This is a genomic window from Candidatus Zymogenus saltonus, assembly GCA_016929395.1.
Taxonomy (GTDB): Bacteria; Desulfobacterota; Zymogenia; order Zymogenales; family Zymogenaceae; genus Zymogenus; species Zymogenus saltonus.
Genome location: JAFGIX010000070.1, coordinates 1 through 57,671 on the forward strand (window position 1 = coordinate 1; position 57,671 = coordinate 57,671).

Genomic DNA, 57,671 nt, shown 5'->3' on the forward strand with positions numbered 1-57,671 from the left:
AAAATAATAAAAAGGAAACATATTCAGATTACGAGAGGCCTGTTCGAGTCTTATATTTCGAGGATAACGAAGCCCTGGCTTATCTGATTCAAAAGAAGCTCGCCGTCAAGGGCCTTATTGTCGATATTGCCCGGGACGGAAAGGGGGGTCTCGTTATGTATAGAAAAGGCTCATACGATGTTATCGTTGTAGATTACCAGATGCCGATCCATAACGGCCTGGAAGTTGTCAACATCCTCTTGTCAGAGGGAGAGCTCCCTCCGACGATAATGGTTACGGGGGAGGGAAACGAGAAACTGGCGGTAGAGGCGATGAAATCCGGCGTCGGCGATTACATCGTAAAGGATTTGGAGGGGCGATACATCGCGCTCTTGCCCTCCGTGATCGATCGGGTCTTGAGACAGCGGCAGCTCATAGACGAGAAGAGGAGAATCGAGGAGGAAAAGGAGAAACTCATCGAAGAGCTCAAGGAGGCCTTGGAAAAGGTCAAAACGTTAAAGGGGCTGCTCCCTATCTGTTCCCACTGCAAAAAGATCAGGGACGATAAGGGATATTGGGAAAAGATAGAGGTCTATATAAAAAATCACACGGAAGTGGATTTTACTCACGGCATCTGTCCGGAATGTATGGAGAAAAAATTTCCGCAATATTTGAATAATTCAAAGAACGACAAAGATGGCAAATAGACTTGAAATCCGTTCAATGAGATTTCGGATATGGGGAGAGTAATATGTCGGAAGATAAGCTGATCAAAGTCCTTTATATGGAAGATGATACAGGCCTTGCGAATCTCATCAGGGGAAGGCTCAAGAGAAGCGGGTACGAGGTCGATATCGCGGGGGATGGAGATGTGGGACTGGCCATGTTTGAGGAGAACCCCTACGATCTTGTGCTTATAGATCAAAATATGCCGGGGAAAAACGGCCTGGAGGTAATTCGCATTTTGAGCTCAAAAAACGAGATCATCCCGATGATCATGATAACCGGTGAGGGCGATGAAAATGTGGCCGTAAAGGCGATGAAGCTGGGCGTAAACGACTACATAGTCAAGGATATTCAGGGTCACTATATCGAGCTTCTGTCCGTGGTTATCGAAAACGTCCTTGACAGGTACCGGCTTATTGCCGGCAAGACAAATGCCGAAGACAACGTAAAGCGATTGGAGAAGGAGAAGGAGGCGATTTTAAACAGCATTTTGGAGCAGGTTATTTATTTGGATACGGATTTCAAGGTTATCTGGGCAAACAGGGCCGCGGGGGAGTTGACGGGGATGTCTACAAAGGATTTTGTCGGGAACAAATGCCACGACATTTTGAATTTGAGCAAGAAAACTTGTGAAAATTGCCCGGTATCCGAAATACTGAATTTCAAGAAGGGCAAAAAGGTGGAGATCATCTCCTCCGACGGCAGGATATGGTCGGTCAACTGCAGCCCGGTTCTTGATGACGAGGAGGAAGTGGAGGGAATAGTCGAGGTAAGGCACGATATAACCGCAGAGAAGATCGCCGAAAAGTCGCTGTTGGATTCCAAGGAGATGTTCAGGATGCTGGCCGAGAACACCAAGGACTTCATATATCGTTATCAGCTCTCCCCCATAAAGGGATTCGAGTATGTAAGTCCCTCGGTCGTCGATGTTACTGGTTACAATCAGGATGAATTCTATTCCGACTCGGAAATGCTCATCAAGATTGTCGATCCGGGTGAGAGGGATCTAATGGAGAGAAATATCAAAAAGCCCGACCAGTACAACAAGCTCTTTACAATTCACTGGGTGAAAAAAGACGGGGAAAGGATACTGATTGAACAGCGCATCGCGCCCATCTTCAATGAAGAGGGAAATATGATGGCAATCGTGGGAATAGCCAGAGATATCTCCGACAGGGATAATGGTAACGGTTTGACCGCTAAAAAGAAGTAGGAGAGTTAAAAGACAGTTTGTTTGGAGTCTTTTCGGCGCTGCTTTCTATTTCAGTTTTGGTTTTCCCGCCGCCGCCCTTTTCGATGATACTGTGGGCCGGCACCCTTTGGTAATTGAGAAAATTTACAGGTGCTGCCGGCCTGTCGAAAAGGTGTGTTCCGGCGGCTTTTTCGGGCCGCCGGGCCGATGTGGGGGTATAGGAGAAAACGGTTTCCCCATTTTTAAGTTGCGTCATCGACTCGGAGTTTATTAAATAGGAATATTCCCCGCTTAATAGAAAGTATTTTGTATCTATAAATACTATTTTATAATATTTTGTAATATTTTGTAATATTTTATCATTTTTTTCTTTACATACTGTTGGAAAAAATGTATTATATAGACAATCCAGGAAACTGGAGGTGGAAGGTTTTTTCCTTCGCGGCCCTAACGGGCCGTTTTTTATGGTAGCCATTTTCTACCCCACCCCTCTATCTGATTATTTGGACTTCTGTCGTATTTCTTGCGCTCAAGTATTTCCGCTATCTTCCCTCCAAAATTATCCGGCAAATCCTGACCGTTGTGTCTCGCAATTGAAGCTCTAAGGCTTGGATGAGCAATTATGTCTGCAAGTTGGAGACCGGCAATATTGTTAGATTTAGACTTTACCTTCAATTGTTTACTGGTTAATGTTTCTTTAAAAACAACCGGATCTATATAATCAGTTCCTTTATTATAAATGTACTCAAATGCGCTTTTAAGTCTTCGATCTTCTCTGCCTCCCCTCGATTCTGCAAGTACATCCCCTGAAGAATTATTTCTTTTCAGCCATAAAACAAATCTTTCCATGAGGATGGTTAAACAGTAGTGATATGGATCATGGCGCCATATTTCATATCGAGTTTTGAATTCTAATTTGTCAATTGTTACGGTAATTACAACGTAATCTAATTCACTCAATAGAGACAATAAATCTTCATTGAACTTTTTTTCTATTTCTGAATCTCTAAGTGCCTGAAAGTGATGCCTTCTATTTACTAATTCTTTTCTATGGAGAATAATCGGATTGTCAGGATGTGATTCAAAGAATTCCTTCTTAATCGCTTCCAGCCGTGGGAAAACGGTGGTGGATACATAATCCAACGACATTATCAATCCCGTTAAACTTAAAAATCGATGGTTGGGGTCCTTTGAAGCCCCCAAATCTGAATTGCCTACTTCATCAATGTACAATCGGTATTTCATTTCTGTAGTGTTTACATCATAAAAATATGTCTATAAATAATAGGTAACTATATAAGCATATTAAATAGATTAAAAGTTATTCCCCCAATAATCGTATTACATTTTAAACTTACAAAAACAGGGGGTCTCTGACTTTATAAATAAGATCTACCTCTCTATTATGAGGAGAGGAACAAACGGGAAAAAACCACAACAAGCCCCCCAACCCCCCGTCAATAGGCGTACATATTTCCGTAGGGCCTCAGCGATTTCGGGAAGTATTTCTTGAAAGGCTTTGACATTATCTCCTTGTGATCCAAATTGAAGTCGCCGGCGAAGTCTTTAAGATAATAGTGGAGCTCATCCCGCTCCTGGTCCGTGGGGTCGGAGACGCCCAGCTCCTTTCCAAGACGGTGCTCTTCCACCTCGCCCCGGACGAAGATCGTCCCCCCGTGCATCCCGGTCCCTATGAATAGCCCCGCTATGGGGCGCTCCGGGTGTTTTGAAAACATGCCCAGGAGGATCAACCTCCCCCCGGCCATGTATTCACCGAAGAAGTCCCCGGCCTTTCCGCCGACGATGATGACGGGGATCTCGTCCAGGTATTCCTTCATGTGGATGCCGACACGGTAGCCGCAGTCCTCCTTGATGTGGATCTTCCCCCCCCTCATGCCGTATCCGCAGACGTCCCCTACCATGCCGTTGATGGCTATCTTGCCGCCGCTCATGGTGTTTCCCACCCCGTCCTGGGCGTTGTTGTGTACCTTTATGATTGGGCCGTTCATGAAGGCCCCCAGGTCTTGGCCGGGGGTTCCGTGAATATCTATCTTGGCCTCCGCAATCACGCCGTCGGCCAGGTAACGCTGGCCGTTGATGTTTGTAAGCTCGAATAGGGCGCTCCCCCCCTTTATCTCTTCCCTGATCAGCTTGTTGAGGTCCTTGTAATAGATTCCCTTGGAATCTATACTGACAAGGCCGTTTTTCCTCTCTATCCTTGAAGAAATCTCGTTCATAAAACAAAGGCTCCTATGGGGGAAAATGATTTAATGCTCCCTAATTTATCCGGGCAGCGTCCCTTTCGATATCGTTTTTTGCTATATTCTTCTTTTCCCTCGCTTTGTCCAGGAGGGCGATGACCGGCTCCCCCGCGATGGGCGCCCAAACCCGGTCGGGATCGGGGCATATCTCCCGAATTGCGCTCTCTTCGGACGCCATGTAGGTAAAGTCCCCCTTTTCCGCCGCCACGAGGGGGCGAAGCTTTACTCGGTCATTTAGACCCACCAGGCCCTCGTTGTTTGCGAAGAGGATGGCGAATGGGCCGTTCAGGAGGGCGGGGCCGTAGATCATTCTTATGGCCCTCAACGCCTCCGCCTCGCCTTCATCGATGAGCTCCAGCTCCTGCCAGAAGGGGGAGGCGAGGGCGAGGCACGCCACCTCATAGGAGAGCCCGTGCTTCCTTATAAGGAGGTCCAGGAGATAGGCTACCACTTCGGTGTCTGTTAAGAGGGTGCACTTGTAGCCGAACATCTCCAGGTATCTCTTGTTTATGCCGTAGGAAGAAATCTCGCCGTTGTGGACGATCGACCAGTCGAGTATCGTAAAGGGATGGGCGCCCCCCCACCAGCCGGGGGTGTTCGTGGGGAAGCGGTTGTGGGCGGTCCAGATGTGCCCCTTGTAGTCCTCCAGCATGAAAAACTCGCTTATGTCCTCCGGGAAGCCGACCCCCTTGAACGCCCCCATGTTCTTGCCGCTGGAGAAGACGAAGGCCCCTTCGATGGTGTCGTTGATGTGCATGACCCTCTTTACCATGAGGTCGTCCTCGGTTACGCTCCCTGAATCGATATCGCCCTTCTCCTCGTCCGTGACGTTAGGAAGGGTGAAGTATCTCATCAAGATCGGAGGGGATTGTATCTTCTCGGTTATCCGGGTCCGAATCTCCTCCCGATGGGAGACGACCAGACTCTCTTTTAGGAAATTTTCCGCCTCGGCCTTCGACCTCTTGTGATCGTACATGATGTGGAGGGCGTATAGCTCCTTGTATTCGGGGTAGATACCGTAGGCGGCAAATCCCCCTCCGAGGCCGTTTCCCCTGTCGTGCTGGTTGGCGATCGACCTGGTGACCACTGAGCCGGAGATTCTCTCCCCCTTCCGGTTGATAATCCCCGACAACCCGCAGCCGGAAATATCTTTTATATAGTTGTGATTTCTGTTCAGATTCATCTATCTCCTCTCAAGCCTTTTCACCCTCAAATCCCTGTCCATGTGGACGTGGCCGAACTCTCCGGAGAGCATCGTCTCCTCCAGCCCCGCGATGCTGACGCCGTCCCTGATTAAACTCGCGAATATCCCCGCCCGCTCGACCTCTCCCACGAGGACGGCGCCGAAGAGCCTCCCCTCCTTCGTGACCAGCTTTCGGTAGATATTATTCTCTTTGTCGAGGCGAACGAGGACGTCGTATCCTCCATTCTCCGGCGGGTCGACAAGGCCTATGCTGATCGTGTCGAGGCCGTAAAAGCCGATGGCGTTCATGGAAAGCCCCCCCTCGTAGGGTTCGTCGGTTCCGGCCATGTTTCTGCCCGCCTGCTTCCCCTGACCGTAGGCGTTGGGGAGGATCGGGGTGACGCGCCTCTCCCGATAAATTATGTCGTAAGCCTCGGAGGCGTCCCCGGCGGCGTAGATGTCCTTGATGTTGGTCATCAGCCTTTCATCGACGAGGATCCCTCTCCCCACATCGATTCCGGCTCCCCCGGCAAGCTCGACCCTCGGCCTTACGCCGATGGCGAGGATCAGGGCGTCCGCCTCGACCGACTTTCCCGACCTCAGGACGATCTCCATTATCTTCCCGCCGTCGGAAACGACCTTTTGGGCAGTGTCTTCCGTGATTATCTCTATTCCGGCCTCCACCAGGCCCTTTGCGACGAGGTCTCCCGCCGTCTTGTCGAAGGCGAGGGAGAGGATTCTGTCCATGAGCTCCAGGACGGTGACCTTGACCCCGATGTTGTTCAGGGCCTCGGCCGCCTTGAGGCCGATGAGGCCCCCGCCCACGACGACCGCCCTTTTGATCTTATCCCTCTTCTTGCCGATCTCCCTCGCGTCCTTATACGTGGTGAAGGAAAATACCATGTCGAGACCCTCCGCCCCGTCGATGGGGGGGAGTATGGGCGAGCCGCCCGTGGCGATCAGGAGGCGGTCGAATGGGATGTCCTTACCGCCCTTTGTCTTTATCGTCCCGGCCTTGGTATCTATCGAGGTCGCCTCGCAGTCGGTCATAAGCGTAACGCCGAGGTTGCTGTAGAAGGAGTCGTCCCTCAAGGGCATGGTGGTATCGTCAAGCTTTCCGTAGAGCCAGTAGCTGATCCCCGGCCTGGAGTAGGGGGGGTAGGCCTCCATAGTTACGAGAGTTATCTCCCCCTCCTTATCGACCTCTCGGATGCCCTCTATCGCGCCCAGGCCGGCCACGCCGCCGCCGATGATTACGTATTTTGTTTCTTTGCTCATCCCACCTCCTCCTCCACAACGATAAGGGCCCTGTTAGGGCAGGCCTCCACGCAGGCCGGTATCTCCCTGTCGCCGCAGAGGTCGCACTTGACCGATTTCCTGTCCTCTTTGTCCATCCCCACCGACCCGTAGGGGCAGGCCATGACGCACGACCAGCAGCCGACGCACTTCTCGATATCGACCGTCACCCTTCCGTCCTCCCCCTTTCTCATGGCGCCTGTTATGCAGGCGGCGACGCACCTGGGGTCGTCGCAGTGCCGGCAGGTGATGGAGAGGGAGACAGGCCCCACCTCCTCGACGTGGGAGCGGGGAAGCTCCCTCTTCTCCTCGAACTTGTACGCCTTTACGATGTCCTTGGTCTTGGAGTGCTCCACCACGCAGGCTATCTCGCAGAGCCTGCACCCTATGCAGACGTCTTCGTTTGCCACCACATATCTTATCTTCAAAATGGTGTACCTCTACCCTTGATTTCAGTGTTGGGGGCTCCCTCGTTCGGGTGTCCCTCTATCGATTTATTGATATATATATTTAATGCATTTAATAACGGTGCCGAAAGGTTGGGTAGAGATTGTTGTCTCCCCTGAAAAACCTATGCCCTTCGGCATAACGTAAAAACTATCTTGACTTAATATTTTAGCCCCAGCCACCTTGCCCTGACTCGATTTTGGGCAATGGAAAAACTCCTTTCAATTTGAGGAAGAAGAAAAATCGCCTTGCTTACCGCAGATGCTTTTAAGATTTATTGCCTCCTCTTTTTACTGTCCACTTCAATATCATTCCCATCGAAATAAGGAGGTAACTGACAATCGTCTAAGTTCCGGCGTGTTTTATGCCGAGGATGTCGAGCTCGATCTGGGACAGCCCCACGCCCCTCAGCCTTTCGCGGTTTCCCCTGAGGCTCTCGATGGCGTTGATTCCCATCCCCCCCAGCATCTCCTGGATCTCGTGGCCCCATGCCCTGACGAGGTTCGTAAGCCTCTCGGCCGCTATCTCCGGGTTCAGCCTTTTTGCGAGATAGGGGTCGTTTGTGGTGATTCCCCAGGGGCACTTTCCTGTGTAGCACCGCTGGCACATGCCGCAACCCATGGCGATCAGGGCCGCCGTCCCGATGTATACGGCGTCGGCCCCAAGGGCTATCGCCTTTACGACGTCGGCGCTGCACCTGATGCCTCCGGCGGCGAGGATCGACGCCTGGTTTCTTATTCCCTCCTCCCTCAGCCTCGTATCGACGGCGGCAAGTGCCAGCTCCATCGGTATCCCCACGTTGTCCCTTATCATGGTGGGGGCGGCGCCCGTTCCGCCTCGAAGGCCGTCAATGGCAACGATGTCGGCGCCCGCCCTTACCATCCCGGAGGCTATGGCGGCCGAGTTGTGGACAGCGGCGATCTTTACCGAGACCGGTTTCGTGTAGTCGGAGGCCTCCTTGAGGGCGTATATCAATTGCCTCAGGTCTTCGATCGAATATATGTCGTGGTGGGGGGCCGGAGAGAGGGCGTCGGTGCCGGTCGGTATCATTCTGGTCAGGCTTATCTGCTCCCCGACCTTTTCGCCGGGGAGGTGCCCCCCGATGCCCGGCTTTGCCCCCTGGCCTATCTTTATCTCGATTCCGGAGCCGGCGTTCAGGTACTCCGCATGGACTCCGAAGCGTCCGGAGGCCACCTGGACGATGGTCCACGGGCCGTACTCGTAGAGGTTTCTGTGGAGGCCCCCCTCTCCGGTGTTGTAGATGATGCCGGTCTCCTTTGCCGCCATTGCCATCGCCAGATGGGCGTTGTAGTTCAGGGCGCCGTAGCTCATGGCGGAAAAGACTATCGGGTACTCGATCTTTATCTGGGGCTCTAATTTGTCCAGAAGGCGGAGCTTCCCCCCCTCTTTTACGACGTTTAGACTGTCCGGCTTTCTCCCAAGATAGGTGGTGAGCTCCATCGGCTCCCTGAGGGGATCGATGGAGGGATTGGTCACCTGGCTTGCATCGAGGAGGATTTTGTCCCAGTAGATCGGGTAGGGCTTGTCGTTTCCCATGCCGGTAAGGAGGACGCCGCCGGTGGACGCCTGCTTATAGACGTTCTTTATGTAATAGGGCGTCCAGCTGGCGTTCGTCTTGAAGTCCCCCGGATTCTCCTTTATGGTAATGGCGCCGGTGGGGCAAAGCGCCTCGCACCTGTGGCACGCCACGCATAAGGAATTGTCCTCGGTCATCTTGTCGGTCTCGGGGTCGTAGATGTGCGCCCCGTAGGAGCACTGTCTCTCGCAGACTCTGCAGGAGATGCACTTATCCTCGTCCCTCTCAATTATAAATTCGGTGAAAGTGTCATATGGGGCTTTGTACAGCAAGCTCTTCCTCCGAAACGGTTGATTTCACAATAAAGGCTCGGAGCCGTTCTCTCTAACCTTTCATATTATATCTGTCACCCTCCATTTTAACGGAGCTGGACAATATCTAATTCCCTAATCTCCGGCACTCCAACGCCGGTCGACCAACGCCAGGTGTATCCCTGACTCCGAACAGCGATCCTCAAACAGACGCCCGTTCCGATTCTTAAAACCTATCAATGACCCTGCTAAAGGATGGGCAGGTAGTTATCGATTTCGTACCTGCTTACGTGAGTTCTGTACCTGTCCCACTCGATCTTCTTGTTTTCGATAAACTTGTTGAAGATGTGATCGCCGAGGGCCTCTTTTACCAGCTCGCTGTTCTCCAGCTCGCCTATCGCCTCGAAGAGGTTCCCCGGGAGCTCCGTTATGTTCTTCTCGCGCCTCATTTCGGGGCTGAATTCGTAGACATCCTCTTCGATGGGCGCGGGAAGATCGTATCCCTCCTGAATCCCCTTCAGCCCAGCCGTCAGCATAACCGTAAAGGCTAGATAGGGATTGCAGGCGGGATCGGGGGACCTGAACTCCATTCTGGTCGCCTTCTCCTTGCCCGGTTTGTACATGGGCACCCTTATCATGGTGGACCTGTTTCTTCTGGCCCAGCTGACGTAGACCGGGGCCTCGTAGCCCGGAACCAGTCTCTTGTAGGAGTTGACCCATTGGTTGCACACGGCGGTCATCTCTCTTGCGTGTCTCAATATTCCGGCGATGTATCCCTTGGCCTCCTTTGAGAGGCTAAGCGCGTCGTTTGGATCGTAAAAGGCGTTCCTGTCTCCCTTGAAGAGGGACTGGTGGGTGTGCATTCCACTCCCGTTTATTCCGTATATGGGCTTGGGCATGAAGGTTGCGTAAATACCGTTCTTTCTCGCAATCTCCTTTACCGTTACCCTCAAGGTCATAAATTTATCCGCCATTTTTAAGCCCTCGTCGAACCTGAGGTCAATCTCGTGCTGGCTGTGGGCGACTTCGTGGTGGCTGTATTCAACATCTATGCCGATATCCTGCAGGGCGAAGATCGTCTCCCTCCTGAAGGGGCCTGCCAGATCGAGGGGAGTGGCGTCGAAGTATCCACCCTCGTCCAGTACCTTGGCTTCCTTGTTGTTTGCGAAATAGAAGTATTCGGGCTCGGGACCGACGTAATAAGTGTAGCCAAGATCCTTGGCCTTCTGTAAAACCTTTTTCAGGGCATATCTCGGATCACCCGCGTAGTTTGAGCCGTCCGGCTCCAGTATATCGCAGAACATCCTGGCTACCGGTTTCTCCTTGTCTCGCCAGGGGAGGAACTGAAAGGTCGTGGGATCTGGCTTGGCGATCATGTCGCTCTCCTCGATCCTGGCAAATCCCTCGATGGAGGAGCCGTCAAATCCCATCCCCTCAGACAGCGCCTCATCCAGCTCCCCGGGCGTTATCGCGAAGCTCTTCAATATCCCGAGAATATCCGTGAACCAGAACTGGATAAAGCTTACGTTTCGCTCCTTGACAATCTTTAATACATCCCCTTTTGTCTTACAAATCATTGAAAACTCCTTTTTAGAATTTCTTTGTCAAATTACAGGCACACATTTCAGTATACACCTATTTCTAATACTTTTCATCAACAAAAACTTCCCGTCAGAGATGGAATTTATCTTGAATTTTTAAATACGGCAGTAGTGCGTTAAATCCGTGGTGGTCATAAAATGTTTATAGTATAAATATAGTCATTTATAGGGTGTTTTCAGGCCTAAGAAACAGGCTGGAGAGCGTGGATTATAAGAAAAATTTCTCTTTACATCCCGTTAAGATTGATGTAAATTCTCAACCATAAGGGGATTGGGGTTAAATTCTCGGTTAATATGCTGTGCCGGCATTACCGAAGGCTCCACTCTCCTTTTTTTAATCAAAACCGACTGTTATTTTTTACCACCTGTCAAATCAACAATAACGTTAAGCTCCAACAAAGTCTCAGCGGACGATTCACCGATCAAATTCGGTACAGACGCCTCTGCCTTGACTATTTGCCGTCGATGATCTTGAGGGCCTCGTCCCTGTAGGCGTCCATCAAATAGGGAATGCCGGTGACCTTTGCGCATTCAGGTGTCAGCGACATGAGGTTATCCTTGCTGATAAGGTTGAGCTTCCATTTTCTGGCCCCTGCCATCAGCTGCTGTAGGCCTATCCGTATCTTTTCCGATACGCTGTAAATGCCGATTGCTCCCAGCGGCATCTTGTCCACTTCTTTGCCGTATTTATCCTTGACCTCTTCGTAGCAGACGAAGATCTCCTCCTTGGTCGAGCCGTACCTTGCGACGTTCTTTGGAATAGGCATGTCATCGGTCTTATGATTCTGCAGCCAGATCTCGGTGTTCTTCCCCACTATCCCGGGGATCATCAGCGCCCGGCCCATGCAGACGGCCTTGACGTAGGGGGCTCCCAAGGCGATGCACTTGAATACGTGATCTTCGGTGGAAAGTCCGCCGGCGAAGGCGAGGTCGGGAACCGAGCCGCCGTTTTTGGAGAGCCTGTCGGAGAGCTCGACCGCCATCGAGTGGAGGTAGATTGATGGGACACCCCACTCGTTCATCATCCCCCAGGGGCTCATGCCGGTTCCTCCCGGGGCCCCGTCGATGGTCAAGAGGTCTATCTTTGCGTCCGAAGACCACTTGATGGCCATTGCAAGCTCTCTCATCGGGTAGGCGCCGGTCTTTAGCGTGACGCGCTTCGCTCCCAAGCCTCTCAGCCTCTCCACCTCCTTCATGAAGGCATCCTGGTCGATAAATCCGAGACGGGAATGACGCTCAAACTGCTTTATAGCGCCGTCTTTGAATCCGGCCGCTATCGCCGGGTCTTCCGGATCGGGGGTTATGATGTACCCTCTCTTCTTAAGCTCGGTTGCCCTCTCGATGGAGTCGACCTTGATCTCGCCTCCGATGCACTTGGCCCCCTGTCCCCACTTCAGCTCGATAGTCTCGACGCCCAGCTTCTCGATGACGTACTCGGCAACGCCGAACTTGGTGTCCTCAACGTTCATCTGCACCAGAATGTCGCCGTAACCACTATGGTAGCGCCTGTACTGCTCCACACGCTCGCGCATGTTGGGCGCGTCTGCGACCTTGCCGTTTTTGTCGAGTTTCAACTCCGGATCAATTCCGCAGACGTTCTCGCCGCACACAAGGGTGATTCCGCTGATCGCTGCCCCTACCGCGAAGTGTTCCCAGTACCTCCTGGCGATGTCCGTGCTTCCCAGGGCTCCCGTGAATATGGGGACCTTCATCTTTACCTTGTTTGCGGTCCCGAATTCCGTTTCCGTGTCGACCGCCGGGAATATGGCGTGTTCGGGATCTCCCTGGACTCCCTCGGCTCCGAAGGCGTATCCCATGATGTTAAGGTGGGAGTAATCGATCGGGTAATCCTTGTCCGCACCGGCCGTTACGCTCCCGAACGGGCCGGGATAAAGAAGCTCACGGCCGCGGAAGGTCGCGTTGAAAAGGTCGCAATTTCCCACGCAGTTGTCAACGCACCTGCTGCAGATTCCGGATTGGGGCGACACGTCCCTGGATCGGTTTGCCGTTTGCAATGCGTCATTCGCATTAGGCCGTTTTAGATTCATATAATAAACCTCCTTTCATTTTCGGCAAAACATTGCCACTTTTTACAATAAAGAAATCATCCAAAGAAAAAACATTTCTTAAACATTAATTTTTAATCGCCGACAGCCTTGTTTTGATTAGATCCGAAAAACAGCATTGTGAGGCAAACTTTTGCCAATATATTCTTTGAAGCCTCATTTTGTCAAGAAAAAAGTTGGATTTCACGCAAATTCCCAACTTTTTTAGGGAGATTTGGAGGGGACTGACGAAATGGACGGCAAATATAGAAAAAATGCTTTCTTAATTGTGATTTCATAAAGGGTTTTTCGCAGACCGGGCCAAAAGAATCTATTGGTGGTAGATATTTTTTTGACTGGAGAGTCTAGACAAAGATGGCGATAAAAGGAGAATAAATCGGCAATATTGCCGATTATTTCCTTGACATGTATAGAAGAGGAGGATATATTGGCCGTCATGAGTGAAAAGGCGGAAAAAAAGAGGCTGTCGATCCTAAAAATACTTCACGAATCGGAAAACCCGATGAGCAGCCCCAGAATAACCCGGGAGCTCAACGCCCGGGGATTTGACGTGAGCGAGCGGACCGTGAGGCTATACCTCCTTGAGATGGATTCTGCGGGACTGACGGAGAGCTTCGGTAAAAGAGGGAGGCGGATAACCGAAAAGGGATTGACGGAGCTTTCGCAGGCCCGGGTTTTCGAAAAGATAGGCTTTCTGGCGGCCAAGATCGACCGAATGACGTATAAGATGGACTTCAAGCTTTCCAGGCGGACGGGGACCGTCGTGATGAACACGAGCCTCATAGAAAGGGATCAGATCGAAAGGGCCGTTCCGTTGATAAAAAGCGTGTTTGCATCCGGACTCGGCATGGGAGAGCTAGTGACCGTCTTCGAGCCGGGGCAAAAGATGGGCGAGCTGGAGATCAAGGAGGATTATGTTGGAATAGGGACGGTGTGTTCGGTGACCCTGAACGGCGTTTTGCTCGATTTTGGGATTCCAACCAATTCGAGATTCGGCGGGCTCTTGGAATTGGAGGAGGGGGAGCCTATAAGGTTTGTCGAGCTGATAAATTACGACGGGACCACCCTCGATCCCCTGGAGGTTTTCATAAAGAGCGGCATGGCGGATCTTAAGGGGGCCGCGGAGTCCGGGAGCGGGAGGATAGGAGCAAGCTTCAGGGAGGTGCCCGCAGAGAGCCGAAACAGGGTCCTGGAAATCTCGGAAGAGCTGAAAGGTGTGGGGCTCAATGGATTCTTAAAAGTTGGATGGCCCGGGCAGGCGCTCCTCGAAATCCCCGTGAGCGACGGCCGGTGCGGCGTAATCATAATAGGCGGTCTCAATCCGGTGGCCATCCTCGAGGAACACGGGGTCGAGGTAAAACACGCCGGCGCCCTGTCGGGACTGTGTGATTACCGAGATTTTTTCCACTATAGTGAGTTGGACGAACGTATTGGGAGGCTTTGCTGAATCCTTGTTGAGACGGCAATAAAACTCTGATTCGATAGCACATGTTTTAAAGACCTCTCTAAAGGGTGACGGTTTTTTGATAAAGCCAAGACTTATGGCAGCAGCGGATGTTTTGAATTCGATATATAAATCTTTGAGTGGCATTAAAACATAAAAAAAGGGGGCACCGAAAAAAGGTGCCCCAATGAAAAAGTGAAAGGTAGGCAATTTGGGAAGGAAGAACAGTAAATCAAATTCCTATTTTTTTTCCAACACAAAAAAACAGGAGTCATGCCCCATGGCCTTGCACCTCTTCTCTCTAACATTGTAGACGTTTTCGCCGTAGGCCCAGTTAGCCAGGTACTGAATCACCCCCTCGTAGGAGGAGCAGATGGGCCGATCGAGCCTGTACCCTTCGCAGATAACACATTCCGGGACGTCAAAGGCCGGCCTTCCGTTTTCATCCATAGCGGGCCCACCTTTTCCCGTACCTTCCCTGTATATCTCCATTCCCTTTATAAACTTCATGTCTGGGGATAGGCCATTATTGGAAATGGGATCGAGCACCCGGGCGATTTCGACGGTGTTTTTGAATCCAAGATAGCCGATCCTTCTCCAGATTCCGAGTGCGCCGGTTAGACCTAAAACGTTGGTAACCTCGGTGAACATCCTTGCCTGGTCTTTTACTGTAATACAGGGCTCCCAGTCGTTATTTGGGGGAGCATTAAAGAGATGGTCTACTCCCGCCTTCTTTAGAATCACCCTTGCGCCGTTTCCGCCCAATATATCATTTAGGCTTTCTATTATTGCCCTAATCGACATATTTGTGGCCATCTTTTCTTGATCCGACATAAGATCAACCTCCTTTTCTTTCTATTTTTCGTTTCGGCTCTATGTTTGCCGCCGTAAGACAGAACGCTCTTTTTTTGAAGAAACCGAGTCTATTGAAAGATCGCACGTTATTGTATATGTAAAATGATTATTCTGTAAAAAGTGTGTAATTTTATGACTTTTTATTCAATAAGGCCTTAGGGCCGTTTTAGCCTGTTTGGTTTTCGGCATCGGGGTGGAATACTGTAAAGGTATGTGAGGCCGGGGCCGGGCGCCTGCGTCATGGCTCAAAATATGGGCTTTGTTGGAAAATTGCGCTCACGCTCAAGATATTGACATATTGGTTGATATGCGTGGAGTTTAAGGCCGGGCTTAAAATTCCCCTTCAGCGGTCTTGATCGGCGGAGGTTTGTAACTTCCTTTTGCCGGAAGGGGAGCCGTTTAGTGGGCGGCTTGAATTACGCAAAGCCATAAAATAACGGGTGCAATCACAACGGGGCACCGGGACAGGGAAAGATGATGTGACTTTTATGGTATGTGATTTTTTAATAAAGTGATGCTGTCAAGACCTCGAGGCGTGGGCTTCAAAGCTGTTCAAGGAAAGGGGGCCACTGTTTTGACCGATCTTTTCTAAACTTTTTTAGCGTCTTTTGACCGTTACGTATATCGGCTTGCTTTTTTTAAGCTAATCCAGAACCTCCCTTATTTCCCTCAGGAGCTTATTGGCCATGAAGGGCTTTTTCACAAGGCCGGCCGCCCCAAGGTTGATAACGTCCCGGTACTGATTTACCTCGGAGTATCCGCTGGACAGGATAACCTTGATATCGGGATCGATTTCAAGCAGTTTTTTCAATACCTCTTCACCCCCAATGTCGGGCATAATGAAGTCGAGGATGACGAGATCTGTCGGTTTCTCTTTCTCCCTGAAGGCCTTGAGTCCCGCTTCACCCGAATCGTAGGCATACACCGTATAGCCCGCCTCGGTTAGGATATTCTTTAAGATCAGGAGAACCGCTTCCTCGCTTTCGATTATCATGATTGACTCCGTGCCACCCATGGCCTTTATATCAATCTTTTCTGTATCTTCCTTCTTTTCCGATTCAGCGGGGAAGTATAAAGTAATCTCCGTCCCTCTGTCCGTTTCGCTGTCAATGTTTATATAGCCTCCATGGTTTTTGACTATGCCGTAAACCACGGAGAGTCCGAGACCGATTCGCGACTTTTCGTCCTTGGTCGTAAAGTAGGGATCGAATACCCTGTTTAGGGTATCTCTATTCATTCCGATGCCGGTATCCTTCATCTTCAAACATACATATTCCCCGGTCTTGATACTATAGAGCCCCATTTCGATTTCCTTTTCAACCTCTATAAGATATGTCTGAATTGTGAGTGTTCCCCCGTCGGTCATTGCTTCCAAGGCGTTCATCGAAAGGTTCATAACCACCTGGGTCAGTTGTGAGATATCGCCCTCGATGTTCTTTAAATCACTCTCGATCTCCAGATTGATTGATATGGACTTTTCAAGTGCCTCAGAAGTGATTATATTGTATACACTGTCTACCACTTTATTTATATTTACGGGAACAACCTCGAATTTCCCCTCTCTGGATCTGGAGTACGTAAGCAGTTGTGCCGTAAGCTCCGATGCCCTGATGGCGGATTTTTGGATTGCCAAAAGCCCCTCGTAAACCGGGCCCATGTCGATGAACTTGTTCTTCAAAAACGAGGCATACCCCAAAATTGTGGCCGTGATGTTGTTGAAATCGTGGGCTACGCCGGCCGCCAGGGCGCCCACCGCCTTCATCTTCTGGCCCTCTATAAGATGCTCCTCCATCCTTTTTTGCTCGGTGATATCCTGCAGAATACCTATCATTCGGATCAATTTACCCGAGCCGTCGTAATGGGATTCCGCCTTGAAGTGGACAAACTTCAAAATACCCTCTCTCGTGATAATTCTGCATTCTATATATTCCGGCCTGTTTCCATTAATGACCGTCTTCATCAGGTTTTCGCATATCTTCTTGTCGTCAGGATGAACCAATTCCCTCATTTTCTCTATTGACGGAGGTTCGCTGATGTCCACTCCCAGAATTTTGTACATCTCGAAGGACCATACGGTATTGTCGTTCACGATATCCCATTCCCAGCTCCCCAATTTTGCGACTTCCTGCGCCTCTGACAGCAATTTTGAAATCCTCAACAGCTCTTCCTCGGCCCGCTTCTTCTCAATTGCGAGTCTGTGGCTTTCTAAAATCCGCTCTACTTTTATTGGAATCAGATCAATGTAACTGCCCTCGATATCCTTGACCAAGTAATCCCCCGCTCCCAGCTTCATGGCCTCCACAGCGAGGTTCTCGTCGCCCGCCCCCGTTATCATCATTGTCGGAGGCATATCGCCTTCGGATGACAGTTTCTTCATCACCTCGAGACCGTTGAAAATCGGCATTTCGTAATCGAGGGCGATCAGGTCATAAGAGCCGGCCTCATACATGGCCAGCCCCTCTTCGCCGTTTAGGGCGATGTCCACTTCGTAGCCTTCTCTTTTGAGGCTGTCTTTAACGAGGTGCGCGAGGCCGTTATCATCTTCAACGTATAGGATCTTGATTGGTTCTGACCGTAACATGACAATTCCCTCTTGGTATTGCGCCTTAAGCGGATATGGCATGAACTCGCATTTTTAGGATAACACACTTAGGCCTTTTTAACAAGATTGTGACGAAAAATGAAATGAGTCTGCCTGCTTTATCTATTTCCGATTTAAAGATTATCTCCTTATCGCGGCCTTTCACCGGAAAGTCAAATGGACCGATTCGTAACCTGTACGGTCCGCCCAACCTTCGGTCCAGATTTATCGTCCGGCCCAAGACAATCCGGGACAAAGAAACCGGACCGAACAATAAAATGTCCTTGTCAATAATGCAGTTAGGTGATAGATTAGTAATCCGTATTTTGATATCTGTTTTTCCCATTTTCTTAAAAGAGCAGATCTGAAAATTCTGTGTCAAAAAAATAGTGGTTCATTGTATGGACAATATGTTTTTTGTGTGAATTTTTTATGATTTTTAGACCTCTTTTTATTAAATCTTGCGACAATTTTCGCTGAATAATGAACGGAACAGAAATAGAATACGATGTGATAGTTGTGGGATCGGGCCCGGGCGGCTCCACGGTGGCCCGGGAGATGAGCCTTTCCGGGAAGAGGGTGCTCCTCCTTGAGAGGGGGGGTAACGTCAAACGGGTCGGAAACACCGTTTCGGCCGTCTTGATGAGCAAGAGCCTCGGCCTTACCTTGAGCCGCGAGGGGAACTGGGTCGTCAGCGGGGCGACCTACGGGGGGACTTCCAATCTCGCCGCCGGCTGTGCCGTTCCCCCGCCGGAGATGGTCTTTGCCCCCCACGGTATAGATCTGACCGATGAGGTTGCCTGTGCCAAAAAGGAGATGTGGATAAACAGGCTCCCCGACGAGCTGGTGGGGGAAACAAACCTGAGGCTCCTCGAGGCCGCCAACGACCTCGGGAACGATTGGGATAAGATGGAAAGCTTCATCGATCCCGAAAAATGCGTGCCCGAATGCTCCGACTGCATGTTCGGGTGCGGCAGGGGCGCAAAGTGGACGGCCAGGGTATACGGCGACGAGGCGCAGAGGAACGGGGCGGACCTCAAGCTCCGCACGAGGATAGACCGGGTATTGACGGAAAACGGCCGGGCCGTGGGCGTCGAGGGGAGGCGGCTGGGAAAAAGGGTGAGATATTTCGGGAAGGTTATCGTCCTCTCCGCCGCTTTGGGAAACGTACCGATTTTAAAGAGGGCCGGGATAGATGACGCCGGCAGGGGATTTGCCTGCGACTTCCTCAAGTTCGCGGCCGGGATCGGCAGGGGTATTGATTCAACGAAGGCAAATCCTATGACCGTGGGGACTCTGGAACATTACGAGTCGGACGGGCTGGTTATTATCCCCGTCTTCTACGGCTGGAGCACCTTTGCCGCGCATCTCCTTCTATCGAACCCGAGGCGTCTCCCGAAGCTCTTCAACCACCGGAGATATACGGGGGTCATGGTCAAGATAAAAGACGATGTAGCGGGGGAGATCTACCCGGACGGCACATATTCCAAGCCGGTTACCGGCAAGGATCGAAAAAAGCTGGACAAGGGAGTAGAGATCGCAAAGAGGGTCTTGAAGAAGGTCGGGTGCAGGGAGGACTCTTTCTTCGTCTCGGAGCCGATGGGCGCCCATCCGTCGGCCTCCTGCAGGATCGGGGAGGTGGTGGACTCAAACCTCGAGACAAGGATAAAAAACCTCTACTGCTGCGACTCCAGCGTGTTTCCGGAGGCTCTGGGCCTCCCAGTCGTGTGGACTGTGGTCTCTCTGGGCAAAAGGCTCGCAAAACGCTTGAACTCCGTGATATAAAATAAGGCTGTGTGGAAAAAAAGGTTACCGAAATCTACCGTAATTCAAAATGAGTGGAATGATTAAAGATGAAAGCTAACGTGATCGGAAACGAGAGGCCGTGGATTTTTTCCGAGTATCCCGAACTGAAAGGTAAAATTTCTTTTAAGTCGTACGGCGACTATCCCAGCGGCGTGGAGCACTTGAAAAGCCTAAGCAAAGTGATCGGCTCCGAGGTCTACATCAAGAGGGACGACAGGGCGTCTTCCATATACGGGGGAAACAAGTGCCGGATGATGGAATTTATCATCCCGGACGCCCTGGACAGGAAGAGAAAATCGCTCGTCACCTGGGGGGCGATAGGCTCAAATCAGGTGCTTTCCTCGGTGATATTCGGAAACCAAGCCGGCTTTGACGACATCACCGCAATACACAACGTCCAGCCCTACCATCCGTACGTCAAAAGGAACTTATTGATCTCCACTTCCTTAGGAGTCAAACAGCTCCTGGGGGGAAACGACTTGTTGCTGATTCTTAAGCTCTTCTATACGTACATCAAGAAGAAGATCACGGGGAAGAGGCCGTACCTGATCCCGCTGGTAGGCTCGGCGCCGATCTCGGTTCTCTCCTATTTCGATGCGGCCCTGGAGCTCAGGCGGCAGATAGACGGGGGGATATGTCCGAGGCCGGATTATATATTCGTCACCGTGGGAACCGGGGGCACCGCCGCGGGACTGATCCTCGGCTCGATGGTTTTCGGCGGCATAGGCGAGGTGGTGGGGGTCAGGACAGTTGAAAACTCCTTTGTAAGCGAGAGGATAATCGCCTGGGAGATAAACAGGACGCTGAAGTTTTTAAAAAGGCTGGGGGTCGATCTCAAAATCGGGAAGGTGAAGGCGGAGGAAATCAATATACTCCACGATTACCTGGGCGAGGGCTACGCCGAGTCCACGCCGGAGGGAAGCGAGGCCATAAAACTGTTGAAGGAGCTCGAGGATATCGACCTCGACGTGACCTACACGGGAAAGACGATGGCGGCTATGCTGGACATGGCGAGGGAGAAAAAGGAGAAGCGCTTCCTCTTCTGGCACACGTTGAACACTGTTGACATCACCCGCTACACGGATAAGCTCCCGGACGTGTCCGAGGCGCCGGAGCCCTTTCATAAGCACCTTCGATGAGGGGGAATCTCGGCTGGGACCAAAGGCCGTTCTCCGGTCGACTTCGGGGGATGCCGATGTCGCGTTCGCAGATACTTGGACCGCCGTTTCTCGATCCGGGACGGCTGTTTTTTAAGGATTATTCGGGGGCTGTTTGTTTTAAGGGTCTTCGCCGATCAAGCCTCTTAAGCCCTGTATTGAATGCGCCGAAAACCCTCACTCGAAGTAGTCCCTCAGATCGGGGGGGACCTTGTCTTTGTCCACCTCGAACAGCTCGACCAGGATGTCGTCCGGGGCGGGGACCATGATATACCTCCAGAGTCCGAAGTCCGCGACGCCCTTTCTCAGCACAACCCCGGCGGAGCGAAGCCTTTCCACTATCCCCTCGATGTCGTCGGTCTGTATCCCGAAGTGGTGGATGCTCGCCCTCCCGGGAACCTTCGGTGGCTGATCGTAGAAGTGGATCCTTCCCCTTCCCACCCTCATGAATACGTTCCTCGCCCCGGCAAGCTCCATGTCGAGGGCGACCCTCCCTCCGAAGAAATCCTCGTAGAAGCGGATGCTCTTATCGAGGTCCGACGCGAATATGTGGACGTGGTGTAAATGGGTTTCCATTTTTCTCACCTCAAGGATTTTTATCAATCTACATATACAATATACAATATTACAAAACGGCCGTCGGGTCAAATCAAACCCTTTGACTTTTGGGCCTCAAAGGGATATTTTAGCAACGACGGGTCTTGCGGCGGTGGAGTGGAGGGACCTTGGAAAGGGGGAAGCGGCGTTCCCACGGACGCGTCCCTCGAAAGACTCGGCCTGAAGCCGTAATTGTGTTTATTGAGCTGTTTCCGATTCCCTTGCATATCGTCTCCGGTCTCGTCAACCGTTTTCCTCCTATTACAAAAAGCGACTTGACACCGAAGACGCCCGAATATAGAATATTAATGGTGGTCTTAAAAAAAGTGTGAAATAATTTCAGAGGGCTTATCGATAAAAAGTTTTACCTAATTTGGAGGTGTAATATGAAAGATATATTCACGAATCTTCTAAAGGGGCTGGTTGGAAGGCGCGGCTTTCTGAAGCTGATCGGAAAGACGGCGCTTTCCGCCTCGGCGCTCTCCCTCTTCGGTCCGAAGAGGCCGGAGGCACAGGCTAGGGTCTTCCCCTCCGGGAGCTCTGAGGTGCTGCTTAAAAATGGGCTTATCGTCGACGGGACGGGAAAGAAGGGCTTTTTAGGAAACCTCCTGATCAGGGGTAACAAGATAGCCGACGTGACGGGAGAGGATGTCAAGACAAGCGGGGCGGTTATCGACTGCACCGGGAAGGTGATCTCGCCCGGGATCATCGACGCCCACTCACACATGGACTGGTACCTGCCGATAGAGGGGCATCCCGAGGTGAAGACTACTTTCACCGGCCAGGGGGTGACCACGTTCGTTGCCGGAAACTGCGGTTACGGGATAGCAGGTTTCAGGAAGGACTCCACAACCATGGACAAGGTTCGATTCATCGACAAGGGGCTCTTTAAGCTCGAATGGAACACGATGGAGGAGTACTTCTCCCACCTTAAAAAGATGGGTTTGACTCACAACCTTGTGAACCTGGCGGGCCACGGCACCACGAGGGCGTCGATGAGGGGATTCGATGCGAGCCCCCTGAACAAAGGCGAGATGACGGAGATCTTAAGCCACCTCGAGTTGGCGATGGATCAGGGGGCCTACGGAGTCTCCTTCGGTCTCCAGTACGAGCCGGGAATATTCGCCACATTGGACGAGATCGGGGAGATCGCAAAGCTGATAAAGAAGAAGGACAAGATTCTCACCGTCCACATGAAGGCGTACTCCTCCCTCTCGGGGACGTATCCGCTTAAGCTCTTCGGCACGCCTCACAACCTCTTGGGGATCGAAGACATGATCAATGTGGCCAGGGAGACCGGCGTCAGGATGGAGCTATCCCACCTGATCTTCGTGGGGGAGAAGACGTGGAAGACGGTCGACGAGGCGCTGACGATGATCGACGGCGCCGTATCGGAAGGCCTCGACGTCAAGTTCGACACCTACTCCTACCACTGCGGGACGTCCATCATAAACGTCTTTTTCCCGGAGTGGTTCCTGGCGAAGGTCCCCGGAGCCTACGAGGACAGGAAATTGATGAAAAAGCTCAAGAGGCAGATATTCCTCATGGAGTCGCTTCTGGGCTTCGGGTACAAGGATATCCAGATAACCGACGCCAAGTGCGAGGAGCTGGAAGAGTATAACGGGATGTTCCTCTATGACATAGCCAAGAAAAGAAACAAGCCCCAGTTTGAAAACTTCATAGACTTCGCCAGGAAGAGCGGCGGCATTGCCCGGGTCTTGAACCACAGGTACACTAACCTCGAGATCGTGGAGGAGCTTATGAGGCACCCGGCCTCCCTGTTCATGACGGACGCCCTGCCGGCCCTCGATGGGGTGCAGAACCCCGGCTGCAGCGGCTGCTTCCCGAGGTTTTTCCAGATAGCGAGGGACAACAAAGTCATCTCCCTGGAGGAGGCGATATACAAGATGTCCGGCGCCTCGATGGAGAGGTTCAATATCAAGGACAGGGGGATATTGAAGGCAGGGCTTGCGGCCGACGTTCTCGTCTTCGACGAGAAGGGGATTGTGGACAACAACACCCTCACCGAGACCGACAGGGCGCCCTCCGGGATAGAGGCGGTGTTCATAAACGGCGTGCAGGTCCTGAAGGACGGCGCCGTCGACGGCTCGATCAACGCGGGAGTCGTCGTCTCGTAGGGGGGGAAGCGGGCCTTTGATTTAACCAAATATGGAAATCTATGAACATCGGGGACTGAATGATTATTTGCCCTGAGAACGAGGGGGGTCTTTTTAAGGCCCCCTTTTTTTATTGGAGATTTATCTCGTTTATTTAGACCGAACGCAAGGCTATCCCCATTTTTTGAACAACAAGTATAAACGTTTTGCATTTGCATCGATAGTTCGCTATTATTATGGAGGGTATTGTTAAAGGGAAAAGAGGAGATAAGATATTTTTTGGGGGTTACAGATGTCACCGAAGGAGCAATTATCACGGCTTAATATCGACGGGGAGTGGTTTGTCGACGAGAAGGGTAGAAAGGCCATCCTTAAGGGGGTGAACCTCGGTGGGGACTCTAAGGTGCCCTATCCCTACGGCGGGACGGAACTCCCCACGGACTTCTCCGACCACAGGGAGGTGTCATTCATCGGAAGGCCGTTTCCCTTAGAAAAGGCCCACGAGCACCTGTCGCGCCTGAGGGCCTGGGGCTTCAACGTCCTTCGCCTCCTGACGACCTGGGAGGCGGTGGAGCACGCCGGCCCCGGCAAATACGACGAGGAATATCTCGACTACTACGCCGAGGTGTGCAGGCTCGCCGGGGAACACGGCCTTTACGTCTTCGTCGATTTTCACCAGGACGTCTGGAGCCGGATGACCGGCGGCGACGGGGCGCCCTGCTGGCTCTTCGAGAAGGTGGGGATCGACTACACGAAGATACCGCAGGCCGACGCCGCGGTGGTCATGCAGAACCTCTACGACTACGGCGACCCCCGGCCCCGCCAGGGCGAAAACTACCCGCAGATGTGCTGGGCCTCCAACTACGATTACCCGAGCAACGGAATCATGTGGACCCTCTTCTTTGGCGGCAAAGACTTCGCCCCGGACCTCAAAATCGACGGCGTCAACGTCCAGGACTACATGCAGGGTTGTTACCTCAACTGCCTGAAGGAGGTCGGAAAGAGGGTCAAGGATCTCCCGAACGTCCTCGGCTTCGATACCTTAAACGAGCCGCACTACGGCTGGATCGAGAGCTATCTCGACGACTCAATCGAGGCGGAGGGTGGGGAGAAGAAGCAGGTTCTCGGCTTGGTCTGGAAGCCGATCGAGGCCCTCTACTGCGCAAGCGGAAATTCGGTTAAGCTCCCAAAGATGAAAATATCGATCTTGAGGGCCGGAATCGCCGTGGAGAAGGTGGTGACCGCAAACCCGAACGGCGTCTCGATCTGGCTTGAGGGGAGAAAAGACCCGTTTGCGGCCGCCGGGGCCTGGGGGGTGAAGAGGGACGGGGGATACGAGATTCTTAGAAACGATTTCTTCAGGGTAGTCAACGGGAGGGAGGTAGATTTCGACCGGGACTACCTTTTCCCCTTCTTCCACCGCGTCGCCGAAGCGGTGAGGGAGATCAATCCCGAGTGGCTGATCTTCGCCGAGAAACCTGAGGAGAGGGAGAGGTACGAGCGGGAGTTCGTTGGCGATGTCCCGGAGAGAATGGTCAACGCCTCTCACTGGTACGACATCGTGACGCTTGCAACCAAGCTCTCCTTATATCCGGTCAAGTTCGACCACAGGCGCAATAAACTGCTCTTCGGCGGGAAGAGGATCCAGAGGATGTACGAGGAGCAGCTGGGGATACTTAAGGATGCGTCGGGGAGGGTCAGGGGGAAATGTCCGACCCTCGTCGGCGAGTTCGGCCTCCCCTACGACCTCAACGGAGCAAGGGCCTACAAAAGGTGGGCGAGGGGGAGCCGCTCCCCGAAGATATGGAGGAGCCACGTCATGGCGCTTGACCTGATGTACAACGCCATGGACGCGCTATTTTTGAACTCGACCCAGTGGAACTACACCGCCACAAACAGCAACGACCTCAAGATAGGCGACCGGTGGAACCAGGAGGACCTGAGCATATTCAGCGAAGACCAGAGGGACGATCCCTCCGATATAAACAGCGGCGGGAGGGCGCTTGAAGGTTTTGTCCGCCCTTTCCCCCCATTCACCCAGGGGACGCCGATTGAGTCGAGATTCGACAGAAGAAAGGGCGTGTACATTTTGAGGTACACGGCAGACACGAAGATAAAGGCCCCCACCGTGGTATTCGTTCCCCGCCTCCAGTTCCCAAAGGGATGCAGCATCGATGTGGAAGGTCCTAAGGGGTGCGAGGTGACCGAGGACAAAGAAGCCCAGCTCTTCACAATCACCGCCGGCGGCGACGGCGAGACGACGGTGACGATCAGGAGATAGGCTGTTTGTCATTGCGAGCCCGCCGGTGGCAAAACATATCATTGCGTACCCGGTAGGTACTAAAAAACCTGTCATTGCGAGCCCGCCGGTGGCGGGCGTGGCAATCGGGTTGAATCTTTAGAGGGGGGTTAATGATGTGTGATTACGAAGCAGAATATTCGGCTATAATATTTGCTGAGGATAAAATAGCAGAATACAAATGTCCCCATCGCTCCTTGAAGAAGGTGGATAAGGATGGAAAGAGCTACTGTATCTTTCACAGTAAAATAGAGGATAAGGATGTTGAGAAATTCTATAAAGAGTTTAAGGAGTTATATAATAAGGGGGAACACAACTTCACCGGTTTTGTTTTTCCGAAGGATTTTAGTTTTAAGAGATTGAGGGATGAGACGGAAGGGCTGGGATTCTCCAATGCGATTTTTACAGAAGCATTATTTATTTGTGACGCATATTTTGCAGGAGCTACATTCTCCAGCGATAATATGACCTCATTCTATGGAGCGAAATTTGTAGGCGATGGTAATGCAAACTTTATGGATACGGACTTCTCCGGCAAGGGCCTGACCAACTTCCGCAATGTGCAATTCTCAAATAAAGGCTCGGTTAACTTCGCTTTAACGCAATTCAACAGTGAAGGTGGAACAAATTTCAATGGGATTCAATTCTACAACAAGAGAGGGACTTATTTTATCCAGACACTATTCTCAAGTAAGGGAGGAATATATTTCAAAAAGGCAGATTTTTCAAGTGAGGGGGAAGTGATTTTTAAAGGCAAACTATTTTCAGAAGAAACAGAAGTAGATTTTCGTGATGTCACATTTGAAACACCGGGAAACGTAACCTTTGATGGAGTTAATCTAAGTAAGTGCCGTTTAATCGGTACAGACCTCGAACACATCAATATTAAAGAAGTCTTTTGGAAGAATAAGAAGAAGGATAGTTGTTGGCGATGGGGGAGGATGAAGGTTTACGAAGAAACCCTTCAAACTGCAATATTTAAATGTGGGGGAGAGAGAAACCACTACGAAGTATACCAGCTTTACAACCAGCTCCTCTTGAACTACGAGAGGACATACAGGCACCACGAGGCGGGGGACTTCTACGCCGGGCAGATGGACATGCGGAGGCGGGGAAACCTCGACAGGAAGATTTTCTCCCTGATCATCCTAACACTTTACAAGGGTGTCTCCGAATACGGCGAGAGGCCGGTCAGGGTTTTAGGTTGGCTATTGTTCACACTTCTCGCTTTCGGGTTAATCTATGCTTGGATTGGAATCGAAGGCCCGCCGATATTTGAATCATTTCATTATCTAAATGAATACGTAAAAGGCTTAATAGTGAGTCTGGACATTATGACCATCGGAAAGGTTAAAGAAATATTTAGAACAGCTTATACTCTAAATAGTAAGGATGGTTTATGTGCTAGCTTAGCCAAGCTTGGACATGTAATTTCAAGTGCATCTCTGCTGACACTCTTCCTCCTCTCCGTCAGGCGCAGGTTCAGGAAGGTTTAGCGTCGGGGGAGGAATTTAACCCTGTTTCACCCAGAGCGGTCGAGATAAATTGAACGTGTAAATCCAATATTAATGACAATACCAATAGTAATATTAATGCTTTCAAGGAGGTAATCCATGAATCCATTTGACTTGAGTATATTCGTTGGCCGCCTGGCCCAGGACCCCAGCTATACCGAAGCAACAAATCAGGCCATCGCCCTTCTTAGAGACCCCAACCACTTCCAGTGGTATCTCATCCCCATCTTCGTCTCCATCTTCATTTTCTATTTCAGCGAGGTGGAGAGGAAAAACTGGAACGTGGTCATGGCCGGGCTGTTTTTCTACGGCCTGGAGTGGTTCTTCGAGATACTGAACTCGCTGTTCCTCTACGTTCACGGCACCTCCGCTTTGTGGACCACGCCAGGCGTCAACTCCGCGGGCGTCGTCAACAGCGCCTACATCCTTCTGGTGGGGCTTAACATCGAGATCAGCCTGATGTTTCTCTTTCTCGGAATCGTCTGCGCAAAGCTCCTGCCCGTGGACAAAAAGAAGAAACTCTTCGGCATAAACAACCGGATCTTCTACGCCGTTTTCTTTGCGATCCTCTGCGTGATCGTCGAGATCATCCTCAACTTCTGGGACGCCCTCATCTGGGAATACGGGTGGTGGAACCGGTACAACCCGATCCTGATAATCCTCCTCGCCTATTCTCCCCTGATATTCTTCTCGTACAAGGTCTATGACATGAGAACGCTTAAGAAAAAGGCCATCGCCACGGGGGCGATGTACGCGGTCGACATTGTCTTGCTTGTCGTGTTCATCGGCATCCTCGGATGGATTTAAGATTGTCGAAGCTTGAAGATTGGGCATAAAGTCAGCCCCTCCCCCTGGGGCCGAAAGAATTCGTTGACTTTAGGCGGGAGTTCAAGATATATATTGGCTGTGGAGAGGCGGATCAAAATATCGATTGTTATGGATGCGATTGTTATGGAGGATTGGAAAATGGCAGATTACGGAGTTCGGCTCGAATACAGCGGCGAAAACGACAGGATAGCGATTGTCACCATCGACCGGCCGGAGAAAAAGAACGTCTTTGACGAGGCGATGTTCAACTCCTTAGAGGAGGCGGCGGAAAGACTTGAGGGTCGGCTTCCCAGGGTCGTGGTTCTGACGGGAAGGGGGGAGGGGGCCTTTTCTGCAGGCTTCGACGTAAACCCGGACAATCCCCAGGTGAGCGGCCTGATAGATGCGGTTACCAAAAACGACATAGGTCCCTGCGAGACCCTCATGCTGCGAATCAAGGAAGTCGTAAACAGGCTTGTCTTTCTCCCGATTCCTATAATCTGCGCGATAAACGGCATCGCCTACGGGGGCGGGGCGGAGCTCGCCGTCCGTTGCGACATGAGGGTCATGGACCCAAAGGCCGTGATCTGCTTTTCGGAGGTCAAGCTGGGGCTTATGCCGGACTGGGGGGGAGGGCCGGCCCTGACCAGGCTAGTGGGGCCTGCGGTGGCGGCCGACCTGATCCTTACGGCGCGAAGGGTTAAGGCAGAGGAGGCGCTGAGGCTTGGGATCGCAAACAGGATAAGCGAGGGAGGGAGCGCCCTCAAGGAGGCTGTCGACATCGCGGAGACTATATCGAAAAACGGCCCGAGGGCGGTGAGGAGCGCCCTTTCTGTTATTCGTGAAGCTCCTGGCATGTCGCTTAACGATGCCCTCGATCTTGAGACAAAGACGGCGGCGGAGCTCACCGCAGGGGGGGAGTGCGTTCACGGCATCACGGCCTTTCTCGCCAAGAAGGAGCCGGAGTTCCCGGACGAGTAGGGGAAATTTGATCCTTGTATCACTATTTTTATCCATAAAAATTTTGGATAAATTAATCAAATCATTGACGTTTCCGGTTCTGCTTACCTAAAACAAAAATGGGCGTAATAATGATATTGGGATTGCGCAGTATCTTCTTGACATGATAATCCAAAATTATATAATTAAAGTTTAAACTATTTTCATTCCTGTAGATCAAGCGAAGGCTGTATTCTGCTATAGCCAAGCCGTAAATTACGCTTTTTTACCGAGATGACATTGGAATAATGAAGGGGAAGAACATATCTAAGGATGAGCTCCTTAAAGAAGTGGCGGAGTTGCGCCGACAGTCTTCAGAACTGAAAAAAATCGAAACCGAAAACAAAAAGGTTTTGGAGGCGCTTCGTGAGAGCGAAGAGCGCTACAGGCACCTGTGTGACGCCTCTATGGAGGGAGTCGCCATTCATGAGGGGGGGATCATTATTGATGCAAATAGGGCCTTTGCCGAGATGTTCGGGTATGAGAGGGGCGAGGTTATCGGGATAAACGCCCTCGATCTTTCCGATCAGAGTTTCCGGGACCGAATATCAAAAGGGACGAGATCCAAAAGGGAGGAACCTTGTGAAGCGGTGGGGATTAGAAAGGACGGATCGACTTTCATTGGAGAGCTTCACGCAAAGGAGATCATTTATAAGGGGAAGGACGTTGGATTAATTACCATAAGGGACATAACGGAGAGGAAGCTTGCGGTTAAGGCTTTGAGGGAGAGCGAGGAGAAGTATCGCAGTGTCGTGGATAACGCAAGGGAGGGAATATCAATCACTCAGGATTGGTTATTCAAATATGCGAATAAAGAGCACAACAAGATATTAGGTTGTGAAATTCATGAGCTCATTTCAAAGCCTTTTATCGATTTCATTCACGAAGATGACAGAGATATGATTCTTGAGCGATATAAGATGGTCCTTAGGGGTGAGAATATCCCGGGAAAAACTATTATCAGGATCAAAACTAAAAGCGGACAGTTGAAGTGGGTGGAGCTAAAGGCGATGATGATTAAGTGGGGGAGAGAGAGCGTTGCGCTCACTTTCATGGAGGACATCACCGAGGCCAGAAACGCAGAGCTTGCATTGAGGGAGAGCGAGGAGCTGAAAAGGAGTCTGCTCGATGCGTCGGCGGTGGGACTTGCTTTTTCCGAGGACAGGAAGGTTATCTGGGCAAACGAGACGATGGTAAAAATGTTCGGCTTCACCGATGAGAAGGAATATGTAGGAAAAAGCACCCTTTCCCTCTACGTCGATGAAGAGGAGTACAACAGGGTGGGAAAGCTGATCTACGAAGGGCTGAAATCGGGAGAGGTGATCGAGACGGATTCACAGTTCAGGAGAAAGAACGGAGCCATCTTCTACGGAAACGTCAGGGTAAGCGTTTTAGATCCCTCAAATCCTATGAAGGGGATAATCGTAAGTATTTTGGATATAACGGAAAGGAAGCGCGCCGAGGAAACCTTGAGGGAGAGCGAAGAGAAGTACAGGTCCATCCTCAGCAATATTGAGGATGGTTATTATGAGGTGAACCTTAGTGGCGATGTAACTTTCTTTAACAATTCGGCGAATAAAATAATTAAATACTCGGAAGAAGAGCTGATGAGGATGAACTTCCGCGATTTCATGGACGAGAAGAACGCCAAGAAGGTTTTTAGGACATTCTACAAGGTTTTCAAGACGAGAAGGCCGACAAAGGCCTTTGACTGGGAGCTTATCAGGAAGGACGGCACGAAAATCTACGTGGAGGTTTCAGTATCGATGAAGACCGACAAGGATGGGAATCCAACGGGATTCAGCGGTCTCATAAGGGACATCACGGAGAGGAAAAATACCGAGGAGTCATTGAGGAAGAGCGAGGAGAAATACAGGACCATCCTAGGAAGTATAGAGGATGGCTATTATGAGGTGGACCTCAAGGGGAATATGACCTTTTTCAACGATTCTACCCTGAAGATTATTGGATACTCGAGAGAAGAGCTGATGGGTATGAACAACCGCGAGTTAATGGACGAGGAGAACGCCAAGAAGATATATAAGACATTCAGCAGGGTTTTCAAGACGGGAAGACCTATAAAGACCCTTGACTGGGAGTATATCAGGAAGGACGGCACGAAAATCTACATCGAAGTATCCGTCTCGCTGAGGACCGATCAGGATGGGAATCCCATGGGATTCAGGGGTCTGTTTAGAGATATAACGATAAGGAAGAGGGCAGAGAAGGCGCTTCGTGAGAGCGAGGCGAAGTACAGAGACCTCATCGAAAACGCCGTTGACCTGATCTTCACGATTGATATGAAGGGCAACATCCTTAAGGTCAACGAGGCGTTTTTAAAGGAGACCGGCTGCAGAACCGAAGAGGCCATAGGAACCAGTTTTACAGATCACCTGATTCCCCTGGACGAAACGATAAGTATGGAAGCATACAAAGAGATCAAGTTCGGCGAGACCCGCAACTTCGAGCTGAGGGCCAAAAAGAAGGACGGAAGCATCGACTGGTACTCGTTTGTCACAAGGCCGCTTTATGATACGAACAGCAAGGTTTCTTCAGTACACTGTATCGCGAGAAACGTAACGGAGAGGAAAAGGCTCGAGGAGGAGCTTATGGACGCCCAAAAGATGAAGGCCGTGGGCACCCTTGCCGGGGGGATAGCCCACGACTTCAATAACATCATGGCGACAATCTTGGGATACGCATCGTTTCTTCGCGGAAAGACGGAAAAGGGGGACAGTTTTTACAAGGGGCTTTCCGCCATTGAAAAATCGGCGATCAGGGCGTCGGAGCTAACGGCACATCTTCTGGCGTATTCCCGAAAGGGGAAGATCGAGATAAAGCCGATCAACATTAACACCGTAGTCAAGAACGTCCATGAGATTATCTCCGGAACCTTTCAGAAATCGATAACGATTGACCTAAATATCTCCCCGAAACTTGATAGCATTGAGGGAGACATTTCGCAGATGAATCAGGTTGTGTTGAACCTCGCATTAAACGCCAGGGAAGCCATGCCCGAAGGCGGAACCATCAAGATCGAGACCTACATGGAAGATATAGACAGTCCTATCAGAAGAGTTAAATATACCATTGAGCCTGGGAGATATGTCTGTTTGAGGATCACGGATGACGGGATAGGGATGGACAAATATACCCTGTCGAGGGTATTCGAGCCCTATTTTACCACCAAGCGAGAAAAGACCAGCACGGGGCTTGGGATGAGCGTGGTCTACGGAATCGTAAAGGGGCACAACGGCTACTTCGATATCGTTACGGAGCAGGGGAAGGGAACAGAAATCACGGTCTATATCCCCGCCTCCAAAAAAGAGGTGGAATCCAATAATGTGGAAGTTGTAAAGAGTGTCGGCGGTACGGAGACGATTATGGTGATAGATGACGAGAAGGAGGTGCTTTCAATGGTGGAGAGCGCCCTTGCCGATGCGGGATACAAGGTGTTGATTCACAGCTCGGGGGAAGAGGCGTTAAATGCATACAGAAAAAAGCCGAAGGAAATAGGTCTCGTTATCCTTGATGTTATCATGCCGGAGATAAGCTGCGAGGAGGTGCTGAAAGGACTTCTTGCCGTCGATGAGAACGTCAAGGTGCTCCTCGCCAGCGGTTACAGCAACGAGGAGCGGCACAACGATCTAATAGAGTTGGGCGCATCCGATTTCATCGGAAAGCCGTTTATGATAGATGAACTTTTAGGTAAGGTCAGGAATACTCTAAATGGGGCGACCGAGTAGATAGCCCCCCCACCTTCCACACCCCCCCGGAAAGTTGTTGAAAATGGGAGGAGTGACCTGTATGCCGGAATCGCTCACACCATAAACGAGGCTGTTTTTATCCACACCAGAAACGATGCGGTTTTTCATCCTCCCTTTAACCCGGCCTTCAGAGACGAGACGAAATTACCCACCTCCTCATACAAGAGGTCTCCCTTATTCCCGTACTCCTCGATTATATTTACGAGGGCGCTCCCCACCACCACGCCGTCCGAGACCTCGCCCAGTTTAGCTGCCGTCTGGGGGTTGGATACCCCGAAACCGACGACGACCGGTAGCTCTGTCTTTCCCTTAAGCCCGACTATCTGATCCCTAACGTCCGCCGGAAGCTCGTCCCGAACCCCGGTAACCCCGGTCACCGAGACGTAGTAGAGAAAGCCGGATGCGTCGGCGATTATCCTACCCAGCCTTTCGCCGTCCGTCACCGGCGAGATGAGGTTGATGAAATCTATCTTCTTGGGGTACGTAAACCTCCTGATTTCCCTCGACTCTTCGTAGGGGAGATCGACCGTTATCAATCCGTCTATTCCGACCTCCGCCGCCCTCTCGGCGAACCTCTTGGGGCCGAAGTTCAGGATGGGATTGTAGTAGCCGAACAATACGATGGGGACGTTAAGGCTCGGCCCCACTTCGTCGATGAGGTTCAATATCCCCTCCAGTGTTGTCCCCACGTCGAGGGCCCTGCCCGAGGCCCGCTGGATAGTGGGGCCGTCCGCCATCGGATCGGAGAAGGGTACGCCGATCTCTATTATATCGGCCCCCGCCTCTTCTATGGTGAAGAGGAGTCTTGCCGTCTTTTCGAGGTCGGGGTCGCCGGCGGTTAGGTACATCACGAGCCCCTTCTCGTTTTTCGCCCCGAGTCTTTCAAACGTATCTTTAATCTTACTCATTTAGAGTCACCCCCAAAACCTTCGCTACCGTGTTGATGTCCTTGTCGCCCCGGCCGGAGAGGTTCACTACGATGATCTCGTCGGCCCCCATCTTCGGGGCGTTTTCGATCACCCAGGAAACGGCGTGGGCGCTCTCCAGCGCCGGCATGATTCCCTCGAGCTTCGTCAATCTTTGAAAGGCGTTTAGCGCCCCTTTGTCGTCGGCGCTCTCGTACCTCACCCGCCCCAGATCGTTGAGCAGGCTGTGCTCCGGCCCCACACCCGGGTAGTCCAGCCCCGCCGAGAGCGAGTGGGTGTGGAGGATCTGGCCGTGCTCGTCCTGCAGTACGTACGACTTGGAGCCGTGGAGGACGCCGACCCTCCCCCTCGATATCGAGGCGGCGTGCCTCTCCGTATCTATCCCGTCCCCCGCCGCCTCCACGCCTATCATCTTAACCTCCTCGTCCTTCAGGAAGGGGTAGAAGAGTCCCATTGCGTTGGAGCCGCCCCCCACACACGCCACGAGGTAATCGGGGAGCCTTCCCGTACAATCCCTGATCTGCCTTTTGGTCTCTATCCCTATCACCGACTGGAAGTCCCTGACCATCATGGGGTAGGGGTGGGGGCCCGCCACGGAGCCTATCACGTAGAAGGTGTTTCTCACGTTGGTGGCCCAGTCCCTGAGCGCCTCGTTCATGGCGTCCTTCAGGGTGGCGGAGCCGGAGTTAACCGGCGTCACCTTCGCCCCCAGGAGCTTCATCCGAAACACGTTGAGGGACTGCCTCTCGATGTCCTCGGTCCCCATGAATACCTCGCACTCGAGGCCGAACAGCGCCGCAGCGGTGGCTGTCGCCACGCCGTGCTGCCCGGCTCCCGTCTCGGCGATCATTCTCTTTTTACCCATCCTCCGGCCAAGAATCACCTGGCCCAGGGTGTTGTTTATCTTGTGGGCGCCGGTGTGGCAGAGGTCTTCCCGTTTGAGCCAGACCTTCGCCCCGCCGAGGTGGTCGGTCAACCGCTTGGCGAAGTAGAGGGGCGTGGGGCGCCCCGCGTAGCTCTTAAGATACAAATCGAGCTCGGAGAGGAGGGCGAGGTCCTTCCTGTTTTTCTCGTATGCCTCCTCGAGCTCCAGTATTGCCGGCATCAGCGTCTCGGACACGTACCTGCCGCCGTACATGCCGAAGTGTCCCTTGCTGTCAGGATACTGCATCTTCAATATCTCCTTTTAACTGTGCTTTCTTCAACGACGCTCCGTTTAATGAAGCCTCGTTTAATGAAGCAATTTGCGCGTTCGTTATGAAACGATCGAGCTTTTGGTGGTCTTTTACACCGGGCTCTTTTTCGACCCCGGAAGCCGCGTCAACGCCGTACGGGGCGTACTCCCCGACCACGCGGCCCACGTTTTCCGCGTTCAGTCCCCCGGCGATGATGATTCTGTAGTCCGGGATATATTTTTTGACGAGGCCCCAGTCGAAGCTTATGCCCGTTCCGCCGTGGGCACCCGGACGGTAGGTGTCCAGCAGGAATGTTGTCCCCTTCTTGTATGAAGAGATAAGCTCGAGGCTGCCGGCGTCCTTCACGCGGATCGCCCTGATGACCCTAAATGGGAGGTCGTCCGGAAATTCGTCCGGCCCGTTTGGCCCCTCCGGATATATCTGAACGGCGTTTAAGCAGCACATCTCGGCCGTCCTGGCGATCAGCTCGACCGGTTCGTCCACAAAGACCCCTACGGTCGATATGAACGGTGGGAGTCCTCTGACTATCTCTTCTGCCGCCTCCGGCGTCACGAAGCGGGGGCTCTTCGGGTAGAATATGAAGCCGAGGGCGTCCGCCCCAAGGCGCGCCGCGGCAAGGGCGTCCCGATCGTTTGTAATCCCGCATATCTTGATACGAATTCCCATAATTTTAATAAATGCCTTAAAAAAATCAAACTGTTCTTGAATTGCCTGTGGTGCGGATTCATTTATACTCCCTCTCGTCCCCACAAAAATTCGACTCCCCCCTTCCCCGACTGGCCAACTCAGCCGAGGCCCAGAAGCTCCCTCATCTTCCCGCCTACATTTTTCGCCCGCATGAGGCTCTCCCCCACGAGGAAGGAGCGGATGCCGGAGCGCATCAGGAAAAAAATATCGTCAAAGCCGTTGATCCCGCTGGCGCTTACCACCGTCTTCTCCTCGGGGATCATCTTCGAGAGATTTATCGACGTGTTGAGGTCGGTGGTAAAGGTCTTGAGGTCCCTGTTGTTGATGCCGATAAGCTCCGCCCCCTCCGTCAGGGCTGTCTCGACCTCATCGGCGTCGTGCACCTCAACGAGGCAGTCGAGGCCCAGCTCGTTTGCAGTCTCCTTTAGTTCCCTTAAAAGGGCCGGATCGAGGGCAGCGACTATGAGGAGTAGGGCGTCCGCACCGAGCGCCCTCGTCTCGTATACCTGGAAGGGATCGATGATAAAATCCTTGCGGAGAACCGGTATTTTCGTTCTCTCCTTGGCGTCAATGATAAACCGATCGCTTCCGCCGAAGAACTCCGGTTCCGTAAGGACGGATACCGCGGCCGCGCCGTTCTCCTCGAATACGGCGGCGAGCCCGCCCGGGTCGAGGTCGTTTCTGATAATCCCCGCCGACGGGCTTCCCCCCTTCACCTCGGCGATGATATTTATCTCCCGTCCGGAGTTGAGGGCCCGTATGAATCCCCTGGGTTTCTCCATGTCGGAGATTCGGCCCTTGAACTCCTTAAGCTTCACGTCCCCTTTCAAGGTCTCTACGTATTCCCGCCGCCCGGAGACTATCCTCTCGAGGATGTTTCTGTCTCCCGTTTGTTTCGTTTTATCCATTCTTTTGACCGTGAGCCTTTGTAAATTCCACAAGCCTCTCGAGCGTCTTCTTTGCGAGGCCGCCGTCTATTGTGTCGGCCGCCATCTCGATTCCGGCCTCGAAGTCCGGGGCGAGTCCAGCCACAATCAGGGCCGCGGCGCTGTTGAATACGACAACGTCCCGCTTGGGGCCGTCGGCACCCTGGAAGATATTCCTGATGATCATGGCGTTTTCGGCGCTGTCGCCTCCCCTGAGGTATTCAAGCCTTGTGGTTTTGAGGCCGAACTTCTCCGGCTCTACCGTGAAATTCTCTATCCCGCCGTCCTTCAGGTACGATACGGCCGACGGCCCGGCGGTGGTGAGCTCGTCGGTGCCGGAGCCGTTTACCACCATCGCCCGCGCCGACCCCAATGCATTGAGGACCTTCGCGATCACCTCAACGAGATTAGGATCATAAACGCCCAGAAGCTGGGCGCTTGCCCCCGCGGGGTTGGTGAGAGGCCCCAGGATGTTGAAGATCGTCCTTATGCCGAGCTCCTTTCTCGGGCCTATGGCGTGCTTCATGGCGCCGTGGAGCTTCGGGGCGAAGAGGAACCCGATTCCCACCTCCTCGATGCACTTCTCGACCTCTTTGGGCTCGAGATCGATGTTCACCCCCAGCGCCTCCAGGACGTCGGCGCTTCCGCACCTGCTCGATACCGACCTGTTGCCGTGCTTTGCGACCACGGCCCCGGCGCCCGCCGCCACCAGCGCCGCCGCGGTCGAGATGTTGAACGTGTTCTTGCCGTCACCCCCCGTCCCGCAGGTGTCGATTACGACCTTCCCGTTTGCGACCTTTGGATTGATCTTCACGGCCTTTTCGCGCATGATCGCAGCCGCGCCGGCAATCTCGTCGACCGTCTCGCCCTTGATCCTCAATCCGGTTATGAAGCCGCCGATCTGGGCGGGGGTGGCCTCGCCGCCCATGATCTCGCTCATAGCCCCCTCCATCTCGCTCCGGGTAAGGTCCTCACCCGATGCTATCTTGTTTAAGGTTGACTTGATCATGACTTTCTCCTCTTTTTGCTATTTCAAGAAAGTTCGCCAAAAGCTCCTTCCCGTAATCGGACATGACCGACTCGGGATGGAACTGGATCCCGTACACGGGATGCTCTTTGTGTTTTATCCCCATTATCTCGTCCCTTTCGGTCCTCGCCGTCACCTCGAGGCAGTCCGGCACGGAGTCGGGATCGATAACGAGGGAGTGGTAGCGGACGGCCCTGAAGGGATTCGGGATCTCGACGAAGAGCTCGTCGTCGCTGTGGAATATCATGGAGGTCTTGCCGTGCATAATCCTTTGGGCCCGGACAATCTTCCCGCCGAAGGCGGCGCCGATAGCCTGATGGCCGAGACACACCCCCAGAATCGGCCTGACGCCGGCAAACCGCCTTATCAGGTCGATCGTGACGCCCGCCGAGTCGGGGGCTCCCGGCCCCGGAGATATGACGATGAAATCGGGATCGATCTTGACCGCCTCGTCTACCGTGATCGCGTCGTTCCTGTAGACCTCCATCTCCCGGCCCATCTCACCCAGGTACTGGACCAGGTTGTACGTAAAGGAATCGTAGTTATCTATCACGAGGATCATCTCTTTTTCCCCCTGTCGCTATCTTAGCTTCATGTTCTTTCTGGCCATCTCCACCGCCTTCAGCATCCCCTTGGCCTTGTGTTGGGTCTCTTTGTATTCCATCTTCGGGTCGGAGTCGTAGACTATCCCCGCCCCGGCCTGCAGGTAGATCTTTCCGTTCATAACCAGCATCGTCCTTATCGTTATGCACATGTCCATGTTCCCGGAGAAGCTGAAGTACCCCACGGCCCCCCCGTAGGTGCCCCTCCTCACCGGCTCGATCTCCTCGATGATCTCCATCGCCCTGACCTTGGGCGCCCCCGTCAGCGTGCCGGCGGGAAAGGCGGCCCTCAGGACATCGAACGAGTTATGCCCGTTTTTAAGCCTTCCCTCCACATCGGAGACGATGTGCATGACGTGGGAGTATTTCTCTATTCGCATGAGGTTTGCGACGTTGACGCTCCCGAACTGAGCTATCCGCCCGAGGTCGTTCCTGCCGAGGTCAACGAGCATGACGTGCTCCGCCAGCTCCTTAGGGTCGGAAAGCAGGTCTTCCATCAGCCTCTCGTCCTCGTCCGCACTCTTTCCCCTGGGACGGGTGCCCGCGATCGGCCTGACCTCGACCCTCTCCCCCTCCTTCCTCACCAGGACCTCCGGGGATGACCCCACGAGCGTCAACTCTTCAAACTGGAGATAGAACATGTAAGGGGAGGGATTGATTATCCTCAACGCCCTGTAGAGTTCGAACGGCTCCACGTCGATCTCCATCTCGAAGCGCTGGGAGAGGACGACCTGAATGATGTCGCCGTTGATTATGTATTCCCTGCATTTGTCCACGGCTTCGGTGAAGTCCCTCTCGTTGAAGTTCGAGTCAACGAAGAGGGGCACGCCGTCGTCGGACTTGAGCTTCGTAAGATTAAGTGGCTGACCCAGCTTGTGGATCATGCGGTTTATCGTGGACGTCGCCTCGACGTATGAGTCCTCGGGGGGCGACGAGCTGTCCAGGAAGACATTCGCCACGAGCTTCATGGTGTTTCTCGCGTTGTCGAATACCACCACATTGCAGGGGATTATGAAGTATGAATCGTAGGTCTTGAGGTCATCCGGCTTTGAATTCGGGATATTCTCCATGAACCTCACCATGTCGTAGCTCAGGTATCCCACGGCCCCGCCGTAGAACCTGGGGAGGCCGGGCACATCCACCACCGGGCGGTAGCGGTCCATGATCTCTTTCAGCTTCGACAGCGGGTCATCCTCCTTCGTTGTGTAGAGGAGCTCGCCGTTCTTCAAAACCTCTATCATATTTCCCTTTGAGCGAAATATCATCGCCGGGCCGATCCCGAGGAAGCTGTACCTCCCCCACTTCTCCCCTCCCTCCACGCTCTCCAGCAAAAACGACGGGGATGCGCCGTTGAGCTTCTTGAAGGCGGAGACAGGCGTCTCCAGGTCAGCCAGTATCTCCTGATAAACGGGGATCAGGTTTCCCTCCATCGACAGTCTCTCGAATTCCTGAAAGGTCGGTGTGATCATATCCGGGTTCCTTTGGGTCACTTTTGAAAATAAAAAAAGTTGTGGACGGTTCATATCCACAACTTTTGGGCCATAACTTTCAGGCGCAAAAAAGCCGTGGAGAATGAGTTTCGTCCACGGCCTGAAAAATCAGCTATTTAAAAAAACAGGTTTAGGCCGGCGAACCCCTCCATATGTGGCTCTGCCACGCCCAAGAATAAACCGAAATATTCTTTTTGGAAGTCTTGTTAAAAATCTTGTTAAAAGATTTGCTGATCAACCTGAGTACCTGTTAAATTTACATTTGAGGGGAAATTATACCGGTTTCTTCTTTCTTGTCAAGTGTTTTTTTGAGTTTAAGGCTATTTTCCCCATAAAAAGGCGAAGAAATCGGGAGGAGGCGGTTTTACATCAATGAGCATATTAATAAAACTGCGTCAAGAAGGATTTTATTTGGTCCTCTCGTGTCTCGTCCCGTGTCTCCCCGCTCCCTTCCAGCGGGGATTCGTCCATGCCCACTGGTCCGGGTATCTTCGGATCTGTTTCTCTATCACCTCGTTCATGATGAGGGATATGTTGTAAATGTCCTTCTCTTTGTCTCCGGTCAGCTCCGGCTCGATCGGCGGGAATATCTCTATATCGAATTTCGAGTCCTCTACCACGTGGATAAAGGCGGGGACTATGGGCGCCCCGGAGCGGAGAACCAGGATGGCGGGGCCTGGGGCCGTCAATGCGTCCCTTCCAAAGAAGGGGACGATTATCCCATCGCGCTTTTTCCTCTCGTCGGCGACGATGATTACTATCTCGTTGTTTTTCAGGGCCCTCAAGATATCCTTTGTGGCGCTAAACCCCTTGTCGGCGTCTATTCTTTCGATCCCGCATATCTCTTGATAGCGTTTGTACACGCCCTTTAACGTTTCGTTGCTCGGATCCTTCAGGACCACATTAAAGGGGATCCCGGTCATTGTGAGCCTTACGATCATGAGGACAAAGTTCGACAAGTGGGCGCTTAAGAGAATGGCGCCTTTTCCCTTCTTTAAGGCCGATTCCAGGTGTTCTATGCCCGAGATGGGACAGTTTTCAATGATCTTTTGGTGATTTCTCGGATTCAAGTAGTAAATGAGATCGGGAAATGTCTTGGAAAGATTCCAAAACACGCTTTTTATGAACTTCCGCCTCTCCCTTCTCGTAAGGTCGCTCCCGAAGACGATGTCGATATTCGGAATTACTATTTTCCTGATGTCCGGAATGAGATAAACAACCGGGTATAGCGGGCAATAGATCATGTACATGATCGTGTTGGTGATCTTGAGCGGTATCTTCGGGATAATGAATTCCGCTATCCCTATGAAAAACCCGCCGATATCGTAGCGTAATTTTTTCAGAAAGCTCTTCATGGATTCACCAATTTAAACTCTAAATTTTATACGCTTACGTCCAGAAAGTCAACTTATTAAGTCAGTGGGATTTGAAAAATGTTGAATCCGTTAGGGCAAATCTACATCTAAAGGGGCATGAAAGAGCTGATGATACTGATAGGTTTTTTGCTGATATGGTTTCTCCTCCAGGGGGTTATACTACCCAGGTTCGGTGTCAAGACCTGACTGAGGCCCGACGGATGTGCCGAGGATCGGCACAAAGAGGATAAGCCGGAGAAGTAGGGCGGGTTTATTGTCTGGACTCGTTTAATAGATCCCCTTCGATTTGCCCCTCCAATTGAGATGTGATGCAAATAGAATGATTCTTAAAAAATCTCCTGTTTGGGAGTGATATAGGATTATGTGGGGATTTTAATAAGTGACGAAGGGTCTCGGATGGAGCCGTCAAAAAGCCGAATATTTCCCGCCTCGCCCGATATGACCGAAAGGGAGTCTTAACGTTTTGCCGCAGGTTCAAGAGAGGGGTGACGACCTTTATTTGGCTTGGGATTATGGTTCGGTTTACCCCGGCTTGAGCCGGACGGGTTGCTCATGTCCCGCCTACATCTTCCACCTGGGATTCAACCATATCCACTGGTCGGGGTACTTCCTTATGTAGTCCTCGATCGACTTGTTGACCTTTGCCGTTATCTGGTAGATATCCTCTTTTTCGTCCCCGGTTGGCTCGTATTCTATTCTGGGGAGGATATCGATAACGCAGCCATCCTCATGGTTGATGTATATCGGGATTATTGGGGCTCCTGTTGTCAAGGAGAGGACGGCCGGACCTTTTGCGGTCAGGGCCGGCTTTCCGAAGAACGGCACGGAGATGCCGTCCCTCTTTTTTCTCTCGTCGGCGATGAGGTAGACGAGCATGTTGTCCTTCAGTGAGCTCAAAATGTCATCCCTCGCCCTTTCCCGATCGTCCACGTCAATATATTTTACGCCGCTGATGCTCCACCACTCGCTGTATTTTTCTTTCAAGAACTTGTTCCTCGGGGCCTTTGTCGGGACGATAAAGGGCATGTCCGACTGGGCGAGCCTCACGGTCAGCAGCATGAAGTCCACCATGTGTGAGCCAAGGCCGATGACGCCCCTACCCTCTTTCAGTGCCTCTTCTAAATGCTCCCTTCCCGAGATGGTAATATCCCGCTTGAGCTTATCGTGATTTTTCGGGTGGCCGTAATAGAGAATTTCCCCCGGCATCCTGAAGAGGGATTTTAAAAAACTTCGGCAGAGGCGCCTTGTCTCGGATTTTGTCAGCTGATCCCCGAAGGCGATGCGGAGATTTCCGAAAAGCTGCCTGCGAAGGGATGGAATGCGATACAAAAAGGGGTAAAGAATTAAAAAGAGAGAATCCGAGATAAAGCGGGTTAAAAAGAGGGGGGTTCTTGTGAAGAAGAACTGAACAAAGGAGATCACTATCTCGCCCAGGGCACTTCTTAGTCTTTTAAATGGTACTTTCATAGATATAGTAAAATTTTAATAAATAGTTTTTGTAGCCCGAATATAATATTTTTGGGCTTATAAGTCAATAAAAATGTACTTATGATGAAGCCGGTCGGTCGGTTTTTGTTAAAAATCTAAAATATGGTTTTGGATTTGACGGCTTAATGAGAACGACATTTTTACAGATACCTAAAATGTACCTAACGACTTTTTTACCGTCATTTTCTTGACATATTATGTTACTTAAAATATCATATGAAAAATAATCTTTAGTGCAGTGGTATGCAGGAATGATTATCGATTTTTGCGTTACCCCTCCGGCAAAGGAGGTCCTCTCCGGTTTTAGGGATGTGCCTAAGCATCTTGAAGGCTATTTTCGCCTTTACGGCGGAAATATCGAAGATTTAGAACAGCTTGCCAAACTGACCATCGACGATTTTTTCTCCCTTTTGGATCACGCCGGGATAGATATCGCCGTAATTTTCGGCGAGGATATGGAGACGACATACAACAGGAAGATACCTAACGAGATAGTCCTCGATCTTGTGCAAAAATATCCTGACAGGCTCAGGGGTTTTGCGGGGGCCGATCCCCATAAAGGGAAGAAAGCGGTAAGGGAGATCGTGAAGATGGTCGGGGAGGGCCTTTCCGGTGTTATGGTCGCCCCCTGGGAGCACAACCTCTTTTCGGACGACAAAAGGTACTTTCCCATCTACGAGAAATGTATCGAGCTTGATATACCGATCTGGATACACACATCACTGAATTTTTCCCACCTCATCCCCATGGAATACGGAAGGCCGCTGATCTTGGATCGGGTTGCCGTGAGGTACCCGGAGTTGAAGATCGTGGCCGGCCATTCCGGGTGGCCCTGGGTTACCGAGATGGTGGCCGTGCTGTGGCGTCACCCGAATGTATACGCGGATATCTCCGGAGTCAGGCCCAAATATATGGGCATGATAGAGACCGGCTGGGCGCCCCTTGTCCACTACGGCAATAATATCCTCAAGGATAAGATCCTCTTTGCCACGGCATGGCCGCTTGTTATGTTCCACGAAGCGGTCAACGACGTAAGGGGGCTTCATCTAAAGCCTGAAGTTGAAAAGAAGTGGTTTGGCGAAAATGCCAAGAAACTCCTTAAATTGGAGGATTGAGAAAGAGAGGTTGAAGCGGTATGGACGATTGACAACAAAACCTTTTACATTTCCTTTTGATCACTTAAATTCATGCTCTCCTGTTACACTCCCAAAACAGACGTCATAGTCTTTCCCGCTTTGTTATATATTGTGTTTCTTATATTATCTATTACCATTTTTTTATTGGAGGGTGAGTCATGACTCAAGAAAAGGGGAAGCTCGTTAGGGGCCTTACTCTGATAACCGTTTTTACCCTTATAACGGGGGCCATGGTCGGGATGGCCTGGGCCACCATTATCGACAAGCTGTTTGATTACGCCGGGCCTGCCGTGATCCTCTCCGGTATTATCGCGGCGTTCTTCTCGGTCCTCATAGGGCTCTGTTACGCGGAGCTCTGCGCCGCAATGCCCTACGCCGGGGGCGAATATCACTACACGAAGAGGGCGATGGGGGGGTTCGCAAGCTTTGTCACCGGGTGGTTTCTGATTATCGCCTATTCCTCCATGATGCCGTTCGAGGTGATAATATTTTCCAAGGTCGCAAGCTCGCTGATGCCGGAGTCCTGGGTGGAAAGCGGTTACAACCTTTGGGGGTATACCTTGCCTCCGGTCGCCATGATAATCACCGGAATAATCGTGGCCCTCTTCTTCGGGGCGGTCAACTACACGGGGATTCGCATATCCGCCATCGCCCAGCTTATCTTTACGGTACTCCTTTTCTTGGGGATTGCGGTCTACGTGGTCGGGAGTGTCCCTTATGTAAATCTGAATATGTTTTCCGATACCTTCTTCGACAAGGGAGCCGGCGGGATGCTGATGATGGTGCCCATAGCCATGCTGGCGTTCATGGGATTTGACATAGTCCCCCAAGCGGCCGAGGAGATCAAGTCCCCGATCAGAAAGGTCGTCTTTCTTATACCTCTGTCCGTGCTTTTTGTTCTCATATTCTACACCGGTGTTTTCTTTATTTCCTCCAGCGTGGTGCCGTATACCGACGTAGTGGCGTACGGGGCCGCAAAGGTCGAAGTCCCGATCCTGCCGATTGCCGAGATGACCCTGGGCCCGACCCTCTCCAAGGTAATCATCGTGGCCGGTCTCATGGGGCTTATCACGACGCTGAACGCCTTCATGATCGGCTCGTCGAGGCTGATGATGGGGATGGCAAATGACGGCGTCCTGCCGAGGGTCCTCGGAAAAGTCCACCCCAAGTTCGGGACTCCCCATGTGGGAATAGTGGTACTGACGATTTTTGGTATTTTAGGGTCGTTCTTCCCGTTTTTACTGGCGCTCATGAAGGTAGGCTCTTCAGCGATACTTGTGGCCTTCATAATGGTCTGTCTCTCCCTGATTATATTAAGGGTAAAGGAGCCGAAAATGGAGAGGCCCTACAAGGTCCCGATGTACCTGTTTGTGGCGGTACTGGCGCTTATCGGATCGATCGCCGCCGAGCTCATCTCCATCTACGTCCTGATCGAAGACAAGGAGCTGGTTGGAAGTGTGCTCTTCTTCGGGCTTGCGGCCGTTGGCCTCATTTATTATTTCGCAGTTGCCAGAAAGAGGGATTTGGATGTGACGGTGAAGAAATAAGAGTGGTGCAACCGCAGCTTAAAGTCAAAATTATCCGAGGTCGATTATGATGTAAGTCGAGTGTGCCGTAAATACTATACGTATGGGAATCGTTATAATTCCGCCGAAATTGTCGTTCTTCGTCCAAATTCGCTCGCCCGGGGAGTCTGATTGTAAGAAATTGTTTTTTCCCGTTGAATAAAAAAAGCGGTTGAAGACGGTTTAGAGTGATGTTGATACTAAAAATTCCTTGAGAAACATTCCGTTTATGGGCTCGCCGGCCGGAGGGATTTATTAAAAGATTCCCCTTTGTATTGTCGGCAATTAATCATTGGAATTTACGTTGACCGCCAAAAGGAGTATATTCCCCGTGAAATAGGACGGCAGGATGTTTTACTGATCGAAGTTTTTTCCCTGACCACCCTCCGGGGATACAATAGTATATCGCAAAACAGAATATCGATTGATATATCCAAAGGATTAAAGTCCCTGACATATTGAAGGGGCATTTTTATGGTCTATACGATAAGACCAATTGTATATTATAAAGGATAAATAAAATATTTTGGCGTGAACTGATGTTGTGAGTTTACGTTGTAAGGAGGACTGTTAATGGCTGAAAGGAGATATTGGAACGAGGAGATGGAGACGATGGCCCCGAAGAAGCTGAAGAAGCTCGAGGAGGGGTTGTTGAAGAAGGAGCTTGAATATATTTATGGGAGGTCCCCCTTTTACCGGGCGATGTGGGACGAGGCGGGTGTTATGCCCAAGGATTTCAAATCGATGGAGGACCTCATAAAATTCCCCTTTGTTACAAAGGACGACCTCAGAAAGACCCAGGAGGAGGTGGGCGGTCTCGGCGGTCACCAGTGCTGCGCAAAGGAGGAGCTTGTGAGGATACAGGGCACCAGCGGCACCACGGGCAAGTCCCTTTATATAGGCCTTACTTACAACGACGCGGAGGTCTGGAAGGAGCTGTTTGCCCGGCACGCCTACACGGGGGGGATAAGGCCCGGGGATTCATTCGTTAACCCCGCTAACTTCGCCTTGTTTGTGGGGGGACTCTCGGAGTCGGTATCGGCCGAGGCGATGGGTTTTTGCGTAATTCCGGCGCCCGTGGTAACCACGGGGATAGATAAGCTCTTCGAGATTATACTGGAGTTCCGTCCCACGGTCCTCTTCGCCTCGCCGTCCGCCACGATATTTCTCACCGACTACGTGAGGGACAACCTGAAGATGGAGCCGATAGACCTCGGGTTCAAGAAGGGATTCCTGGCGGGGGAGGCGATGAACGACGAGGACAGGGCCTTCATAGAGGAGACGTGGGGAATAGTGGTCAGGAACTTCTACGGCCTGGCGGACGTGGCCGCGGACCTGGCCAGCGAATGCGATCGGGTCGACGGGATGCACCTCTGCTCGCCGGGGCTGGTTACGGCTGAGATCGTCGATCCGGTCACCTTGGAGCCCGTAAAACGTGAGGACGGCGTCGAGGGGGAGATCGTCTACACGACGATAAAGAGGGAGGCCACCCCCGTTATCCGCTACAGGTGCCGGGACCTCGTAAGGGCGTATTTTACGAAGTGCGCCTGCGGCAGGACGTCGATGCGCTTTTACGTGATCGGAAGGACCGACGACATGCTGAAGGTCAAGGGGGTCAACGTCTTTCCGGCGGCGGTCAAGAACGTCATCTCGTCCTTCATGCCGAGGACCACCGGCGAGATGAGAATAGTCCTCTATAAGCCGGGCCCGGCGGTCGGGACCAACCTCGAGATAAAGGTGGAATACGGGGAAGAGGTAAAGACCGAAGAGCTTGAGGTCCTGGCCAATGAGATAAGGGAAGAGATCAGAAAGAAGCTGGTCTTTACGCCGGTGATCAAGATGATTCCTCCCCAGACGCTGGAGCGATCCCAGTATAAAATAGATTACTTCGAGCGCCTTTATGAGAAGGAAAAAGAATAAAGAAATTTGCGGGACAGTCCAAAAATGAATTTCGATGACCCCGAGTTTTCCGAAAAGCTTCATGGGGCTATGGTAGGGTAGGTTGTGGAGACTTAACGGCAGTTGGAATCGAGTCGGTTTCTTATTAAAAAATTCCAAGTGGAATTTATATTAGGATGGACATCGGGATGGATATTAGGTATATTCTGTATTGTAATTTGGAATATTTTATTGTATGTATATCATTCGCAACGATTCCAGAAATCAATCGAGCTTTAGGAAAGAAAAATATTGTAAGATTGGATATTATGCAAGAGCTATTTGCAGCGGAAAAAGGATTTTTCAGGCCCAAAAGGAGACTTTGTAAGTTATTGTAATTACATGATTTTTCCGGGAATGTCTTCGTCACCGATCAAGGAGGTTTTATAAGGACAAATTATCTAAAAATATCAATTAAATACAGCCTCGATCATCTTAAAGCGGCATGCTATTTGAAGTGGTTAATATTGATAAAAAAATTGGAATTGTAAGCTCGGTAAAATTCTTACTCTATATTGGATTAATGCTGATGATGAATGTATAAGGGGAAAAAAAAGGAGCCGAACGATGACGAAAGCCAATTCTCTCACTCATTTAGCTTATCGATCTGTGGTGGATGCTATAGAGGATATTTTGGGCAAAAACGGCAAGAATTCCGTTCTTCGTTTTGCGGGGCTTGGCTGGATGGTGGAAAATCCCGTGGAATACGATCCCGATGCCAGGGTTGCTTATGATGATGTAACGAGACTTTACACCGGAGTCCGGGAAGTCATCGGTAACGTTGGATACGATACTATTATGTATCGAGGCGGGATATTTACCGTCAAAAATATTTTAGTGAATTCCGAGCCCATGAGAAAACTTGTCGCAATGGATTTTGACCCCGTGGAGAAGATGAAATTGGGGTATAAGGCGTACATAACAAACGCAGGATACGATCCCGAAAAGACCATGGAGCATTTCGCCCATAAAAACGAGATACTAATCCACAGACCGGACTGTACGGAATGTGAAGAGCTTTTAAAAGACTACAAAAAGCTGGAAAAATTTACCAAGCCTTCATGCTCCTTCGTAAAGGGTTTAATGCAGGGAATAGGTAACTGCTTTAACGAAGTAACGGTGTCGACGGATGAGACCAAGTGCAGATTGGTGGGAGATAATGAGTGCCTCTTTAGTATTAAATACAAGATAGAAGGATAGTATAAAGATATTTTTTAAGCTGTTCTTTCGACTATATAAAAAAGGATAAAGTCGGTCAGGCGAAATTGGTAAATATTTGAATAGAAAAGGAATTGTATTAGGGTATAAATTTATAACGTATGCCGAGGAATTAAATATGGCCGAAGACTTCATAATAGATAAAAATGCGTTCGTGACCGCCAAGGGGATGTTTGATGTAATCGTTGGCGAAACGAAACATATTGAAGAGGGGGAAGATGTCGGGCTCGTAAAATCTCTTGGCTATAAAGCGATCTTTGCCACCAGAAACCTGATGTTTTCTCCCATGACCCTTTCCGTCTTCGAGATGATGGGACAAAACGGCGTGAAGAACCTGTTTTACAGGGGGGGCTACCATTCGGGGGAGATATTTGCCGAGGAGACCGTGGGCAGCGGCATGGCGAAGTGGGATGAGAGCCTCTTCAGATATCACGAGACGATAACCATCGCCACCGGTTGGGGTTATCTGCATTACGAGGAGATAAACCTCGATCTGGAAAACCCGAGAATAGTCTCCAAGATGAAAAACCATCCATGCGCAACCACCGTGCCGGAGATTATGAAATACGGCATTCAAAAAAATCCGGGCCTTAAAATCAACTTCAACCAGACCTTCTGCGATTATCACACGGGATGGATCCTCGCCATATTGAGGATGATCATGGAGAAAAACGGCGCCGATACGGGATTTCTCTCCCGATTAAGGGGAAAGGAGGAGTATTGCCAGGTGCAGGAGGGACACGATCACTGCAAGCATGTTATCGGCATTTTTGAGTAGATACATTATTTAGAAACTGACGGTCGAAATCCGTAATTAGTTTTCGCCCCGATCTCGATTGAATTTACTTTCAAAAGCAGTCTTCCGATTCTGTCCACATCTCCGATGTGGAGATGCCCGTGACCCCTCATGTTGCGATCCTAAAATCCGCTTGTTGACATTGCCCGCTCGATCCAACGTTTTGAAAAACACGTTTTATAAATTGGAAAAAGGTTTATATGGCGAAAGAACAGAAATACGACGTCCTGACCTCAATAGAGATACCGGATAATACCGGAGAAAACTGGACGAAGATCCTCGATCTGATCGCGAAGATCATCAATGTGCCGGTGGCCCTGATAATGAGGGTCCACGATAGGGACATCGGGGTATTCGCAAAGAGCAGTAATGTGGAGAACATCTACAAGGAGGGGGAAACGGCAGAGCTTAACACCGGTCTATACTGCGAGACGGTTATGGATACGCAAAGGGAGCTGCTTGTTCAGAATGCGTTGAAGGACCCCAAATGGAGTCAAAATCCGGACATAGAGTTGGGGATGATCTCATATTTGGGGCTGCCCCTGTTTTGGCCCACGGGTCAGATATTCGGGACCATCTGCGTTCTCGACAAAAAGGAGAATCCCTACTCCGACCTCTACAGGGAGCTTCTGGGAAAATTCCGCGACGCCGTTCAGATAAACCTTGAAAATATCTACAACCAGGAATTGCTGACAAAGGAAATATCCGAACGCAGGCTTATTGAGAAAGAACGCTTAAAAATCGAAGAGAAATTTCGAGATCTGTACGAAAATGCGCCGAATGCCTACTTCTCGGTCGGGACTGATTCAATTATACACGGATGTAACAGACGCGCGGAAGAGCTGATCGGGTGCTCAAGGGAGGAGCTTATAGGACAGCCGGTATTCATGCTCTATGCCGATTCTCCAGGAGGAAAGGCAAAGGCGGAACAGGTCTTTAAAAAGTTTATTGCCGGAGAAAAGGTGAACGATGTGGAACTCAAGATGCGAAGACATGATAATACAGAAGTCTGGGTCAGTCTTTCGGTGAATACAATTATAGATAAGGATGGGGGAATAGTTGAATCCCGCTCCATGGTTGTAGATGTAACCGATCGCAAGCGGATAGAGGAGGAGAGAGACAGACTCATTAATGAGCTGCAAAAGGCCCTCTCCGAGGTCAAGAAGCTCTCCGGGCTGCTGCCGATATGCGCAAACTGCAAAAAGATAAGGGACGATGAAGGCTACTGGAGGCAAATAGAGCAATACATCGGCGAGCGCTCCGAGGCGGAGTTCACCCACGGCATCTGCCCCGACTGCGCCGTCACGCTTTATCCGGAGCGGGATAAAGAGAATAGTTGATACACTATTTGAATTGGTGTGTATAGACTGTTTTGAAAAAGGAATATAAATAAATATAGTGATATAGTGGTATATGATTTCATCCTACAATTTAAATAGAAGGGGACTGACGTTAAGCAGTGCAAATCAAGTGCTTTTTTACATTTTGAGGAATTTGAAATGTTTTTGCTCGGTTATCCGTGAATAAAAACCTTCGGTTGATAATACGGATAATTATTTGAAAAATGGCTTGAAAAAATCACATTCTTGATAGGAGATAAAAAAGTAGCGCTATTATACCGGAAGAAAGAAAACCGTAAATGAAAATGATATTTTTCTCCCTTTTAGAAGTTTTATCAAATTTTACAAGTTGCGTATAATATTTTAAGATCTCATCCTTTATTTCTACCAATTCCTTTCCGGCCTTTTCATATTCCTTAAAATGAGCTCTCTCGGTTTCAACGGATTCTATATCCTTATTTAGTTTTGCTTCTGAAGCCTGCTTTTTTGCGTCTTCATATTTTTTTTGTAGTTGAGCGGCATCAGTTATTACTGTATATACATGTTTTTGGAGAAATTTCATTTAACATACTATCAATTTGGTCAATTAATCCTATTGCTATAATATCGTATGCATCGTAGCCAGCACGAAAAAGATGTGCCAATGCCTTATCTAAATTTGTTTTATAATATTCAACAATGCCTAATCCGCTTTCCTCGAAAATCTCTTCTTCGGAATATATACCATATTTAGCGGAATCTGCCCTCATAAGGTGGTCAAAAGCAGAACGTAATTCAGAAATTGCAGTTATGGAGAGGTTTTGTTTAATATCGAACTTTTCTGCGGCAATAACTAATCCCTTTATTTCCTCTCTAAAAAATTGTACTATAAATTTATAATCACTTTCAAAATTGTTTAAATACGGCAATCCCATATACTTATACCTCTATATAAATTATAGGCATTACTAATTATTAGGTTTTATATAATTTCTTATTTGAAACCCTTGGTTTTAGAAGACTTAATTTTACGGCGTTTTTCATCACGGTCTTCAAAGCCAATAATCATGCCGGCACTAAGGCGAGGATTACCGCGTGGCTGAACACCTCGAGGCCAGCGGACTTCATCCTTAGACATTATGGTAGTGAAGTCATATTTTCTCAAATCCTTTTCTGATAAACCTGTAATCACCCCTGCTAAAGAACTCATTCTTGTCTCCTAATACAATTTTAAGGTAAACTTATAAAACTATACATAATTGTAACGTCCTGTCAAGTAAAAAATTTAAAATATTACCAATAATAAACAAAAAATGCTGTTTTATAAGTTTTTCTATCTTTTAAATTTTTAAATCCCTCACTCCCTGAAAAACCCCCTGAGCTCCCAGAAATCGCCCTCGCGATTGCGGACCAAGATATAAACCCCGCCGTCCTCCGCCTTTACCTTGAAGTAATCGGCCGAAGGGTCGTACCAGCGGTCGGTCACCTCGACGATCCGGTGTTTCCTGTTGCCGATGTAAAACACGGTCGGCCGCTCGTCCGCCTTGTACCCGCTGTAGGTCTCAACCTTTATTTTCACCCTTGACCCCCCAAATCACGGAGGCAAAAAGACCCCTCACATTAATTATAGACCCTGCGGCTGATTCGGTCAAGGCAGACAATAACGGAAAAACGTCGGAAACCCCGCTTAATAAAAATCGTGGATGTCGAGGGAAAAATCTGATACTATTGGTAAAAACCAGGCCGTGAGACGAAAATGAAAATCCCCGAAGACATAAGGCTCCTCCTTATCGTTGTCGCCACGATAGGGGCAGTTACGGGCGTCGCCGTCCTGATGGTCGTCTTCGCCCCGGCGATAGGCAAAAACGCCGAGCTCTCGGTCAGGGTCATTTTGGCCATCCTCCTTGCCTTTGTCACGCTGAAGTTCTTCCTCTACATCATGGAGGCCGCGATCGTCGTAATCGGGGGAGACAGAGTTAAAAAGATCGAGAGGGGAAGGTCCGCCCTGAAATCGGCCCACCCGGCCGTCCGCGCGGTCGTAATCGTAACCTTACTCGTCGCAACCTTTACTCTCTGGTATCTCTTGATCCGTCGCTTCGGGGTCTTTATCCTCCCCGATTTTTAATCTAAAAAAGGCCATTTTTTTCTTGACATCAATTACCCCACATGATATTTAATATGCAGAGAGCTTTGCAATACAAAGGACTCTGCGACTTGACCGGTTGATTCATGCTAAAGATGTCGAGGAAAAGGATGGTCGGGGTAGGAAGAAAATCAAGTCATTAATCAAAGTGGCAATTTTTGAGAGATATGGATACTTTGGAAAAAGAAGACTGGAGGACACAATGAGCAGAGGGGGAAAAAAGGATGCAGATAAAGGCACAAGGGACGATAAAGCGGCGGTCAATAACGTCGCCGAAAGCGTTGATATCGCTCTTGAGGAGATCAGGTACATCCGCGAGGTGATGGAGGGGACGAAGGATTTCTTCATATCGGGCTGGTCGGGAATCGCCTGGGGAGTCGCTATAATAATCGGAGTAATGCTTACCGAGCGGATAATCTCGCATCCCCCAGATCTCGGCGTTTCAAAGACACTCTGGGTCTTGTGGATAATCGTCTTTACGTTTGCCTCCGGCGTTGAGACCTTTTATTTCTTTAAGGGCGCCAAGGATACCGGGAGGATTATCATCTCCACCGTGACCGTAAGGATTTTCGCGACCGAGACGGTCATGAGCGTCCAGGGCCTGATTTTGACCCTCCTCCTGATACACATTGGATTCCCTTCCTATATCCCCGGCGCATGGCTTCTCATCCTCGGAGCCATGATGTTTGTGGCCGGCCTCTTTTTCCCGGGAGGGATATGGGTATTCGGGGGCCTCACCTTTGTGGCCTCCATTATCGCGTTTATCATGCCGGAGATGGGACTTGTCTGCCTCGGTTTCGGGGGGGCCGTCTCTCTCTTCTGGGGCTTGGCCTATCTGACAAAGAGAAGGAAATAGGTCAATCGTTTTCTCGATGGTTGGGAGGCCGTTATGGCGGATTTGGAAAAAATTGACGTAAGCAAAGAGACCGCAAAGGCGTGTGTAAGAAGGTCTTGTGAAGGCTGCGAAATAGAGGGGAGGCTCCTCTGCGTCCACACGGAGCTTGACCTTATCGATTTCGCCGTCCTGTTTGTTACGTGGTTTATCCCCTTTATCGCCGGGATGGTGATCGGGGAATTTTGGACCGGGCTCTGGATATGGGCGGGGCTCGCCGTTGTCTTCTTCGGTTTTGTGGAGGCGTATCTCCTCTGCCGTCACTGCCCCCACTACGCGGAGGACGGCTTCACCCTCAAGTGTCACGCAAACTGGGGGCTTCCCAAGCTCCCGAAGATCAACCGAAAGCCGCTGAACAGGGCTGAAAAGGCTGCCTGGCTTATCTACGTGGCCGTCCTCTTTCTCTACCCGATTCCATTTTTCATCGTGGGGAGGCTTTGGCTCCTTCTTCTCCTCGTAATCTGGGGGGGATTCGTGTGGGTGTGGACGGTGCAGAGGACACAGTGCAGCCGCTGTTTCTGTTTGTCTTGTCCCGCAAACCGGGCGCCGGAGGATGTGAGGGTTGTCTTTTTCAAAAACTACCCGGAGTATGCGGAGGCGTGGGGGGTTGACGAGGGCAATCTGAAGTAGGGGTTTGGAGTCTTGAGGTTCAAAGAATGCAGAAGTTGATTGGCTTGATTCGAGACATTGACTGGGAACGGTTTTCAAGTGGTGAATCTGGCTGAATACTTAATTAGAAAGGGGAAGAACTCTTTTCGAGAATGGGAGCGATTTTAATTGAAATTGAGATGGATTTGAAAGGAAATTATCGGGCGGCAAATAGATAGAGGCCGTCTCGGAACAAAGGAGTATTTGATGGACCTGAAGCTATTTTTCACTGTATTTGGAACCATATTTTTGGCGGAGCTCGGAGACAAGACGCAGCTTGCGGTCATGGCCCTGGCGGCGGAAAACCACAAGGGGCTCCTCTCGATATTCTTGGGATCGGTTTTAGCCCTTGCACTTACGTCTCTCATAGGGGTATTGCTGGGCGGTGTTATTGCCAAGTACGTGTCGGCAAGCATTATTCAGTATGTGGCGGGCGGCCTCTTTGTCGTTGTAGGGATATTGATAATCGTCGGCAAGTTTTAGACCTCCGCCTCAGGAATATTTTGCCGCTGATGGCACAAGAGAGCCGCTTATTATAGGTCGGGGTGTCTTTTATAAACACAACCGTTTGTCTTAAAAAGGAGAAAAAAATGTGGGAGCTGCTGTTCTGGGTGTATCTTGTCAACGCCGTTTTCCTGATCAATCACGAGGTAGACTCCGCCTACTGGAAGGAGTGGAACCTCATGAGAATCCCGGGGGGGATAACCTTCTTTCTGATACTTCACTTTCCCCTCTTTTTTCTGGCCATTTATGGGGCCGTCCTTTTAGACCGCGGGGCGGCCTCCGGGCTGATATTCTCGCTGGCCTTGGGCCTTGTGGGCGTATTCGCCTTTGCCATACACACCTATTTCATGGCAAAAGGTAGGGATGAATTTAAAACGCCGATCTCCCTTTTCATCCTGGTCTCGACCCTGGTCATCTCTCTCTTTCAGCTTGGGATTACTATTTACCTGATATAGCTTAGAGAGTCGGTGGAATTTTGGGGATCGGTGAATATTATGAGAAGCTCGACATTTAATTGCTCGATATTTAATTAATATTGGAAAGTCACAGACTATTTTGTGAATAGATATGACTCATGAAGATAAAAAAGAGAAGGGGCCGTTGACCGATGCCTTAAACCGTGTGATACACGAGAGGGCGAGGCTCGGGATAATGACAAAGCTCATGGCGGAGGGGGAATCGGGCTTCACGGAGCTTAAGAAGTCCCTCTCGCTTTCCGACGGCAACCTCAACGCGCACCTGAAGGTTCTCTTGAAGAATGAGTATATTTTTATGAAAAAGGAGTTTGTGGCAAACAAACCGAGAACAACGTACAGTATTTCCGAGAAGGGGAGGCTTGCGTTCAAGGAGTACATTAATTCGTTGGAGGAGTTCTTGAAAAGCGTGTCATGAGATGGTAGTATCAAAGACGTTTTAATGATTCCAGGGTCGGATTGGTGGTGAAATGTCAAAGGGTGGTTACTTGTCGTCATGGCGGGGTTGGGATAGCAACAGTTTGACGGCAGGAGGCTGTAATCCGAAATAAGATTGTGGATTGTAAAAAAGGCGTCGTCACAATAATAGTAGGAAAGGGTGAAAGGAAAGCTGATCCCGCGAGAACGGGAATCAAGATTGAAACAGCAAAGGTCATACTCGCCAAAGCGGGGATACAGATAAAAACGGTAAAAATGTCATTTCCTTAAGAAGAAGGAATCAATAAAAAAATACTGTCATTCCCGATAAATCGGGAATCCAGAAAAATATTGGAAAGAAAGCCCTTATCACAGGAGGAAAACAATGAAACGAATAACGGCGGTTTTCGCAGCGGTTTTGGCGATGGGACTCTTTAAGGCGGCCATCGCTGCCGAGCTTACGGCCGAGGAGATCGTAAAAAGGGCCGAGGATATCATGAGAGGCCAGTCCAACATCGGAAAGCTTACCATGATCGTGACCAACCCGAACTTTGAGAGGACCATCACAATGGAGTACTGGGAGAAGGGCCAGGACCTCTCCCTCGTAAAGATCACCTCTCCCGCAAAAGAGGCGGGAACGGTCTTCCTTAAGGTCGAAAACAACATGTGGAACTACATTCACTCGGCGGAAATGATCATAGATATACCCCCATCTATGATGATGAATTCGTGGATGGGCTCCGACTTTACGAACGACGACCTCGTTCGGGAGTCGTCCATCGTGGATGACTACATGCCGTTCCTTTTGGAGAACAGCGTGTTGAGCGAGGGGGAGGCGTATACCCTCGAGCTTACGGCAAAGCCGGATGCGCCGGTGGTCTGGGGGAAGATATTGGTATATGTCAGGGTGAGCGACTACGCCCCGCTGAAGTACGAATATTACGACGAAAAGGGGAAGCTGATGAGGATCATGACCATGAGCAAGATAGTGAAGATGGGAAAACGGGCGTATCCCACCGTCTGGACTATGGAGCCGAAGAACAAAAAGAATCATAAGACGATCGTCATTGTAGACGAGATCAAGTTCGATGTGCCGATAAGCGACAAAATCTTCTCGTATTCGAACCTGAAAAGGGGTATAATCCCCTCACAATAGGCTCCGGGAGATTTTTGTTTAAAAAAAAATGACGGGATTAAGCCAAATGGAAGATGGAAGGTATCTTATCATCAAGCTGGCGTGGAGGAACATCTGGCGCAACAAGAGGCGGACGATAATCACGGTTTCCGCCGTGGTCTTTGCCGTTACGCTCTCGATCTTCAGCTGGTGTTTCGCCGTGGGCGAGCACGAGCAGATGATCGACAACACCCTTAAGATTCACACCGGCAACCTCCAGGTCCACGACCTGGGGTACTGGGATGACAAGACGATCTACAAGAGCTTCGCCCCCCCGGAGGAGCTGATAAGCTTCCTGGACAACGACAAGCGGATCGAGGCGTACGTCAGGCGTCTGAACGTGGACGCCCTTATCTCCAGCGGCGCCGATACGGACGGTGTCCTCCTGATCGGGGTGGAGCCGGAGAGGGAGCTGAAATTCAGCTCCATCGAGAAGAAGAAATTTAGGGGAGAATATCTTAAGCCGGGCGACCTGGAGGGGATATTTCTTGGTGAGACTCTGGCCAAGAACCTGAACGTGGACGTGGGCGACAAGATTGTCGTTATCTGTCAGGACTTCTACGGGGGAATCAGTGCGGAGGTATACAATCTTACCGGGACGTTCAGGAGCGGATCGCCGGAGATGGACAGGTCCATGGCCTTCATAAATCTCGCCGCCGTCCAGTACCTCCTGTCGATGGAGGGCAGGGTCTCTGAGGTCTCCTTATTTCTCTCCGAATCGAGGGCCTTGAAGAAAGTGGCCAGGGATATAAAGGGGATCGTCGATCTCGAAGAATACGAGGTGATGACCTGGGACGAGCTCTTGCCGGAGCTCGTTCAGGTGATCGAGCTGGACAACGTCTTCGGGTACATCTTTTTCGGGATGATAATGCTGGTTGTCATATTCGGGATATTGAACACCATCTTGATGTCGGTGATGGAGCGCTACCGGGAGTTCGGGGTAATGATGGCGCTGGGGACGAAACCGGCAAATTTAGTAAGGCTCATCCTCACCGAGTCCTTTTTCATCGCCGTCCTTGGAGTCATTGTGGGAAACATCCTTGGATTCGCGATAGCCTACTACTACACCGTCGTGCCTTTCGACCTGTCATCATACAGTGCAAGCCTCGAGACCTTCGGGATGGATCCATATATTTATACGAAGATCTATGTGTGGGTCTTTTTACTGACAGATATAATCATCGTTTT

At 50.8% G+C, this 57,671-nt stretch carries 50 protein-coding genes (1 of these 50 running past the window's edge); 25 read left to right on the plus strand and 25 right to left on the minus strand.

Annotated elements, in window-relative coordinates:
- Together JW984_13545 and JW984_13550 are read left to right on the plus strand one after the other, a co-directional pair.
- On the plus strand, window positions 1-686 hold a 686-nt coding region (locus JW984_13545; GenBank protein MBN1574216.1), incomplete at its 5' end, for a response regulator.
- 44 nt (window positions 687-730) lie between these two features.
- Window positions 731-1,918 (plus strand): PAS domain-containing protein, encoded by a 1,188-nt coding sequence (locus JW984_13550; protein MBN1574217.1) that lies wholly within the window; start codon window positions 731-733, stop codon window positions 1,916-1,918.
- On the opposite strand, the gene JW984_13555 is transcribed toward JW984_13550, so the two are convergent.
- From JW984_13555 to JW984_13595, 9 genes are all read right to left on the minus strand, one after another.
- Complete coding sequence (locus tag JW984_13555; GenBank protein ID MBN1574218.1) at window positions 1,905-2,372, minus strand: hypothetical protein; 468 nt, start codon at window positions 2,370-2,372, stop codon at window positions 1,905-1,907. The genes JW984_13550 and JW984_13555 overlap by 14 nt on opposite strands.
- On the minus strand, window positions 2,360-3,130 hold the full coding sequence (locus JW984_13560; GenBank protein MBN1574219.1) for a DUF3800 domain-containing protein: 771 nt from the start codon (window positions 3,128-3,130) through the stop codon (window positions 2,360-2,362). Before JW984_13560 ends, JW984_13555 begins: the two co-directional genes overlap by 13 nt.
- A 224-nt stretch (window positions 3,131-3,354) precedes the next feature.
- The gene (locus JW984_13565) at window positions 3,355-4,134 is read right to left on the minus strand and encodes a hypothetical protein (protein ID MBN1574220.1); all 780 of its coding nucleotides are present in this window, start codon (window positions 4,132-4,134) and stop codon (window positions 3,355-3,357) included.
- A gap of 40 nt (window positions 4,135-4,174) precedes the next feature.
- Window positions 4,175-5,341, minus strand: coding sequence for a glutamine amidotransferase family protein (locus JW984_13570; GenBank protein MBN1574221.1), 1,167 nt, complete (start codon window positions 5,339-5,341; stop codon window positions 4,175-4,177).
- Complete coding sequence (locus JW984_13575; GenBank protein MBN1574222.1) at window positions 5,342-6,619, minus strand: NAD(P)/FAD-dependent oxidoreductase; 1,278 nt, start codon at window positions 6,617-6,619, stop codon at window positions 5,342-5,344.
- Window positions 6,616-7,059 carry a 4Fe-4S dicluster domain-containing protein gene (locus JW984_13580; protein MBN1574223.1) on the minus strand — a complete coding sequence of 148 codons (444 nt, stop codon included), beginning with the start codon at window positions 7,057-7,059 and terminating at the stop codon, window positions 6,616-6,618. The genes JW984_13575 and JW984_13580 overlap by 4 nt, the downstream gene beginning before the upstream one ends.
- A 370-nt stretch (window positions 7,060-7,429) precedes the next feature.
- Window positions 7,430-8,953: an alpha-hydroxy-acid oxidizing protein gene (locus tag JW984_13585; protein MBN1574224.1), complete on the minus strand. Its 1,524-nt coding sequence runs from the start codon at window positions 8,951-8,953 to the stop codon at window positions 7,430-7,432.
- Window positions 8,954-9,180: 227 nt separating this feature from the next.
- Window positions 9,181-10,509: a glutamine synthetase gene (locus JW984_13590; GenBank protein MBN1574225.1), complete on the minus strand. Its 1,329-nt coding sequence runs from the start codon at window positions 10,507-10,509 to the stop codon at window positions 9,181-9,183.
- Between the two features lie 476 nt (window positions 10,510-10,985).
- Window positions 10,986-12,581, minus strand: coding sequence for an FMN-binding glutamate synthase family protein (locus JW984_13595; GenBank protein MBN1574226.1), 1,596 nt, complete (start codon window positions 12,579-12,581; stop codon window positions 10,986-10,988).
- A 454-nt stretch (window positions 12,582-13,035) separates the two neighbouring features.
- Here JW984_13595 and JW984_13600 point away from each other — a divergent pair, with 454 nt between their 5' ends.
- A complete protein-coding gene (locus JW984_13600) occupies window positions 13,036-14,046 on the plus strand; it encodes a DUF128 domain-containing protein (GenBank protein ID MBN1574227.1) in 1,011 nt (336 codons plus the stop codon).
- Between the two features lie 237 nt (window positions 14,047-14,283).
- On the opposite strand, the gene JW984_13605 is transcribed toward JW984_13600, so the two are convergent.
- Both JW984_13605 and JW984_13610 read right to left on the minus strand, forming a co-directional pair.
- A complete protein-coding gene (locus tag JW984_13605; protein ID MBN1574228.1) occupies window positions 14,284-14,877 on the minus strand; it encodes a hypothetical protein in 594 nt (197 codons plus the stop codon).
- A gap of 664 nt (window positions 14,878-15,541) precedes the next feature.
- Window positions 15,542-17,479, minus strand: coding sequence for a response regulator (locus tag JW984_13610; GenBank protein ID MBN1574229.1), 1,938 nt, complete (start codon window positions 17,477-17,479; stop codon window positions 15,542-15,544).
- Between the two features lie 483 nt (window positions 17,480-17,962).
- On the opposite strand from JW984_13610, the gene JW984_13615 reads away from it, so the two are divergent.
- Together JW984_13615 and JW984_13620 are read left to right on the plus strand one after the other, a co-directional pair.
- Entirely contained in the window at window positions 17,963-19,264 is a 1,302-nt protein-coding gene (locus tag JW984_13615; GenBank protein ID MBN1574230.1) for a GMC family oxidoreductase, read from the plus strand.
- Between the two features lie 68 nt (window positions 19,265-19,332).
- The gene (locus JW984_13620) at window positions 19,333-20,424 is read left to right on the plus strand and encodes a pyridoxal-phosphate dependent enzyme (GenBank protein ID MBN1574231.1); all 1,092 of its coding nucleotides are present in this window, start codon (window positions 19,333-19,335) and stop codon (window positions 20,422-20,424) included.
- Between the two features lie 195 nt (window positions 20,425-20,619).
- Here JW984_13620 and JW984_13625 read toward each other — a convergent pair whose 3' ends face one another.
- Window positions 20,620-21,018 (minus strand): VOC family protein, encoded by a 399-nt coding sequence (locus JW984_13625; protein MBN1574232.1) that lies wholly within the window; start codon window positions 21,016-21,018, stop codon window positions 20,620-20,622.
- Between the two features lie 407 nt (window positions 21,019-21,425).
- Between JW984_13625 and JW984_13630 the strand changes: the two genes are divergently transcribed.
- From JW984_13630 to JW984_13655, 6 genes are all read left to right on the plus strand, one after another.
- The gene (locus tag JW984_13630; protein MBN1574233.1) at window positions 21,426-23,177 is read left to right on the plus strand and encodes an amidohydrolase family protein; all 1,752 of its coding nucleotides are present in this window, start codon (window positions 21,426-21,428) and stop codon (window positions 23,175-23,177) included.
- 271 nt (window positions 23,178-23,448) lie between these two features.
- The gene (locus JW984_13635) at window positions 23,449-25,437 is read left to right on the plus strand and encodes a cellulase family glycosylhydrolase (protein ID MBN1574234.1); all 1,989 of its coding nucleotides are present in this window, start codon (window positions 23,449-23,451) and stop codon (window positions 25,435-25,437) included.
- Between the two features lie 131 nt (window positions 25,438-25,568).
- Complete coding sequence (locus JW984_13640) at window positions 25,569-26,951, plus strand: pentapeptide repeat-containing protein (GenBank protein ID MBN1574235.1); 1,383 nt, start codon at window positions 25,569-25,571, stop codon at window positions 26,949-26,951.
- Window positions 26,952-27,068: 117 nt separating this feature from the next.
- Window positions 27,069-27,776, plus strand: coding sequence for a hypothetical protein (locus JW984_13645; protein MBN1574236.1), 708 nt, complete (start codon window positions 27,069-27,071; stop codon window positions 27,774-27,776).
- Between the two features lie 159 nt (window positions 27,777-27,935).
- The gene (locus tag JW984_13650; GenBank protein ID MBN1574237.1) at window positions 27,936-28,757 is read left to right on the plus strand and encodes an enoyl-CoA hydratase/isomerase family protein; all 822 of its coding nucleotides are present in this window, start codon (window positions 27,936-27,938) and stop codon (window positions 28,755-28,757) included.
- A gap of 266 nt (window positions 28,758-29,023) precedes the next feature.
- Window positions 29,024-32,521, plus strand: coding sequence for a PAS domain S-box protein (locus tag JW984_13655; GenBank protein ID MBN1574238.1), 3,498 nt, complete (start codon window positions 29,024-29,026; stop codon window positions 32,519-32,521).
- Window positions 32,522-32,646: 125 nt separating this feature from the next.
- Here JW984_13655 and JW984_13660 read toward each other — a convergent pair whose 3' ends face one another.
- From JW984_13660 to JW984_13700, 9 genes are all read right to left on the minus strand, one after another.
- Window positions 32,647-33,450, minus strand: a complete 804-nt coding sequence (locus JW984_13660) for a tryptophan synthase subunit alpha (GenBank protein MBN1574239.1) — start codon at window positions 33,448-33,450, stop codon at window positions 32,647-32,649.
- Window positions 33,443-34,639 carry a tryptophan synthase subunit beta gene (gene trpB, locus JW984_13665; protein ID MBN1574240.1) on the minus strand — a complete coding sequence of 399 codons (1,197 nt, stop codon included), beginning with the start codon at window positions 34,637-34,639 and terminating at the stop codon, window positions 33,443-33,445. Before trpB ends, JW984_13660 begins: the two co-directional genes overlap by 8 nt.
- Complete coding sequence (locus JW984_13670; GenBank protein ID MBN1574241.1) at window positions 34,626-35,330, minus strand: phosphoribosylanthranilate isomerase; 705 nt, start codon at window positions 35,328-35,330, stop codon at window positions 34,626-34,628. Before JW984_13670 ends, trpB begins: the two co-directional genes overlap by 14 nt.
- Before the next feature lie 119 nt (window positions 35,331-35,449).
- Entirely contained in the window at window positions 35,450-36,259 is an 810-nt protein-coding gene (gene trpC / locus JW984_13675; GenBank protein MBN1574242.1) for an indole-3-glycerol phosphate synthase TrpC, read from the minus strand.
- Window positions 36,252-37,286, minus strand: coding sequence for an anthranilate phosphoribosyltransferase (gene trpD / locus JW984_13680; GenBank protein ID MBN1574243.1), 1,035 nt, complete (start codon window positions 37,284-37,286; stop codon window positions 36,252-36,254). Before trpD ends, trpC begins: the two co-directional genes overlap by 8 nt.
- Window positions 37,249-37,866, minus strand: coding sequence for an aminodeoxychorismate/anthranilate synthase component II (locus tag JW984_13685; protein ID MBN1574244.1), 618 nt, complete (start codon window positions 37,864-37,866; stop codon window positions 37,249-37,251). Before JW984_13685 ends, trpD begins: the two co-directional genes overlap by 38 nt.
- 18 nt (window positions 37,867-37,884) lie before the next feature.
- Window positions 37,885-39,375: an anthranilate synthase component I gene (gene trpE / locus JW984_13690; GenBank protein MBN1574245.1), complete on the minus strand. Its 1,491-nt coding sequence runs from the start codon at window positions 39,373-39,375 to the stop codon at window positions 37,885-37,887.
- A 428-nt stretch (window positions 39,376-39,803) separates the two neighbouring features.
- Entirely contained in the window at window positions 39,804-40,751 is a 948-nt protein-coding gene (locus tag JW984_13695; protein ID MBN1574246.1) for a lysophospholipid acyltransferase family protein, read from the minus strand.
- A 582-nt stretch (window positions 40,752-41,333) separates the two neighbouring features.
- On the minus strand, window positions 41,334-42,239 hold the full coding sequence (locus JW984_13700) for a lysophospholipid acyltransferase family protein (GenBank protein ID MBN1574247.1): 906 nt from the start codon (window positions 42,237-42,239) through the stop codon (window positions 41,334-41,336).
- Window positions 42,240-42,511: 272 nt separating this feature from the next.
- On the opposite strand from JW984_13700, the gene JW984_13705 reads away from it, so the two are divergent.
- The 6 genes from JW984_13705 to JW984_13730 all read left to right on the plus strand — a co-directional run bounded on the left by JW984_13705 (window position 42,512) and on the right by JW984_13730 (window position 50,253).
- Window positions 42,512-43,375, plus strand: a complete 864-nt coding sequence (locus JW984_13705; protein ID MBN1574248.1) for an amidohydrolase — start codon at window positions 42,512-42,514, stop codon at window positions 43,373-43,375.
- A 179-nt stretch (window positions 43,376-43,554) separates the two neighbouring features.
- On the plus strand, window positions 43,555-44,943 hold the full coding sequence (locus tag JW984_13710) for an amino acid permease (GenBank protein MBN1574249.1): 1,389 nt from the start codon (window positions 43,555-43,557) through the stop codon (window positions 44,941-44,943).
- Window positions 44,944-45,534: 591 nt separating this feature from the next.
- A complete protein-coding gene (locus tag JW984_13715) occupies window positions 45,535-46,881 on the plus strand; it encodes an AMP-binding protein (protein ID MBN1574250.1) in 1,347 nt (448 codons plus the stop codon).
- A 585-nt stretch (window positions 46,882-47,466) separates the two neighbouring features.
- The gene (locus JW984_13720; GenBank protein ID MBN1574251.1) at window positions 47,467-48,099 is read left to right on the plus strand and encodes a 4-vinyl reductase; all 633 of its coding nucleotides are present in this window, start codon (window positions 47,467-47,469) and stop codon (window positions 48,097-48,099) included.
- 136 nt (window positions 48,100-48,235) lie between these two features.
- Window positions 48,236-48,895 (plus strand): hypothetical protein, encoded by a 660-nt coding sequence (locus JW984_13725; protein MBN1574252.1) that lies wholly within the window; start codon window positions 48,236-48,238, stop codon window positions 48,893-48,895.
- Window positions 48,896-49,113: 218 nt separating this feature from the next.
- Window positions 49,114-50,253 (plus strand): PAS domain S-box protein, encoded by a 1,140-nt coding sequence (locus tag JW984_13730; protein ID MBN1574253.1) that lies wholly within the window; start codon window positions 49,114-49,116, stop codon window positions 50,251-50,253.
- Between the two features lie 238 nt (window positions 50,254-50,491).
- Here JW984_13730 and JW984_13735 read toward each other — a convergent pair whose 3' ends face one another.
- The 4 genes from JW984_13735 to JW984_13750 form a co-directional block, all read right to left on the minus strand.
- The gene (locus JW984_13735; protein MBN1574254.1) at window positions 50,492-50,815 is read right to left on the minus strand and encodes a hypothetical protein; all 324 of its coding nucleotides are present in this window, start codon (window positions 50,813-50,815) and stop codon (window positions 50,492-50,494) included.
- Window positions 50,775-51,167 carry a hypothetical protein gene (locus JW984_13740; GenBank protein ID MBN1574255.1) on the minus strand — a complete coding sequence of 131 codons (393 nt, stop codon included), beginning with the start codon at window positions 51,165-51,167 and terminating at the stop codon, window positions 50,775-50,777. The genes JW984_13735 and JW984_13740 overlap by 41 nt, the downstream gene beginning before the upstream one ends.
- Before the next feature lie 59 nt (window positions 51,168-51,226).
- Entirely contained in the window at window positions 51,227-51,442 is a 216-nt protein-coding gene (locus JW984_13745) for a hypothetical protein (protein ID MBN1574256.1), read from the minus strand.
- Between the two features lie 147 nt (window positions 51,443-51,589).
- Window positions 51,590-51,811 (minus strand): hypothetical protein, encoded by a 222-nt coding sequence (locus tag JW984_13750; GenBank protein ID MBN1574257.1) that lies wholly within the window; start codon window positions 51,809-51,811, stop codon window positions 51,590-51,592.
- A gap of 177 nt (window positions 51,812-51,988) precedes the next feature.
- Here JW984_13750 and JW984_13755 point away from each other — a divergent pair, with 177 nt between their 5' ends.
- The 8 genes from JW984_13755 to JW984_13790 form a co-directional block, all read left to right on the plus strand.
- A complete protein-coding gene (locus JW984_13755; GenBank protein ID MBN1574258.1) occupies window positions 51,989-52,357 on the plus strand; it encodes a hypothetical protein in 369 nt (122 codons plus the stop codon).
- 220 nt (window positions 52,358-52,577) lie between these two features.
- Window positions 52,578-53,231 (plus strand): hypothetical protein, encoded by a 654-nt coding sequence (locus JW984_13760; protein MBN1574259.1) that lies wholly within the window; start codon window positions 52,578-52,580, stop codon window positions 53,229-53,231.
- A 33-nt stretch (window positions 53,232-53,264) separates the two neighbouring features.
- Window positions 53,265-53,897: a hypothetical protein gene (locus tag JW984_13765; GenBank protein ID MBN1574260.1), complete on the plus strand. Its 633-nt coding sequence runs from the start codon at window positions 53,265-53,267 to the stop codon at window positions 53,895-53,897.
- 225 nt (window positions 53,898-54,122) lie between these two features.
- Window positions 54,123-54,398, plus strand: a complete 276-nt coding sequence (locus JW984_13770) for a TMEM165/GDT1 family protein (GenBank protein MBN1574261.1) — start codon at window positions 54,123-54,125, stop codon at window positions 54,396-54,398.
- A 107-nt stretch (window positions 54,399-54,505) separates the two neighbouring features.
- Window positions 54,506-54,874: a hypothetical protein gene (locus JW984_13775; GenBank protein MBN1574262.1), complete on the plus strand. Its 369-nt coding sequence runs from the start codon at window positions 54,506-54,508 to the stop codon at window positions 54,872-54,874.
- Window positions 54,875-54,986: 112 nt separating this feature from the next.
- Entirely contained in the window at window positions 54,987-55,310 is a 324-nt protein-coding gene (locus tag JW984_13780) for a transcriptional regulator (protein ID MBN1574263.1), read from the plus strand.
- A 384-nt stretch (window positions 55,311-55,694) separates the two neighbouring features.
- Complete coding sequence (locus JW984_13785; protein MBN1574264.1) at window positions 55,695-56,465, plus strand: outer membrane lipoprotein-sorting protein; 771 nt, start codon at window positions 55,695-55,697, stop codon at window positions 56,463-56,465.
- 46 nt (window positions 56,466-56,511) lie between these two features.
- Window positions 56,512-57,671 carry the 5' portion of an ABC transporter permease gene (locus JW984_13790; protein ID MBN1574265.1) on the plus strand. It continues 79 nt past the right edge of the window, so only the first 1,160 of its 1,239 coding nucleotides appear in the window; its start codon is at window positions 56,512-56,514; its stop codon lies off the right edge, out of view.

What these genes read in the sequence shown, in the direction of transcription:
- JW984_13550 (MBN1574217.1), top strand. Translation starts at nt 731, where the DNA reads ATGTCGGAAGATAAGCTGATCAAAGTCCTTTATATGGAAGATGATACA.
- JW984_13555 (MBN1574218.1), bottom strand. Translation starts at nt 2,372, where the DNA reads ATGGCTACCATAAAAAACGGCCCGTTAGGGCCGCGAAGGAAAAAACCT.
- JW984_13565 (MBN1574220.1), bottom strand. Translation starts at nt 4,134, where the DNA reads ATGAACGAGATTTCTTCAAGGATAGAGAGGAAAAACGGCCTTGTCAGT.
- JW984_13570 (MBN1574221.1), bottom strand. Translation starts at nt 5,341, where the DNA reads ATGAATCTGAACAGAAATCACAACTATATAAAAGATATTTCCGGCTGC.
- JW984_13575 (MBN1574222.1), bottom strand. Translation starts at nt 6,619, where the DNA reads ATGAGCAAAGAAACAAAATACGTAATCATCGGCGGCGGCGTGGCCGGC.
- JW984_13590 (MBN1574225.1), bottom strand. Translation starts at nt 10,509, where the DNA reads ATGATTTGTAAGACAAAAGGGGATGTATTAAAGATTGTCAAGGAGCGA.
- JW984_13595 (MBN1574226.1), bottom strand. Translation starts at nt 12,581, where the DNA reads ATGAATCTAAAACGGCCTAATGCGAATGACGCATTGCAAACGGCAAAC.
- JW984_13600 (MBN1574227.1), top strand. Translation starts at nt 13,036, where the DNA reads ATGAGTGAAAAGGCGGAAAAAAAGAGGCTGTCGATCCTAAAAATACTT.
- JW984_13605 (MBN1574228.1), bottom strand. Translation starts at nt 14,877, where the DNA reads ATGTCGGATCAAGAAAAGATGGCCACAAATATGTCGATTAGGGCAATA.
- JW984_13610 (MBN1574229.1), bottom strand. Translation starts at nt 17,479, where the DNA reads ATGTTACGGTCAGAACCAATCAAGATCCTATACGTTGAAGATGATAAC.
- JW984_13615 (MBN1574230.1), top strand. Translation starts at nt 17,963, where the DNA reads ATGAACGGAACAGAAATAGAATACGATGTGATAGTTGTGGGATCGGGC.
- JW984_13620 (MBN1574231.1), top strand. Translation starts at nt 19,333, where the DNA reads ATGAAAGCTAACGTGATCGGAAACGAGAGGCCGTGGATTTTTTCCGAG.
- JW984_13625 (MBN1574232.1), bottom strand. Translation starts at nt 21,018, where the DNA reads ATGGAAACCCATTTACACCACGTCCACATATTCGCGTCGGACCTCGAT.
- JW984_13630 (MBN1574233.1), top strand. Translation starts at nt 21,426, where the DNA reads ATGAAAGATATATTCACGAATCTTCTAAAGGGGCTGGTTGGAAGGCGC.
- JW984_13635 (MBN1574234.1), top strand. Translation starts at nt 23,449, where the DNA reads ATGTCACCGAAGGAGCAATTATCACGGCTTAATATCGACGGGGAGTGG.
- JW984_13640 (MBN1574235.1), top strand. Translation starts at nt 25,569, where the DNA reads ATGATGTGTGATTACGAAGCAGAATATTCGGCTATAATATTTGCTGAG.
- JW984_13645 (MBN1574236.1), top strand. Translation starts at nt 27,069, where the DNA reads ATGAATCCATTTGACTTGAGTATATTCGTTGGCCGCCTGGCCCAGGAC.
- JW984_13650 (MBN1574237.1), top strand. Translation starts at nt 27,936, where the DNA reads ATGGCAGATTACGGAGTTCGGCTCGAATACAGCGGCGAAAACGACAGG.
- JW984_13655 (MBN1574238.1), top strand. Translation starts at nt 29,024, where the DNA reads ATGAAGGGGAAGAACATATCTAAGGATGAGCTCCTTAAAGAAGTGGCG.
- JW984_13660 (MBN1574239.1), bottom strand. Translation starts at nt 33,450, where the DNA reads ATGAGTAAGATTAAAGATACGTTTGAAAGACTCGGGGCGAAAAACGAG.
- trpB (MBN1574240.1), bottom strand. Translation starts at nt 34,639, where the DNA reads ATGCAGTATCCTGACAGCAAGGGACACTTCGGCATGTACGGCGGCAGG.
- JW984_13670 (MBN1574241.1), bottom strand. Translation starts at nt 35,330, where the DNA reads ATGGGAATTCGTATCAAGATATGCGGGATTACAAACGATCGGGACGCC.
- trpC (MBN1574242.1), bottom strand. Translation starts at nt 36,259, where the DNA reads ATGGATAAAACGAAACAAACGGGAGACAGAAACATCCTCGAGAGGATA.
- trpD (MBN1574243.1), bottom strand. Translation starts at nt 37,286, where the DNA reads ATGATCAAGTCAACCTTAAACAAGATAGCATCGGGTGAGGACCTTACC.
- JW984_13685 (MBN1574244.1), bottom strand. Translation starts at nt 37,866, where the DNA reads ATGATCCTCGTGATAGATAACTACGATTCCTTTACGTACAACCTGGTC.
- trpE (MBN1574245.1), bottom strand. Translation starts at nt 39,375, where the DNA reads ATGATCACACCGACCTTTCAGGAATTCGAGAGACTGTCGATGGAGGGA.
- JW984_13695 (MBN1574246.1), bottom strand. Translation starts at nt 40,751, where the DNA reads ATGAAGAGCTTTCTGAAAAAATTACGCTACGATATCGGCGGGTTTTTC.
- JW984_13700 (MBN1574247.1), bottom strand. Translation starts at nt 42,239, where the DNA reads ATGAAAGTACCATTTAAAAGACTAAGAAGTGCCCTGGGCGAGATAGTG.
- JW984_13705 (MBN1574248.1), top strand. Translation starts at nt 42,512, where the DNA reads ATGATTATCGATTTTTGCGTTACCCCTCCGGCAAAGGAGGTCCTCTCC.
- JW984_13710 (MBN1574249.1), top strand. Translation starts at nt 43,555, where the DNA reads ATGACTCAAGAAAAGGGGAAGCTCGTTAGGGGCCTTACTCTGATAACC.
- JW984_13715 (MBN1574250.1), top strand. Translation starts at nt 45,535, where the DNA reads ATGGCTGAAAGGAGATATTGGAACGAGGAGATGGAGACGATGGCCCCG.
- JW984_13720 (MBN1574251.1), top strand. Translation starts at nt 47,467, where the DNA reads ATGACGAAAGCCAATTCTCTCACTCATTTAGCTTATCGATCTGTGGTG.
- JW984_13725 (MBN1574252.1), top strand. Translation starts at nt 48,236, where the DNA reads ATGGCCGAAGACTTCATAATAGATAAAAATGCGTTCGTGACCGCCAAG.
- JW984_13730 (MBN1574253.1), top strand. Translation starts at nt 49,114, where the DNA reads ATGGCGAAAGAACAGAAATACGACGTCCTGACCTCAATAGAGATACCG.
- JW984_13735 (MBN1574254.1), bottom strand. Translation starts at nt 50,815, where the DNA reads ATGAAATTTCTCCAAAAACATGTATATACAGTAATAACTGATGCCGCT.
- JW984_13740 (MBN1574255.1), bottom strand. Translation starts at nt 51,167, where the DNA reads ATGGGATTGCCGTATTTAAACAATTTTGAAAGTGATTATAAATTTATA.
- JW984_13745 (MBN1574256.1), bottom strand. Translation starts at nt 51,442, where the DNA reads ATGAGTTCTTTAGCAGGGGTGATTACAGGTTTATCAGAAAAGGATTTG.
- JW984_13755 (MBN1574258.1), top strand. Translation starts at nt 51,989, where the DNA reads ATGAAAATCCCCGAAGACATAAGGCTCCTCCTTATCGTTGTCGCCACG.
- JW984_13760 (MBN1574259.1), top strand. Translation starts at nt 52,578, where the DNA reads ATGAGCAGAGGGGGAAAAAAGGATGCAGATAAAGGCACAAGGGACGAT.
- JW984_13765 (MBN1574260.1), top strand. Translation starts at nt 53,265, where the DNA reads ATGGCGGATTTGGAAAAAATTGACGTAAGCAAAGAGACCGCAAAGGCG.
- JW984_13770 (MBN1574261.1), top strand. Translation starts at nt 54,123, where the DNA reads ATGGACCTGAAGCTATTTTTCACTGTATTTGGAACCATATTTTTGGCG.
- JW984_13775 (MBN1574262.1), top strand. Translation starts at nt 54,506, where the DNA reads ATGTGGGAGCTGCTGTTCTGGGTGTATCTTGTCAACGCCGTTTTCCTG.
- JW984_13780 (MBN1574263.1), top strand. Translation starts at nt 54,987, where the DNA reads ATGACTCATGAAGATAAAAAAGAGAAGGGGCCGTTGACCGATGCCTTA.
- JW984_13785 (MBN1574264.1), top strand. Translation starts at nt 55,695, where the DNA reads ATGAAACGAATAACGGCGGTTTTCGCAGCGGTTTTGGCGATGGGACTC.